At 73.2% G+C, this 57,671-nt stretch carries 23 protein-coding genes (1 of these 23 cut by a window edge); 15 read left to right on the forward strand and 8 right to left on the reverse strand.

Annotation, left to right across the window (positions count from 1 at the left end; translation table 11 throughout):
* Positions 1-97: 97 nt before the first annotated feature.
* Positions 98-445 carry a YciI family protein gene (locus OG574_RS51915; RefSeq protein ID WP_100596217.1) on the forward strand — a complete coding sequence of 116 codons (348 nt, stop codon included), beginning with the start codon at positions 98-100 and terminating at the stop codon, positions 443-445.
* A 224-nt stretch (positions 446-669) separates the two neighbouring features.
* Positions 670-1,986 (forward strand): alpha/beta fold hydrolase, encoded by a 1,317-nt coding sequence (locus OG574_RS51920; RefSeq protein WP_326779335.1) that lies wholly within the window; start codon positions 670-672, stop codon positions 1,984-1,986.
* 99 nt (positions 1,987-2,085) lie between these two features.
* On the opposite strand, the gene OG574_RS51925 is transcribed toward OG574_RS51920, so the two are convergent.
* Positions 2,086-3,282: an RNA-guided endonuclease InsQ/TnpB family protein gene (locus OG574_RS51925; protein ID WP_326779336.1), complete on the reverse strand. Its 1,197-nt coding sequence runs from the start codon at positions 3,280-3,282 to the stop codon at positions 2,086-2,088.
* A 153-nt stretch (positions 3,283-3,435) separates the two neighbouring features.
* Between OG574_RS51925 and OG574_RS51930 the strand changes: the two genes are divergently transcribed.
* The 6 genes from OG574_RS51930 to OG574_RS51955 all read left to right on the forward strand — a co-directional run bounded on the left by OG574_RS51930 (position 3,436) and on the right by OG574_RS51955 (position 43,979).
* Positions 3,436-4,359: a DUF6039 family protein gene (locus OG574_RS51930; protein ID WP_326779337.1), complete on the forward strand. Its 924-nt coding sequence runs from the start codon at positions 3,436-3,438 to the stop codon at positions 4,357-4,359.
* A gap of 17 nt (positions 4,360-4,376) precedes the next feature.
* The gene (locus OG574_RS51935; RefSeq protein WP_326779338.1) at positions 4,377-5,174 is read left to right on the forward strand and encodes an enoyl-CoA hydratase-related protein; all 798 of its coding nucleotides are present in this window, start codon (positions 4,377-4,379) and stop codon (positions 5,172-5,174) included.
* 29 nt (positions 5,175-5,203) lie between these two features.
* A complete protein-coding gene (gene fabD, locus OG574_RS51940; protein ID WP_326779339.1) occupies positions 5,204-7,591 on the forward strand; it encodes an ACP S-malonyltransferase in 2,388 nt (795 codons plus the stop codon).
* 69 nt (positions 7,592-7,660) lie between these two features.
* Positions 7,661-8,485, forward strand: a complete 825-nt coding sequence (locus OG574_RS51945) for a DUF6039 family protein (protein WP_326779340.1) — start codon at positions 7,661-7,663, stop codon at positions 8,483-8,485.
* 131 nt (positions 8,486-8,616) lie between these two features.
* Positions 8,617-21,951 carry a non-ribosomal peptide synthetase gene (locus OG574_RS51950; protein WP_326779341.1) on the forward strand — a complete coding sequence of 4,445 codons (13,335 nt, stop codon included), beginning with the start codon at positions 8,617-8,619 and terminating at the stop codon, positions 21,949-21,951.
* The gene (locus OG574_RS51955; protein ID WP_326779342.1) at positions 21,948-43,979 is read left to right on the forward strand and encodes an SDR family NAD(P)-dependent oxidoreductase; all 22,032 of its coding nucleotides are present in this window, start codon (positions 21,948-21,950) and stop codon (positions 43,977-43,979) included. The genes OG574_RS51950 and OG574_RS51955 overlap by 4 nt, the downstream gene beginning before the upstream one ends.
* Before the next feature lie 31 nt (positions 43,980-44,010).
* Here the strand turns inward: OG574_RS51955 and OG574_RS51960 are convergent, their stop codons facing one another.
* On the reverse strand, positions 44,011-45,207 hold the full coding sequence (locus tag OG574_RS51960) for an RNA-guided endonuclease InsQ/TnpB family protein (protein ID WP_326779343.1): 1,197 nt from the start codon (positions 45,205-45,207) through the stop codon (positions 44,011-44,013).
* Between the two features lie 152 nt (positions 45,208-45,359).
* Here OG574_RS51960 and OG574_RS51965 point away from each other — a divergent pair, with 152 nt between their 5' ends.
* The 7 genes from OG574_RS51965 to OG574_RS51995 are packed head-to-tail and all read left to right on the forward strand — an operon-like array spanning position 45,360 to position 51,249.
* Positions 45,360-46,328: an LnmK family bifunctional acyltransferase/decarboxylase gene (locus tag OG574_RS51965; RefSeq protein WP_326779344.1), complete on the forward strand. Its 969-nt coding sequence runs from the start codon at positions 45,360-45,362 to the stop codon at positions 46,326-46,328.
* Positions 46,325-46,585, forward strand: a complete 261-nt coding sequence (locus OG574_RS51970) for an acyl carrier protein (protein ID WP_326779345.1) — start codon at positions 46,325-46,327, stop codon at positions 46,583-46,585. The genes OG574_RS51965 and OG574_RS51970 overlap by 4 nt, the downstream gene beginning before the upstream one ends.
* Positions 46,582-47,832 carry a hydroxymethylglutaryl-CoA synthase family protein gene (locus OG574_RS51975; RefSeq protein WP_326779346.1) on the forward strand — a complete coding sequence of 417 codons (1,251 nt, stop codon included), beginning with the start codon at positions 46,582-46,584 and terminating at the stop codon, positions 47,830-47,832. Before OG574_RS51970 ends, OG574_RS51975 begins: the two co-directional genes overlap by 4 nt.
* A 56-nt stretch (positions 47,833-47,888) precedes the next feature.
* The gene (locus tag OG574_RS51980; protein ID WP_326779347.1) at positions 47,889-48,692 is read left to right on the forward strand and encodes a thioesterase II family protein; all 804 of its coding nucleotides are present in this window, start codon (positions 47,889-47,891) and stop codon (positions 48,690-48,692) included.
* Positions 48,693-48,726: 34 nt separating this feature from the next.
* The gene (locus tag OG574_RS51985; protein WP_100596206.1) at positions 48,727-49,410 is read left to right on the forward strand and encodes a Crp/Fnr family transcriptional regulator; all 684 of its coding nucleotides are present in this window, start codon (positions 48,727-48,729) and stop codon (positions 49,408-49,410) included.
* Between the two features lie 43 nt (positions 49,411-49,453).
* Complete coding sequence (locus tag OG574_RS51990) at positions 49,454-49,702, forward strand: acyl carrier protein (protein WP_100596205.1); 249 nt, start codon at positions 49,454-49,456, stop codon at positions 49,700-49,702.
* Positions 49,699-51,249 (forward strand): D-alanine--poly(phosphoribitol) ligase, encoded by a 1,551-nt coding sequence (locus tag OG574_RS51995; RefSeq protein ID WP_326779348.1) that lies wholly within the window; start codon positions 49,699-49,701, stop codon positions 51,247-51,249. Before OG574_RS51990 ends, OG574_RS51995 begins: the two co-directional genes overlap by 4 nt.
* A 55-nt stretch (positions 51,250-51,304) precedes the next feature.
* On the opposite strand, the gene OG574_RS52000 is transcribed toward OG574_RS51995, so the two are convergent.
* The 6 genes from OG574_RS52000 to OG574_RS52025 all read right to left on the reverse strand — a co-directional run.
* A complete protein-coding gene (locus OG574_RS52000; RefSeq protein ID WP_326779349.1) occupies positions 51,305-53,032 on the reverse strand; it encodes an ABC transporter ATP-binding protein in 1,728 nt (575 codons plus the stop codon).
* Positions 53,029-53,916 carry an ABC transporter permease gene (locus OG574_RS52005; RefSeq protein ID WP_326779350.1) on the reverse strand — a complete coding sequence of 296 codons (888 nt, stop codon included), beginning with the start codon at positions 53,914-53,916 and terminating at the stop codon, positions 53,029-53,031. The genes OG574_RS52000 and OG574_RS52005 overlap by 4 nt, the downstream gene beginning before the upstream one ends.
* Positions 53,913-54,878: an ABC transporter permease gene (locus OG574_RS52010; RefSeq protein ID WP_326779351.1), complete on the reverse strand. Its 966-nt coding sequence runs from the start codon at positions 54,876-54,878 to the stop codon at positions 53,913-53,915. Before OG574_RS52010 ends, OG574_RS52005 begins: the two co-directional genes overlap by 4 nt.
* Positions 54,875-56,416, reverse strand: coding sequence for an ABC transporter substrate-binding protein (locus tag OG574_RS52015; RefSeq protein ID WP_326779352.1), 1,542 nt, complete (start codon positions 56,414-56,416; stop codon positions 54,875-54,877). Before OG574_RS52015 ends, OG574_RS52010 begins: the two co-directional genes overlap by 4 nt.
* Before the next feature lie 71 nt (positions 56,417-56,487).
* The gene (locus OG574_RS52020) at positions 56,488-56,850 is read right to left on the reverse strand and encodes a nuclear transport factor 2 family protein (RefSeq protein WP_100596201.1); all 363 of its coding nucleotides are present in this window, start codon (positions 56,848-56,850) and stop codon (positions 56,488-56,490) included.
* A protein-coding gene (locus OG574_RS52025; protein ID WP_326779353.1) for a class I adenylate-forming enzyme family protein crosses the window boundary here: on the reverse strand, positions 56,847-57,671 show its 3' portion. 726 nt of this gene lie beyond the right edge of the window; the window shows 825 of its 1,551 coding nt (coding positions 727-1,551); its start codon lies off the right edge, out of view — the gene reads right to left on this strand; the stop codon is at positions 56,847-56,849. The genes OG574_RS52020 and OG574_RS52025 overlap by 4 nt, the downstream gene beginning before the upstream one ends.

A 57,671-nucleotide genomic window follows, 5' to 3' on the forward strand; every position in this document is an offset into this window, starting at 1 on the left:
CTTGACACGATTCATGGGGACATATGAGTATCCCTTTGGATTCAGGAATTCCGTATTCCGGTCCGGTTTTTCGCACATTGCGACAAGGAGAGCCCGAATGAAGTTCGCGATCGTCATCATCGAGAACGCCGAGTCCCGGCGTCAGATCCAGGAGGACCGCGCGACCTACCGCAAGGCGATCGAGGGCTGGATGGGCCAGCAGGCCCAGGCCGGCGCCCTCGTGGGCGGCGAGGCGTTCGAGACCGAGTCCCTCGCCCCGGTGACGGTGCGCCGGGAGGCCGACGGCACCCGTAAGGCCGTCGAGGGCCCGTTCGCGGGCGCCGACGAGACGCTGGGCGGTTACATCCTCGTCGAGGCCGCCGACCGCGACGCCGCCGTGGAGATCGCCAAGTCGTGGCCGAACCCCGAGACCCTCGAGGTACGGCCGCTGTGGGTGGCCGAGTAACCAGCCGGTCCCACCGGCTCCGACCCGCGGCCGGGCACACCCGGCCGCGGGTTCAGGCCTGTAGGCGCTATGGAGAGGCAGTCGCCTTGACGCTCCCCTCCCTGAAGGGAGGGGACTCTTAAGCACTGCGATCCGCCCTGACGGCGAATCCCAGCCCGCTGCTCTGCTCCGCAGGAGTCCGATTCCTCTTCGCCTGAAGGGCGGAGTATCCACGGAGGTATCCGATGACGGACGGCGCGATTCACGCACGCGCGGCGGGAGACGGCGCGGGCCGGCTGCGGCCCCTTCTGGACGCCGTGCACGACACGGCCTGCGAGGTACGGGCCCGCCGCCCCGACTACTTCGAGCACCGGCCGCTGCGACTGCCCGCGGAACTGCTCGCGCACCACGGCACCACCCCCGCCGCACTCGCCCAACTTATCGGTGATTCCTATGAGTTGACGGTCGAACCGGTCACCGACCCCGAGGACTGCACCTCCGTGGACCGTCTCGCGGCCGCCCGCGCACAGCACGCCGGCACCACGCCCGGCGACAGCGGCGCCCAGCGCGCGCCGCAGCCCGGCGAACTGGCGGCCGTCGCCCGCGAGCAGAGCGAGCTGCGCCGCGCCGCCGAGCGGGACGCCGCGCGGATCGGTGCGGCGGCGCCGTTGCGGGTCGGGGTGCTCGGCGGCGTGCTGCCGTACACCGCGGCGGGTGTGCGCGAGGAGGGCGAGCCGCCCGTCGTCCTGGTGAACGCGCTCGGCATGGGGACCGCGCTCTGGCACCCCCTGATGGCGGCTCTCGCACCCACGCGCCGCGTGCTGACCTGGGCGCCGCGGGGCACCGCGGCGGGCACCCGGCCGATGCGCCTGCGCGACCAGGCCGACGACCTGGCGGCGGTGCTCGCCGCCGAAGGCGCCGGGGACTGCCATCTGGTGTGCTGGTGCAGCGGGCCCAAGACGGCCATGGAGTTCCGCCGGCGCCGCCCCGAGTCCGTGCGGTCGATGGTCTTTCTGCACGGCTCCTTCCGGCACACGGGCGATCCGGCCGGCCTCGAACCCGACACACCGTACGAGCGCAATCTCGAGGAGCTGTGCCGCGCCGTCGTCGCCCGGCCCGCCCTCGCGGCCCGGCTGCGCACCATGTTCACCGGTCAACCTGCCGAGATATCAGGGGAATTGACCGCCCATCGGTTCGCCGACGAGGTCCTCGCGCTGCCCGCGCCCGCCCTGGGCGCCGAGCTGCTGCGCCCCTTCTCGGACGACGCCGTCCTGGTCGCCTATGCCCGCCAGCTCCTGGACTACTGGGCGTACGACGGTCTCGCGCACGCGGCCGACGTACAGGTACCGGTGCTGTGTGTGAGCGGCGAGTTCGACCGGATCGCCTCGCCCGAGCGGCTCGCCCTGGCCGCGGACCGCTTTCCGGGCGCCCGCCACGAGCGCCTGGCCGGCGCCACGCACCACTCCATGTACGACCGCCCGCGCGAGGTCGCGCGGCTGCTCACGGACTTCTTCACGGAGGCGGTTCGGCCGCGCTCAATTGTGAGCGGCGCCGCACGGTGACGCTCCCTAACGTCGGACATCAGGGGCCCAAGGCCTCTTCACCAGTGCGACGAAGGAGACAGAGCGTTGACTTCTCCCTTTCCTCAAGGAAGGGGATTCTCACGGCTCGCGCTGTGAGGGTTTCTGCTTCGTCGCCGACTGCCCGCCCGGAGTGCTCCGTTGAGGTCTTACACCAGCTCCACAGACAGACACCGTCAGCCCGACGGCCAGGAGGTTCTTCGCCGCGTTCACGTCCCGGTCGTGGGTCGTGCCACAGCTTTCGCACGCCCACTCACGGACGTTCAGCGGCATCTTCTCCTGCAAGGTGCCGCAGGTGGAGCACAGTTTCGAGGAGGGGAAGAAGCGGTCGACTGCGACCACTTCCCGCCCGTACCAGGCCGCCTTGTACTCCAGCATGCTCCGGAACTGAGACCACGCGGCATCGCTGATAGCGCGGGCCAGTTTCCGGTTCCTGACCATGTTGCGGACGGTCAGGTCCTCGATGACGAGCGTTTGGTTCTCACGCACGAGTCGAGTGGTCAGCTTGTGCAGGTGGTCCCGGCGCCGGTCGGCGACCCGGGCGTGGATCTTCGCGACCCTGCGCCGGGCCTTGGCCCGGTTCGCTCCGTCGCTCTTGGCCTTGCGGGACAGCTCCCGCTGGGCCTTCGCGAGACGGATACGGTCGGCACGTTCATGCCGTGGGTTGGTGATCTTCTCCCCGGTGGACAGTGTCACCAGGTGGTTCAGGCCCGCGTCGATGCCGACTGCCGTGTCCGTGGAGGGGAGCGGCTTGACGGTGGGGTCTTCGCACAGCATCGACACGAACCAGCGTCCGGCCGCGTCCTGCGACACCGTCACCGTGGAAGGGCTTGCGCCCTCGGGCAGCGGCCTCGACCACACGATGGCCAGCGGCTCGGACATCTTCGCGAGCCGCAGCTCACCGCCCAAGAACCGGAACGCGCTGGTGGTGTACTCCGCGGACTTGCGGGACTTCTTCCGCGACTTGAACCGTGGGTACTTGGCCCGCTTGCCGAAGAAGTGGGTGAACGCCACCTGCAAGTGCCGCAATGCCTGCTGGAGCGGAACCGAAGAGACCTCACCCAGGAACGCCAGGTCCTCGGTCTTCTTCCACGCCGTCAGCATCGCCGACGTCTGGTTGTAGTTGACCCGCTCCTGCCGCGCCCACGCCTCCGTCCGGGCCGCCAGCGCCATGTTGTAGACCTTCCGCACGCATCCGAACGTGCGCGACAGCTCCGCTGCCTGCGCATCCGTCGGATAGAAGCGGTACTTGAACGCCCGCTTCACGTGAGTGGTCACAGCTCAAAAACTATCGCATCAACTAGTGATCTCCTGCGGGCAGTTGACCGTGAACGACGAATCGCCCAGCCGCGACTCGTCTCATCCCGCCCCGCTCCGCAGAAGCTTCGCCTACCCCCACCTAAAGGTCGGGGCATCAAAGAAGGAGTCACGATGACCGACGCGGCGAGCCAGGCCCAGGGCGCGTTTCTTCCCGCCCACAGCGGGCCTCTCGGTTCCGGCTCAGACCTGCTGCACTCCGGGAACGCGGGCTTCATCATCCACCGGGCCGGCCAGCTCAACCACGCGTTCCGCGCCCAGGGGCGTCAGTTCGCCACGGATCTCGTCGGCCACCTGAACAAGGTGGTGGAGGGCGTCGCCACGATCGTGGTGCACGAGGAGATCCTCGGCACCGCCGACCGGCTCCACTGGCTGATCCACATGAAGCAGCCCAACGACTACAGCCGCTTCCTGGAGATAGCCGACCACGACCGCAGCTTCAAGGAGATCACCGAGGCCGACCGGATCGCGGCCTCGGAGGGCGCCGGCAACTGGGAGCGCATGTTCGTCGAGGGCTCCTTCCAGGAGCGGGTGTACGTCCCCCAGCACGGCCTGGACGAGCACGACGACGACCACGACCACGACCACCACGACGAGCCGTCGGACACCTTCGTGCCGCCCGCCCGCCACCAGACCGGGCTGCCCGACAGCCGGATGCGCAGCTCCGTGGACAGCGGCCTGACGATCATCCGTACGGCGCAGACCGCGTTCCGCTTCCGCACCGAGGCCCGCGAGTTCGCCTTCGCCTGGGCCTCCGAGGTCAACCGGGCCCTCGGCGGCGAGCTGACGGTCTACCTCTACGAGGAGACGTTCGGCCAGCAGGACCGGATCCACTGGATGATCCACCTCGACAGCCTCGACACCTACCGCAAGCTGACCGAGCTGAGCCGCCACGACGCCGACTACCAGGCGCTCTTCGGGCGGCAGTTCGTGCCCGACTTCAAGGGCGGTGGCGGCTGGGAGCAGACGTTCGTGTCCCCCACCATCCAGGACACCGTGCTCACGCCGCTGCACCCCGGCGCGCCCGCCTGGTTCTGAGCGGGGCGGACGCAGCCGTGACAGCCATCGGCCCGACTCACCGCGGCGTGCGGCTCACTGCCGAGCCGCACGTCCTGCGCGCCACTCTCACCAGCCCGGACGGCCTCAACAGCCTGAGCGGTGATGCCCTGGACGCGCTGGGGGCCGCCCTGGACCGGGCCGAGGCCGACCCCGAGTGCCGTGTCCTGCTCCTCGAGGGCTCGGGCGGCACCTTCTGTACGGGCCTCGACTTCGAGGAGGCCGCCGGCGATCCTGCGGGCGGCGCCTCGCAGGCCGGCCGGGGCGGGGCCGAGTTCCTCGCTCTGATGCGGCGCTTCGGCGAGACGCCGCTGGCGGTCGTGGCCTGCGTCGACGGCCGCGCGGCCGGCGGCGGCGTGGGACTCGCGGCCGCCGCGGACCTGGTCATCGCCACCGAGCGCAGCGAGTTCAGCCTGCCCGAAGCGCTGTGGGGCCTGGTGCCCTGCTGTGTGCTGCCCGTTCTCGTACGGCGTACCGGCTTCCAGCCCGCGTACGCGATGGCCCTGAGCACCCAGCCGGTGTCCGCGCGCCGGGCTGCGGACTTCCGCCTGGTGGACGAGGTGGTGCCGGACCCGGATGCCGCGGTGCGCCGCCTCCTGGTCCGCCTCACCCGGCTCGACCCGGCGACGATCGGCGAGCTCAAGCAGTACTTCCGGGCCATGTGGTTCACCACCGAGGACACCGACGCGTTCGCCCTGCGTGAGTTCACCCGGCTCATCGACTCGCCCGTCGCGCGACGCCGTATCACCGACTACACGACAACGCGGCGGCTCCCCTGGGAGAAGCCGCGGCCCTGACCGGGGCCGAAGCCAGGAGGGACGAGGCGATGGTGGCACTGGTTTTCCCGGGACAGGGATCGCAGCGCAAGGGCATGGGGGCCGACCTGTTCGCCCGCTTCCCCGATCTGACGCGGCAGGCGGACACGGTCCTCGGCCACTCGGTGGAGGAACTGTGCCGCTCCTCGGGCGACGGCAGGCTCGACCGCACCGAGTACGCGCAGCCCGCCCTGTTCGTGGTCAGCGCCCTGTCGTATCTGGCCCGGGATCCGGGGCTGCCCCAGCCGACGTTGCTGGCCGGGCACAGCCTGGGCGAGTACGGCGCTCTGTTCGCCGCGGGCTGTTTCGACTTCGCCACCGGGGTACGCCTTGTCCGCGAACGGGGCGCCCTGATGGGGCGCGCCCAGGGCGGTGGAATGCTGGCGGTGCTCGGCGTCGACGGCGACGAGGTGCAGGCGCTGCTCGCCGGGACCGGGGCGCGCCAGGTCGATGTCGCGAACTACAACACGCCCACCCAGACGGTGTTGTCCGGCCCGCTGGAGGAACTGCGCATGGTCTCCGCGGCCCTGGGACAACGGCCGGGGGTGCGATGTGTGCCCGTGCGGGTGAGCGCGGCGTTCCACTCCCGCCATATGCGCCCGGCCGCGCAGGAATTCGCGACGTTCCTGACCGGGTTCTCCTTCGCCGATCCGCACCGCACGGTCATCTCCAGCGTGACGGCACGCCCGTACGGGGCGGGGCAGGTCGCCGAGTTGCTGTCCCGTCAGATCGAGAGCCCCGTGCGGTGGTCGGAGACCATGGCCTACCTCAGGGAGCGCGGGACGACGGAGCTGGAGGAGATGGGGCCGGGCAAGGTCCTGACGGGCCTGTGGAAGCAGGGCCGCGCCGACGGGGCGAAGGCCCGGGCCGTGGTGCCCGCACCGGTAGCGGTGGCGGCCGGTGTCCCCGCGGCGGCCGCGGCCCGGACGCCCGTTTCCTCGGCTCCTGTGGCGGCGCGGGCGGCGACTGCGGCGCCCGCCCGCCCATCGGACCCCGCTCCCCCGGCTCCCCGCACCGCCCCCTCCCCCGCCGCGCCCGTGCCCCCCGCCTCCGTTTCGCGCGGGCAGCGGGCCGAGGAGCTGGGCAGTGCCGAGTTCCGGCGGGACTACGGGATCCGTTATGCCTATCTCGCCGGGGCCATGTTCCGCGGGATCGCCTCGGCGGAGCTGGTCATCCGCATGGGGCGGGCCGGCCTCATGGGGTTCTTCGGGGCCGGCGGGCTCGGGCTCGACAAGGTGGAGAGCGCCCTGGTGCGGATCAAGGACGCACTCGGTCCGGACGGCCGGTACGGCATGAACCTGCTGCACTCGATCGACGACCCGGCGTACGAGCACGCCATCGTCGACCTGTGCCTCAAGCACGGTGTCCACGACGTGGAGGCCGCCGGATTCACCCAACTCACTCCGGCCGTCGTGCAGTTCCGCTTCTCCGGTGCCCACCGGGATGCCGCGGGCCGCCCCGTCGCCGTGCGCCGGGTGCTCGCCAAGGTGTCGCGGCCCGAGGTCGCGGCCGCCTTCATGGCGCCCGCGCCCGCGGCGATCCTGCGCCGGCTGACCGCCGACGGACGGCTGACGCCTCAGGAGGCCGAGATCGCCGCCGAGCTGCCGGTCGGCCAGGACATCTGTGTCGAGGCCGACTCCGGGGGCCACACGGACGGCGGCGCGGCCCTGACGCTGTTGCCCTCGATGATCCGCCATCGCGACGCGGCGATGGCCCGGCACGGTTACGGCCGGCGGATCCGGATCGGTGCGGCCGGTGGCATCGGTGCTCCCGAGGCCGTCGCCGCCGCGTTCGTCCTCGGTGCCGACTTCGTGCTGACCGGCAGCGTCAACCAGTGCTCGCCCGAGGCGGGTACCTCCGACGCCGTCAAGGACATCCTGGCCGGTCTCGATGTGCAGGACACCGCGTACGCGCCCGCGGGCGACATGTTCGAGATCGGTGCCCGGGTCCAAGTGGTCCGCAAGGGAACGCTGTTCGCGGCGCGCGGCAACAAGCTGTACCAGCTCTACCGCAGCCACGACAGCTGGGAGTCGATCGACGCGGGAACCCGGCGCTCCGTCGAGGAGACCTACTTCAAGCGGCCGTTCGCCGAGGTGTGGGAGGAGACCCGCGCCTACCACCTCGGGCGGGGGCGCGACGCCGAGATCGAGAAGGCGGACCGGCTGCCCAAGCACCGGATGGCCCTGGCGTTCCGCTGGTACTTCGCCCGCTCGGTGCGCTGGGGCCTGGAGGGCGAACCGACGCAGAAGGTCAACTACCAGATCCAGTGCGGCCCGGCGATCGGCGCCTTCAACTACGTGGTGCGCGGCACCGGCCTCGAGGACTGGCGTCACCGTCATGTCGACCTGATCGCCGAACACCTGATGACGGGCGCCGCCGACGTCCTCGCCCGCCGCTGACCGTGCGCCGCCCGGCAGCGGCGGACGGCGGGCGGCACACGTATCGATCCACCGAACCCTGGAGCCACCATGACCACCCTGACCTTCCACTCGACCAACTCCGGTGTGATCGTGGAGCGCACCGCCCAGCTCAAGCAGGCCCATCGGGCCGAGGGCCGCCGGATCGCCCTGGAGCAGGCCGCGTACCTCAACGACAAGTTCGCGGGGCAGACCACGGTCACCGTGCACGAGGAGACGTTCGGCGTCCGGGACCGGCTGCACTGGCTGGTGCACCTGCCCAAGCTCAGCGGCCACCGCGAGATCTCCCGGCTGCTCGACGGCGACGAGGGGCCGGCCGCGGACTCCGACTGGCACGGCATGTTCGTCGACGGCTCGTTCTCGGAGACGGCGCTGATCCCGCAGCACTGGGGCATGTACGGCACCGACGAGGCGCTGCCCGAGGGCACCGTCATCGACGCCGCCGCGCCCGACCTGCGCGTCCCGCCGGCCCAGCGGCAGACCTCGATGAGCCCGGAGCGCACCCTCAACTCGTCCGGCGCGGGACTGATGATCCACCGCGTCGCCCAGCCCAAGTACGCCTTCCGCGCCGAGGCCAGGCTCTTCGCCCGCCGCATCACCGAGTCGATCAACACCAGGCTGCCCGGCATCGCGTCGTCGTTCCTGTACGAGGAGGCCTTCGGCCCGGCCGACCGGGTGCACTGGCTCATCCACATGAAGTCCGAGGACACCTACTACGACCTGATCGACATGCACATGCGCATGGACGACGCGACCCGCGCGATCTATCTGGACGAGATCATCGCGCCGGAGAAGGGCGGCGGCACCTGGAACCGGCTGTTCGTCGAGGAGAGCATGGGCGACATCGCCTTCTCCCCGGTGCCGGACGCCCGCTAGAGAAACGCTCGCTTCGCCGCCTCACCGCCTCGCCACCCGCGGGCCTGCTCACTTCTGAGCAGGCCCGCGGGTGCGCTGTTCCTAGGGTGCGTCAGGTGCAGCAAGCCGGTGTCTTTTCTGGGGGAGCGGATATGGAGCCTGGAACCAGCCCGTCGGGGCAGCAGGATGCGTCCGGCCTCGCCGCACGGGTGACGGCCGTGATGGTGCGGGTGCTGTCCGCGGCCCGGCCCGACGCGCAGCCCGTGACCGCCGCATGCGAACTGCGGGGCCTCGGCCTCGATTCGATGACGGCGGCCCGGCTGTGGCTCGCGGTGCAGGGCGAGTGTGCGGCGGATGTGCCGCTGGGCTGGCTCACCGAGGCGACCACGGTCGGGGAGTACGCCGTGCGGGTCGCCGACCACGCGTCGCAGGCGGTGCCGGTCCAGGGTGCGGGTGCCGTCGGAGCACAGGTCGCCGCGGACCCGGACGCCCTGCACGAGCCGTTCCCGCTGACGCCGCTGCAGGAGGCGTATCTCATCGGCAAGGAGCCCGAGCTGCAGGCGGACGCCGTGGGCTGCCACCTGTACCGCGAGTTCGACGTGCCGGCGCTCGACACCGAGCGGCTGCGCGCCGCCTGGCAGCGCCTTGTCGAGCACCACGACATCCTGCGCGCCACCGTCACCGAGGACGGCCGGCAGCAGATATCCGCGCAGGCCCCGCGCTGGGACCTCGCCGTGCACGGGAGCGCCACGCGCGCCGAGTTCACCGAGACCGCGACCGCCGTGCGCGCCCGGATGTCCCACCACCTCTTCCCGGCGGGCCACTGTCCCCCCTTCGCGATCGAGGTCACCCTCGGCCCCGACGGCACCGGCCGCGTCCACTTCGGCATCGACGCGATAGTCACCGATGGTCAGGGCCTCGACCTGCTCACCGCGCAGTGGGAGGCGTGTTACGCCGACCCGTCCCACCTCCTTCCCGCACCGACGGCCCCGCTGTCGGTGCGGGACTGCGTTGTGGCCCTGGACGCGGCGCGGCGGACCGAGGCCCACCGGCGTGACCTCGACCACTGGGTGCGGCGGCTGCGTGAACTGCCGGGCGCGCCGGGCCTGTTCACGGGGGACGCGCCGGAGCGCGGCGCCGGCCTGTCGTGTGTGCGCCGCAGCAGCCGCACCGCGCGGCTGACGGCCGCCGAGTGGCGGTCGCTGCGCGCGAGGGCCGAGGAGCTGGCGGTGTCGCCGACCTCGCTGGTCCTGACCGTGTTCACCGAGGCGCTCGCCCGGCACGGCGCCCACGAGCCGTTCTCCCTGGTCGTCACCACCAGCAGGCGCCCTCAACTGCCGCCGGAGGCCGACCACTTGGTGGGTCCGTTCACGGGCACCACGTTCGTCGAGGCGGTGCCCCCGCAGCAGCACACGTTCGAGGAGGCCGCCCGGCTCACCCACGAGGGCCTGTGGCAGGCGCTGGAGCACTCCGCGGTCTGCGGCGTCAGCGCGCAGCGGGCGCTGCGCGGCGGCGGTCCCGGGCCGCTGCCCGTGGTGTTCACCAGCATGCTCGACGCGGCGGGCCGGCCGAGGGCGCGCGGGTTCGCAGCGGCGCCGGTGTACGCGGTCAGCCAGACCTCCGGGGTGTGGCTCGACCACCAGATGTGGGAGCAGGACGGCGCGCTGCATCTGCGCTGGGACACCGCTGACGGGTGCTTCGCGCCCGGTGTGGTGGAGGCCGCGTTCGCGTCGCTGTGCAACGGGCTGCGCGCGCTCGCCGTCGCGGGACCCGTCGTCACCCGCCCCCTGAACGACCTGCAGCAGGCGTACTTCGTGGCGCGTGCCGCCGGGGAGCCGGGGCCGTGGCGGGGATGCCAGGTCGTCGTCCCGTACGACACCGACGAGCGCGTGGACCCGGTGCGCCTGGAGTCGGCCGTGGTGCGGCTCGTCGAGGCGTACGACGTGCTGCGCTCGGCGGTCACGCAGGACGGCGTCGTGGAGGTGCGCACCGGGGCGCCGCGCCGCTGGACGGTGCCCGTCGTCGCGGGCGGCTGCCCCGATGAGGTGCGCGATGCCATGGCGGCGGCGAACTTCCCGCTCGGCCGGTACCCGCAGTTCGAGGTGCGGGTGGTGCGCGGCGACGGCGGTGACACGGTCCTCATGTCGATGGACCTCACGCTCACCGACGCCCGCGGCATCCATCTGACCGGCCGTGAACTGATGCGCCTGTACGCCGATCCCGCGGCGGAGCCCCGGCCCGCCGAGGCGGCTCGGGACTCGGCGCGCGACGCGGACGAAGAGGCCCGCTCGCGGGCCCACTGGCAGGACCGGCTGCGGGCGCTGCCGCCCGGTGTGCCGCTGCCCGAGCCGCGTGACGCGGACGCGCCCGACCGCCGGGTCCGCCTGGCCGGCGCGCCGCTGGCACTGCGGCCGCTCACCGACCGCTGCGCCGAGCACGGTCTGAGCCTGGACGCGGTGCTGCTCACCGCGTTCACCGATGTCCTCGCCCGCACGTACGGAACGGATTTCGCCGTGCCGGTGGTCCGCTGGGACCACGGTCTCGACCCACAGCGGCCCGGCGAGTTCACGGCGCTGAGCTGGCTGCCGTGCGCGCCGCGCGAGCTGTCCTTCACCGCGCGGGCCCGGACCTACCAGGAGGGTCTGGAGCGGGACGCCGATGTGTCCGGCAGCGGTCTTCCCGAGCTGCGGCGGGCCGTGGCGCGCTCCGGCGGCGCCGGGTACCCCGTCGTCTACACGTGCGCCCTGGACCTCACCGGCCGGCCGCTGCCGGGGTCGGTGCGGGCCGGGCAGTGGCTGAGCTGTACCCCGGACGTGTTCCTGGACTGCATCACCACCGTCGACGCCGGGCAGCTGCAGCTGGCCTGGGACGCCGTGGACGGCCGTGCCCCGCAAGGCGGCTGGAGCGAGCTGCACGCCGAGTACCGCCGGGCCGTGACCCGTCTCGCCGACGACGCGGCGGCCTGGCAGGAGCCGGCCGGGGGCGACACGTCGGGCGCGGACGACGGCGAGGTGCGCGGCGCCGAGCTGCACAAGATCCTGCACGAGTGGAACGACACCGCCCGCGCGTTCCCCGACGACCGGCTGATGCACCAGCTCTTCGAGGAGCAGGCGGCCGAGCACCCTCAGGCTCAGGCGCTGCGCTGGCGCGGCGGCACGATGACGTACCAGGAGCTGAACCGGCGGGCCAACCGCATCGCCGCCCGGCTGGCCGCCGAGGACGTGGGCCCGGAGACGGTCGTCGCCGTCAGTGTGCCGCGCGGGCCCATGATGGTCGCGGTGGTCCTCGGGATCCTGAAGGCTGGCGGTGTCTATCTGCCGATGGAGCCGCACCTGCCCGCCGAGCGGGCCGCCGTCATCCTCGAGGAGGCGCACGCCGCGGTCGTCGTCACCACCGCCGACCGCGAGGGCTGGCCGGTGCCCGACGGATACGCCCGCGTGTGCGCGGACGCCGCCGTGGAGGGCCCCCACCCCGCCGACGCGGACACCTGCCCGCGGCCCGTGACGCAGCCGCACAACACGGCGTACATCATCTTCACCTCGGGCAGCACCGGCCGCCCCAAGGGTGTGGCGGTCGCGCACCGGCCCGTCCTGAACCTCATCAACTGGTGCCGGCGCACCTTCGGGTTCGGGCCCGGGGACATGGGCCTGTGTGTCACCTCGCTCGGCTTCGACCTGTCCGTGTTCGACGTGTTCGGCCTGCTCGGTACGGGTGCCGCGCTCTACATCGCGGACGCGGAGCAGCAGCGCGATCCCGCCCTCCTCCTGGACGTGCTGATCGAGGAGCCGGTCACCTTCTGGAACTCGGCGCCCACCACGCTCGCCCAGGTAGGCCCGCTGCTCGACACCGTGGGCACGGCGGGTACCGGTGATCTGCGCCTGGTGTTCCTCAGCGGCGACTTCACGCCGCTGCCCCTCCCCGACGAGGTGCGCGCCGTCTTCCCGCGCGCCGACATGATCAGCCTGGGCGGTGCCACCGAGGCGACGGTGTGGTCCAACTGGTTCCGCATCGGGGCGATCGACCCGGCCTGGCGCAGCATCCCCTACGGCAGGCCCATCGACAACAGCCGCTACCACGTGCTCGACGAGGCGCTGCGCCCCTGTCCCGTCGGCGTCGAGGGGGATCTGTACATCGGCGGTGAGTGTCTGGCCCTCGGCTACGTCAACCAGCCCGAGCTGACCGCCGACCGGTTCATCCCCGACCCGTTCCACGAGGACCCGCAGGAGCGCCTCTACAAGACCGGTGACAGGGCCCTGTACTACCCGGACGGCAACCTGAGCTTCCAGGGGCGGGCCGACGGACAGGTGAAGGTCCGCGGGTTCCGGGTGGAGCTGGCCGAGATCGAGCACCGGCTGCGGGCGCACGACGGGGTCAAGGACGCCGTGGTCCTGGCCCGGGAGGACGGCTGCGGGGACCGCACCCTCGTCGCGTACCTCGTGGCCCTGCCGGGTTCGGCGCCTTCCGGGCGTGAACTGCGCGGGTTCGCGGGGCAGACGCTGCCGGAGTACATGGTGCCCAACTTCATCGGTTTCCTGGCCGGGTTCCCGGCCACCGCCAACGGGAAGCTGGACCGGGCCGCGCTGCCCTGGCCGCTGGCCAAGGCACACCTGACGCCGCCGGACCGCTCTGCCGACGCCGATCCCGTCGGTTCGGAGGCCGAAGTGGCCGTCCCTGTGAAGGAGTCTGCGGCGGAGCAGCCTGCCGTCGCGGGCGGGGCCGGGCCCTCGGTTTCCGTGCCGCCGCGCGACGAGCTGTGCGCGGAGATCGCCGATCTGTTCGCCCAGGCCCTCGGGGTCGAGTCGGTGGACGCCGACACCGACCTGTGGGACCAGGGCGCGACGTCCTTCACCATGGTCCGGGTCTCGGGCTCCCTGCAGCGCTCGTACAAGCAGCGGTTCCCCGTCTCCGCACTGCTCGACAACCCGAGCGTCGGCGCGATCGCCGGCTGGGTCCATGCTCAGCTGGGGGGCGGCGCCGACGCGGAGAGCACTGTCGCCGTCGAGGCGGAGACCGCGACGTCAGACGATGCCGAGACCACGGCGACGACCGTCACGCAGGCCACGGTGGCCTCCGACGAAAGGCCCGATTCCGGCCCCGGACCGGTGGACTTCTTCGCCACCGAGGAGCGCGAGCGCTTCAAGCGACAGCACTGGAACCGGCGCGCCGACGAGCCCGGGCTTCCCGAAGTGCAGCTGGGCGAAGTCCGGTTCGAGGACGAGCTCCACGCCTGGCGGGCCAGCCGCCGGGACTTCCTCGACCAGCCCGTGCCCCACCGGTCCTTCTCGCGTCTGCTCGGCCTGCTGCGCGAGACCACCGGCGCCGACGGCACCGGCGCCCTGTACCCGTCGGCCGGCGACACCTACTCCGTCCAGGTCTATCTGCACCTGACGCCGGACGCCGTCGAGGGCCTCGACGCCGGGCTCTACTACTACGACCCGTCCCGGCACTCGCTGCGCCTGCTGCGGTCCGGTGTCCTGCCGGATCGCGGGGCCCACTTCTACTACAACCGGCCGGTGTTCGACCGCTCCCGGTTCGGCATCTACCTGTTCGGCCAGCGCCACGGAATCGAGCCGCTGTACGCCGAGGAGAGCCTGCGCTACCTCACGCTGGAATCCGGGTACATGAGCCAGTTGCTGATGCTGGGGCAGGCCGCCCACGGTGTCGGCCTGTGTCCGATCGGCGCCCTGAACACCGAGCAGTTGAGCCAGTGGCTCGGCCTGGACGAGGGCCATGTCTTCCTGCAGGCCTTCCTCGGCGGCGCGGCGGAACACCCGCAGCGCACGGCGGGCGGCACGGCGCCGTTCTTCACCGAGCCGACCGACAGCGACGGCTACAGCGGGAGCAACGACAGCAGCAGCGACAGCAGCACCGTCATCACCGATGCCGTGGCGCCGGTCAGCGCCGCCGCCGAGGACGCCGACGCCGAACCCCCGGCGCACACCGCCGAGCCGGCCGCGGTGATCGGCATGGCCGGCCGGCTCCCCGGGGCCGGGGACCTGGACGCCTTCTGGGACAACCTGGTCTCGGGCCGTACCGCGATCGGCCCGGCGCCCGCGTCCCGGCCGGAGACGGCGCCCTTGGGGGCCCGTGCCACCGGAGGATTCCTGCCGCACATCGACCGGTTCGACAGCCTCCTCTTCCATGTGTCACCGCAGGAAGCGCCGGCCCTCGACCCGCAGGCACGGCTGATGCTCGAGAGCGTCTGGCAGTGCCTGGACGACGCCGGGCACACAGCCGACTCGCTGCGCAGGTCCGCGGGGCGCGTCGGGGTGTTCATCGGCTCCATGTGGCACGACTACCGGCAGCAGGGCGCCGACCGGTGGAACGGGGGAGACAGCGCGGAGGTCGCGGCGACCGCCTCCGACATCGCCAACCGGGTCTCGCACTTCTTCGACTTCCGCGGCCCCAGCCTGGCCGTCGACACCTCCTGCTCGTCGTCGTTCGCCGCGCTGCACCTCGCGGTGGAGAGCCTGCGCCGCGGCGAGTGCGGAGCGGCCGTCGTCGGCGCCGTCAACCTGCTGGCCCACCCCTACCACTGGGGCCTGCTCGACGGCCTCGAACTGCTCGCGGCCGACGCCCCGCCGGCCGCGTACGCCGCCGAAGGCAGCGGCTGGCACCCGGGCGAGGGCGTCGGGGTGCTGCTGCTGCGCCCGGCCGACGCCGCCCGCCGCGCCAAGGACACCGTGCACGGCCTGATCGAGGGCACCCGGATCGGCCACGCGGGCCGCGCGCCGCGCTACGGCGCGCCGCACACCGCGGCCCTCGCCGACTCGCTCGCCCGGGCCCTGGCCGACGCGTCGGTGATCCCCGACGAGGTCGACTACGTGGAGTGCGCCGCGGCGGGCGCGGGCATCGCCGACGCCGCCGAGCTGGAGGCACTGGGCTCCGTACTCGCCCGCTGCGCCGGAGCGTCGCCGGTTCCGGTCGGCACGCTGAAGCCCAACATCGGGCACCTGGAGGCCGCTTCGGGTCTCTCGCAGCTCATCAAGGTGCTGCTGCAGATACGTCACGGGCGCATCGCGCCCACGCTGGTGTCGGGCGAGCTCAGCCCGCTCGTGGACTGGGACGGCCTCCCGGTCGAGCTGGTCGACACTCCGCGCGCGCTCACGCCGCGCGCCGCCGACGGCCGGGCCACCGTCCTGGTCAACGCGGTGGGCGCGACCGGTTCGTACGGCCATGTGGTGGTGCGAGCACCGCACGCGCACGGCACCGGGCCCGCAGCGCAGGACGGACTCGCAGGGGCCGGGGCCGCGCCGTCGGCGAGTGGTCCGCGCACCGTCGTCCTGTCGGCCGCTTCGCCCGAGGGCCTCACGGCGGCGGCCGGGCGGCTGCGCGACCATCTGGCCGGGGCGGGCAACGCCCTGTGCCTCGACGACATCGCCTGGACGCTGCAGACCGGGCGCGCGTCGCTCGGTCACCGCCTGACGCTGTCCGCCGACGGCCTGGACGGCGTACGGGCGGGCCTGACCGCGTTTCTCGACGGGCGCCCCTGTCCGGGCCTCGCGACGGCCGCCGCCGATCCGGCGCTCGCCGGAGTACCCACCGACGCGCAGGACCTGGCGCGGGCCGCCGGGGACTGGCTGCGCGGGCACGTGGTGGACTTCGCCCGGCTGTGGTCCGCGCCCGCCCGCCGCGTCCCGCTCCCCGTCCAGGACTTCACGGTCCTCGCGCAGGAGCGGCACTGGCTCGCCGCGCCCGCGGCCCGGCGGCCGGACGGTGCGACGGGTTCCGTACCGGCCGCGCCGGAGTCCGGGCAGTCCGCGCCGCCGGCGTCCCCGCAGGTTCAGGACGACCGCGCGGACCGCGCCCAGGAGCATGTCGCCGCCTGCTTCGCCGAGGTGAGCGGCATCCCCGCCGAGCAGCTGCACCCGCGGGTGCCGCTGGAGCACTACGGCCTGAGCTCCCGCCTGGTCGCCCGGTTCAACGAGCGGCTGCGCCAGGACGTCCAAGGGGTGTCCAGCACGGTCCTGTTCGAGTATCCGGACCTGGCCGGGGTCGCCGCGCATCTGGCGGCCCACCACGAGGGCCCCTGGTCGGCCGGCCCGGACACGCAGCCGTCGCCGCCCGTCCCGTCCCCGGACCCGCTCCCCGTGACCCGTACGCCCGCAGCGGCCCTGGGCGAAAGTGCCGCGGCCGACGGTCCCGAGCCCATCGCCGTCATCGGCATCGCGGGCCGCTACCCGGGGGCCGGGGACCTGGAGGCGTTCTGGAGCAATCTGGCCGAAGGCGTCGACAGCGTCGGTCCCCTGCCTGCCGAGCGCGCCCGCGACGGCTGGCCCACCGAGCAGATGTGGGGCGGCTTCCTCGAGGGTGTGGACCGGTTCGACGCGCTGTTCTTCGGGATCGCGCCGCGCGACGCCCAGCTGATGGATCCGCAGGAGCGGCAGTTCCTCCAGGTGGTCTGGGAGACCCTGGAGGACGCGGGCTGCACCAGGGCCCGCATACGGGAGCAACTGGGCTCCGACGTCGGCGTGTTCGTCGGCACGATGTACAACGAGTACCCCTTCTTCGGCGTCGAGCGCTCGCTGGCCGGGGAGAGCGCCGACACCGGGTCCGCCGTCGCGGGCATCGCCAACCGGGTCTCGTACTTCCTGGATCTGCACGGCCCGAGCCTCGCCGTGGACACCATGTGCTCGTCCTCGCTGACCGCGCTGCACCTGGCGGTGGAGAGCCTGCGCCGCGGCGAGTGCGCCGCGGCCGTGGCCGGCGGAGTGAACCTCTCGCTGCATCCGCACAAGTTCCGCCAGCAGACCCGCCTGAAGATGTCCTCCAGCGACCACCGCTGCCGCAGCTTCGGCGCGGGCGGCGACGGCTTCGTGCCCGCCGAGGGTGTCGGGGCGGTGCTGCTCAAGCCGCTGTCCGCCGCCGAGGCAGACGGCGACCGCATCCACGCCGTCATCCGGGGCACGGCCGTCAACCACGGCGGCAAGACCAACGGTTACATGGTGCCCAACCCCGTGGCCCAGGGCGATCTGGTCCGTGCGGCGCTGCGCCGCGCGGGCGCCGACCCGGCCACCATCGGCTACGTGGAGGCGCACGGCACCGGCACCCAGCTCGGTGACCCCGTGGAGATCAACGGCCTGAACCGGGCCTTCGCGGGCGCATCGGTGGCCCCGGCGAGCCGTGCCATCGGCTCGGTGAAGGCCAACATCGGGCACGCGGAGGCGGCGGCCGGTATCGCGGGCCTCACCAAGGTGGTGCTCCAGCTCCGCCACCGCCACCTCGTGCCGTCGCTGCACACCGAGGAGCTCAACGACGCAGTGGACTGGGCGAGTTCACCGTTCGAGGTGGTCCGCGAGGGCCGCCCCTGGGCCCCGCTCACCGGAGCGGACGGCGCCCCGCTGCCGCGCCGCGCGGGCCTCAGCGCCTTCGGCGCCGGAGGAGCCAACGCGCATGTCGTGGTGGAGGAGTACGTCCCCGGCACGGCACCGGAACCCACCGCACCCGGCGTACCCGGCGTACCCGAACCGCAGTTGATCGTCCTGTCCGCGCACGACCTCGGCCGGCTGCAGGCACTGGCCGGACGGCTGCGGGACCGGCTCGGACGCGACGACCGGCCCGCGCCGGCCCTCGCCGACGTGGCACACACCCTGCAGAGCGGCCGGGAGCCCCTGCGCGAACGGGTCGCGCTCGTGGCGTACGACGTGGCCGAGCTGTGCCGCGCCCTCGACCGGCTCGCCTCGGGCGACACCGGCGCCTGGGTGCACGGCCGCACCCCCGGCGGCGCCCTGCCCGACGGCCCGAAGGCGGTGCTCGATGCGGCCGCCGACCGGGACGCGGAGCTGCTGCGCCTGGGCCGGCACTGGACGGAGGGCGGCACGGTCGACTGGCCGAATCTGCACCCGGTGCGCCGCCGCCTGGTCTCGCTGCCCTCGTACCCGTTCGCCGAGGACCGGCACTGGCTGCCCGAACCGCGGACCGCGGCTCCGGCGGCAACGGCAACGGCAACGGCAACGGCAACAACCGTGACGGAACCGTCCGGCACCACGCTGTACGGCCGCACCTGGCGGGCTCTGCCGCCGCTCGCCGCCACGGCCGCTCCCGCACCGTCGGGCCGTGTCCTCTGTGTCTTCTCCGCACCCGGCGAGCCCGTGGCGCGCGCCCTGGCCGCACTGCTCGGCCCCGACCGGGTCACGCTCGTCCGGGCGGGCGCCGACGCCGGGATCGGTATCCCCGGTATCACCGGCATCGGCGATGAGGCCGAGGCTGCCGCGTTCGCGCAGGGGCTGCGGGCCGACGGGCCGGATGCCGTGGGCGGTCTGATCGACCTCACCGACCTCGGCGGCCCCGCCCGCGGGGACGCCGGATGCTGGACGGCCCGGCTCGTCCTGCTGCGGCGGCTCGTGCGCACCCTGCGCGGCCACGGCGGCCGCGTACTGCACGTGACCGAGGGCCTGTACGGGCCCGCGGGCCCCGCACCCTCGCTCGCCGGGGCGCGCATGGCCGGCTTCGTGCGGATGCTCGGCGCGGAGTACGGGCGGGTCACCGGCACCGTGCTCGACCTGGACGCCTCGGCCGTCGGACCCGACGCGGCCGCGCGGCAGATCCTCGCCGAGTACACCGGGCCGTACGGCCCGGGCGACGTGTCCGTACGCGGCGGAGTGCGCCACCGCCCCGAACTCGTGGCCCTGCCCGACGCCGGGCACCGGCCGCTGACCCCCGCCGTGGACCGCGCCTACCTCGTCACCGGCGGCACCCGGGGCATCGGGGCCCGGGTGGCCCGGCTCCTGGTGCGCCGCGGCGCCCGGCGGATCGCCCTGACCGGGGCCCGTCCGCAGCCGCCGCGTGCCGACTGGCCGCTCCTTTCGCCGGGCACACCCGAGGCCGAAACGGCGTCGCTGGTAACCGAGTTGGAGGCCCAGGGCGCGCGCGTCCTGGTGCACTCCGGCCCGCTGAGCGAGCGGGAGCGCACCGACCGGTTCCTGCGCGAGGTGCGCGAGGTGCTCGGCCCGATCGGCGGTGTCGTGCACTGCGCGGGGCGCGGGCCTGTCGGCAGGCCCTCGTTCATCGGCAAGGAACTCGCCGACTTCGACCCCGTACTCGAACCCAAGACGACGGGCCTCGAGGTCCTCGACGAGCTGTGCGCCGGTGACCGGCCGGAGTTCTTCGTGCTGTTCTCCTCGCTGTCCGCCGTCGCGCCCGGCCTGGCCGCCGGCGTCCTCGACTACGCGGCGGCCAACGCCTTCCTCGACTGTTACGCCGATCACCAGGTGCGCTCGGGACGCCCCTGGTTCCGTTCGGTCGCCTGGCCCACCTGGAGCGAGTCGGGCATGGGCGCGGACCGGCCGGACAGCTGCGCGCCCGTGGGCGTGGGACCGCTCGGCGACGAGGAGGGGCTGCGGGTCCTCGAACGGATCCTCGCCCTGCCCGCCGAGCAGGCCCGCATCGTGCCCTGCCCCCCGATCGACGGCATCGCCGCCGACCCCGCGGCGCTGCTCGGTTCCCCGCGGGACACCGACGCAACGGCCTCCGTGGGGTCCACCACCTCGGCCAGGTCCACCCCCATGGCCGGTTCCACACCCGCAGCCGGGTCCGCACCCGTTCCGACGACGACCGGGGCCACGCCGCCCCGGCCCCGTGAAGAGGAGCACACCGTGCCGAACACCTCAGTCACCGGGCCGCCCTGGCTCGCCCCGCTGTTCAGCGAGCTCCTCGCGATTCCCGAGGACGCCCTGGACCCGACGGCGCTCCTCGGCGACCTGGGGGTGGAATCCGTCCTCCTGGGTGAAATCCTGCTGCGGCTCGAGGAGTTGACGGGTCTGTCCCTCGACCCGGCGACGCTTCTCGACCACCCCACCCTCGAACTCCTGGGCCGACATCTGGCGGACCTCGGGGTGCCGAGCGCACCGCCCGTGCCCGCCGCGACGCCCGCCGCGACCACCGCGCCCGCCGTGGCTCCTGTGGCCCCCGTGACTCCTACGGCTCCCGTGGCTGTGGCCCCTGTGGCCCCCGTGGCCCCGTCCGGGAAGATCGCTGTCATCGGGCTCTCCTGCCGCTTCCCCGGCGCCGAGGACGCCGCCGCCTTCGCACGCAATCTGCTGGGCGGCACCTGCTCGGTGACCGAGGTGCCGCCCTCGCGCTGGGACGTCGGTGAGCTGTACCGGCCCGAGCTCGAGCCGGGCCGCAGCACCAGCAAATGGGGCGGATTCCTGGACGGGATCGAGGACTTCGACCCCGAGTGGTTCGGCATGAGCGAGGACGAGGCCCGCTGCCTCGACCCGGCCGTGCGGCTGTTCCTGGAAGGCTCCGCCACCTGTCTGACGGACGCCGGATACAGTGCGCGGGAGCTGGCGGGCCGCGACGTGGGGGTGTTCGCGGGCGCCCGGATGTCCCACTACGGGCGCCGGGTGGGCGAGCGGCGCGGCCTCGTGGGCATGGGCTCCGACCAGAACTTCATCGCCGCGCGCATCGCCCACCACTTCGACCTGCACGGCCCCAACCTCGTGGTGGACAGCGCCTGTTCGTCCTCACTGGTGGCGCTCCAGCTGGCCTGCCGCAGTCTCCTGGACGGCGAGTCGGAGCTGGCGCTGGCCGGCGGGGTCGACGTACTCCTGGACGAGGAGCCGTATCTCGACTTCAGCGCGGCCAAAGCGCTGTCCCGGCACGGCCGCTGCGCCACCTTCGACGAGAACGCCGACGGGTTCGTGCCCGGCGAGGGCTGCGGCGTCGTCCTGCTCAAGCCCCTGGAGAAGGCGCTGCGGGACGGCGACCGGATCCATGCCGTGATCGACGCGGTCGCCGTCAACAACGACGGCCGCACCATGGGACTGACCACCCCCAACCCGGCGGCACAGGCCAAGGTCGTCCGCCGGGCCCTCGCCGCGGCCGGGCGGCGGGCCGACGAGGTCGGCCTGATCGAGGCCCACGGCACCGGCACGATGATCGGTGATCCGATCGAACTGCGTGCCCTGACCGAGGTGTTCCGCGAGGAGACCGGACGGACCGGCTTCTGCGCCATCGGAAGCGTCAAGACCAACGTCGGGCATCTGCTGAGCGCCGCGGGCATGGCCGGCCTGATCAAGGCGGTGCTCGCGGTGCGGGACGGGCGGATCGCACCGACGCTGTTCTGCGAACGGCCCAACCCGCGCTTCGACTTCGCCGCCTCGCCGTTCTACCCGAGCCGCACGGCCCACGACTGGGAGCCGGAGCCCGGCCGGGTGCGGGTCGCCGGGGTGAGCGCCTTCGGCCTGGGCGGCACCAACGCCCATGCCGTCGTCAGCCAGTTGGACCCGGCTCTGGCGGCGGCGCACCGGCCGCGCCCGGCCCTGCCCGCGCCGGACTTCGCGCGCCGCAGGCTGTGGCTGGAGGCGGCACCTCCGTCGGCGCCCGGCCCGCGGCCCGCGGTCCCCGGCCGCCCGCCGCTGGGTGCCTCCATCCTCGGCCTGACCTTCGAGGAACCCCTCTCCGAACCCGGTTACGCCCCTCTCACCCCAACCCCGACCGGCGCCGACACCGCAGCGGCGTCGCAGGAAGGACGGAAGTGGTGAACGTGCCCTCCGCACCGCAGCCCGGACACGAGTTGGTGTGCCATCTCGTCCTGGAGCACAGCGACTTCATCATGCAGAACCACCGGGTGCACGGGGTGTCCGTCATGCCGGGGGTGACCTTCCTCGACATCGTCTTCCGCATCCTGCGTGACCGGGGCTTCGACACGGCCCGTGCCGAGCTGCGCAACGTCCTCTTCCACGAGGCGATCGCCACCAGCGAGGGCTGTGACCGCGACATCCGCATCACGGTGTCGACGTCCACCGACGGCAGCCGCTGGATCACCGCGGAGAGCCGCCGCCGCGAGGGCGGCGAGAGCGCTGCGGACTACCAGGAGAACTTCCGCGGCGAGCTCGTCCTGCACGACGTGCCCGAGCCCGGGCCGCTCGACGTCGACCGGCTGCGCACCACCGCGCGGCGCGTGGCCGACCTGGACGAGATGTACGCACGGGCCCGCGCCGAAGAGATCCGGCACGGATCCGCGATGCGCTGCTTCGGCCGGCTCTACTACGGCGACGGCGAACTCCTCGCCGAACTGGGCCTGGACGGGGAGGCGGCGGCGCTCGACGAGCACTTCCATCTGCACCCGGCGAAAATGGACTGCGCCACCATCGCCGCGTTCGCGCAGGTGCCGCCGCCGGACCAGGACCCGTTCATCCCGGTGTTCATCGAGTCGTTCCGGGCCCCGCGCCCGCTGACCGGCGTCGCGTACGCCCATATGCCGCGCCCCGAGACGTACGCCCAGTCCGGGGACATCATGCACAACGACTGCGCGCTGTACGACGCCGACGGCCGCTTCCTCGCCGGGTTCACCAAGCTGACCTGCAAGCGCATCCGCAACCCCGAGCTCATCACCCGGCTCCTCGACGCCCCGGACGTGACGCGCACGGCCGCGCCCGCCCCGGCTGCGGTGTCCCCCTCCCCCGCTGTCGCGCCTGCCTCGTCCGACGGCGGCGGGGCCGGGCCCGACGCGGTGCGCGCGCATCTGCGCGAACTGGTCGGCACCCTTCTCGGCAGGGCGCCCCACGCGATCCGCACCGATGCCGGTTTCTACGACCTCGGCCTGGACTCCGGGCACATGCTGGACATCAGCCGCCGCCTGGAGGAATACGTCTGCGCGCCGCTGTATCCGACGCTGCTGTTCGAGTTCTCCGACATCGACTCGCTCGCCGCGCACCTGTACGCCGAGTTCGGCGCGCAGGTGCGCAGCGCCCCCGCGAACCCGCCTGCCACACCCGCCTCGCCCGATGAGGGCGCCGGAGCCCCGCCCGCGGCGGCGGCCAGAAGTGCGGCCCGCGCCGTCGCGCCCGCTCTCGGCTGCCACCGGCCGGTGTGGACACCACTGCCCGCCGACCCCGGCGCTTTCGCGGCGGACGGCGCACGGACCGTGGTGCTCGTCGGTGCCGACGCCGCGACCGCGGCCGCCCTGCGCGACGCCGCGGCCCCGGCCCGGGTGGTACGCGCCGAACGGGCCTCCGCGTTCCAGCGCCTGGCCGCCGACCACTACCGGCTCGACCCGGCCGATCCGGACCAACTCGCCTCGCTGACCACCGCGTTGGCAACCGACGGCATCTCCGCGACGGCGTACGTCCGCTGTGCCCGCACCCGGGACACGGACGGCGCCGGGAGCGCGCTGCCGGATGCCTACCTCGAGAGCTGGGCGCTGGCCGTGGCCGTCACCGGTACCCGGCCGACGGGGCCTGTCCCGGTACTGTTCCTGCACCCGCGCGATCCCGCCGCGCCCCGCCCGCACGAGGACGCGCTGGGCGCGCTCGCCCGCACCGTCGCCGCCGAGGCGCCGCAGCTGCGCTGCCGTGCGGTCGGCCACGACGCCACCGCGACGGCCGGGGACCTCGCCGCCGTCATCGCCGCCGAGAGCACGGACCTGTCCGCGGAGAGCGAGGTACGGCACACGGGAGGCACCCGGCTCGCAGTGCGGCACGAGACGCTGGCCGTGCCCGCCGGGAACGGCGCGGGCGTGCTGCGCGAGGACGGCGTGTATCTCGTCACCGGCGGGGGCGGCGCTCTCGCCTCACTGCTGGTGGACCGCCTGGTGACACGCGGCCCGGTGCGGCTCGTGCTGACCGGCCGCAGCGCACCGGGGCCCGAGCTCACACAGCGGATCGACAGCTGGCGGCGGCGCGGCGCCGAGGTCACCCACGTGCGCGGCGACGTCGCCCACACCGACGACGTGCTGGCCGCCGTGACCTGTGCGCGCGAGACGTACGGCCGGATCGACGGGGTCTTCCACTGCGCGGGCAGCGTCGACGACGGAATGTTCTTCCGCAAGGACCCGGAGCGCTCCGCGGCCGTCCTGGCCGCCAAGGTGGCCGGCACCCGGAATCTCGACGAGGCCACCGCGGACGACGGCCTTGCGTTCTTCGCGCTGTTCTCGTCCGTTTCGGCGTCCGTGGCCAACCCGGGCCAGGCCGACTACGCGTACGGCAACGCGTTCATGGAGCACTTCGCCGAGCAGCGTGCCGCCCGCGCGGACCGGCCCGGCGTCTCGGTCGCGGTCGGCTGGCCGCTGTGGGCCGACGGCGGGATGCGGGTCTCCGAAGACGTGCTGCGCCGCTCCGCCGACACGTCCGGGCTGCACGCCCTGCCCGCCGACGCGGGCCTGGACGCGCTGTTCGGGCTGCTCTCGGGGGCCGCACCGCGGGCCGTCGTCACGTACGGCGACCAGGAGCGCATCGCCGAACTGCTGCCCGCGCCCCGGCCCTCGGCCGCACAGTCCGGGCGCCCCGGCTCCCCCGACTCGCCTGACTCCCCGGACAGCGACGACATCGCGATCATCGGCGTCGCGGGCCGCTACCCCGAGGCCGAGGACCTCGAGGCGTTCTGGCGCAATCTCGCCGAGGGCCGCGACTGTGTCGGCGAGGTGCCCGCGGACCGCTGGGACCACGCGGCGTACTACGACCCGGAGCGGGGCAAGGAGGGCCGCACGTACGGGCGTCGGGGCGGGTTCCTCGACGGCGTCGACCGGTTCGACGCGGCCTCCTTCGGCATCTCGCGGCGCGAGGCCGAGCTGATGGACCCGCAGGAGCGGCTGTTCCTCACCGTCGGCCGACAGGCCGTCGAGAACGCCGGCTACCGCCCGGAAGAACTGGCCCGCACCCGGGTCGGGGTCTTCGCCGGTGTCATGTGGAACCACTACCAGTTGTGTACGGACGGCAGTGCCGAGCCCGTCGCGCCGACCGCCCTGCACTGCTCCGTCGCCAACCGGCTCTCGTACTGCCTGGATCTGTCCGGGCCCAGCATGGCGGTGGACACCGCCTGCTCGTCGTCGCTGACGTCACTGCACCTGGCCGTGGAGAGCATCCGGCGCGGTGAGTGCGCACTGGCCGTCGCGGGCGGCGTCAACGTCGCCGCGCACCCGCAGAAGTATCTGCAGCTCGCTCAGGGCCGGTTCCTGTCGTCGGACGGGCGCTGTCGCGCCTTCGGCGCGGACGGCGACGGCTACGTGCCCGGTGAGGGCGTGGGCGCGGTGCTGCTCAAGCCGCTGGCCGACGCGCTAGCCGACGGGGACCACGTACACGCGGTGATCAAGGGCTCGTTCCTCAATCACTCGGGGCGCACCAGCGGTTTCACCGTGCCGAGCCCCACTGCGCAGGCCACGCTGATCGCCGACGCGCTGGACCGCTCCGGTGTCGCCGCGGACAGCGTCGGCTACATCGAGGCGCACGGCACCGGCACCGCGCTCGGCGACCCGATCGAGATCGAGGGGCTGAGGCAGGCGTTCGCGGACGCGGGGCTCGCCCCGGGCAGCTGCGCCATCGGCTCGGTGAAGTCCGGGATCGGGCATCTGGAGAGCGCGGCCGGTATCGCCGCCGTCACCAAGGTGCTGCTCCAGATGCGCCACCGGGAGCTGGTGCCGTCGCTGCACAGCGAACAGCCCAACCCGCACATCGACTTCGCGGCCACCCCCTTCGCCGTGCAGCGGACCCGGACCCCTTGGGTGCCTCGACCGGGCAGCACGGTGCTGCGCGCCGGAGTGAGCGCGTTCGGCGCCGGTGGCTCCAACGCCCATGTCCTCCTGGAGAGCGCGCCGCCCGCGCCGGCCACCCCTGTGGCGGGTCCGCAGCTGTTCGTGTTCTCCGCCAAGGACGAGCGGACGCTGCGCGAGGTGGTACGCCGCCAGCTGCGCCACCTGGACGGTCCGGGCCCGGTCGGGAGCTCGGCGGACGAGGCGACGGCGCTGCTCACCGGTGAGGTGGCCGCGCTCCTGGACGTGCCCGTGGACGCCGTGGACGTGCGGGAGAACCTGGCCGACCTCGGGGTCGACCGCCTGGCACTCGCCGAGCTCGGCCGCCGCGTCGAGGGGCGCCTGCCCGCCGGGGTGCCGCTGTCCGGGCAGGCGTCGGTCACCGAACTGGCCGCGGCCGCGGCGCTCGCCTCCCGGCCGGACGCGCAGCCGCTCGCGGACATCGCGCACACGCTGCGGGTCGGGCGTTCCCCGCTCGCCGTCAGGCTCGCCGTCGTCTGCGGTGAACCGGAGGAGCTGCGCCGGAGGCTGGCGGCGTTCCTGGACGGCGACGAGCCCGGCGAGGGCGTGTTCACGGGCCGCGCCGAAGACGACACGGAGCCCGTGCGACTTGAGCGGGCCGCCGAGCTGTTCCGCCTCGGCCGGCTGTCCGAGCTCGCCCGCGCCTGGGCCGACGGGGCCGCGGTGGAGTGGGACGACTGCCGCGCCGGCGACGGCGTACGGCCACGTCGCGTCCCGCTGCCCGCGCACCCCCTGGACGAGCGCTCGTACTGGATCGGCGGCTGGCGCAGCGCGCAGGAGACCGGCGAGAGCCGGGAGCCGGTCGAGACGGCGCAGGCTTCAACTGCCGGGCCTGCGGCTCCGGTTGACCAAGCAGACCTGCCGGAGGTGCGGGAGGAGCGGCCCGGACTCGACCCGCAGGAGGTGCTGTGGGCCGTGGTGGACGCGGTCCGGACGCGGCTCTATCTCGAGCGGGACGAGGTCGACCACCGGCTGTCCTTCAACGAGATGGGCGTGGACTCGGTCGGCGCCGTGGAGATCGTCGAGCAGCTCGGCGCACGTTTCGCCCTGGAGATGGACCCGGTGACGCTCTTCGACCACCCGACGGTGCCCCGGCTCGCCGAGCACGTCAGGGAACTGCACCGGCGGAGCCCGGCGCCGCGGCCACAGGCCGCACCGGCCGTCGCACAACCGGCGGCACCCGAGGCCGCCGCCCTGCCCGCACCCATACCCGAGCCGGCCGCGTCCCCGGACACCTGCGACGACATCGCCGTCATCGGCATGTCGGGGCGCTTCCCCGGGGCCGAGGACCTGGACGCCTTCTGGGAGAACATCGCCGCCGGGCGTGACAGCTTCACCGAAGTGCCCGCGCAGCGCTGGGACGTCGGCCCCGTCTTCGACGCCGACCGTCTCGTCCCCGACAGGACCTACAGCAAGTGGGCGGCCATGCTGCCCGAGGTGGGCCGGTTCGACGCGGCGTTCTTCAACCACTCGCCGCTCGAGGCCGAGGTGATGGACCCCCAGCAGCGGCTGTTCCTCGAGCAGTCCTGGGCGGCACTCGAGCACGCCGGGTACGCGGTCGGCGCCGACGACCGCACCTCCTGCGGGGTGTTCGTCGGCTGTGCGCCCGGCGACTACTCGACGCTGCTCACCGAGGCGGGCCGGGCCGACACCGGCCATGCCTTCCTCGGCACCACCAGTTCGCTGCTGCCCGCCCGGATCGGCTACTTCCTGAATCTGGACGGACCCACCATGGCCGTGGACACGGCCTGTTCGTCCTCGCTCGTGGCCGTGCACCTGGCCGCCGACAGCATCCGGCGCGGTGAGTGCGCCATGGCCCTCGCGGGCGGTGTGGCCCTCATGGTCACCCCGCAGCTGCACGTCAGGGCCAGCAAGGTCGGAATGCTGTCGCCGCGCGGCACCTGTGTGCCGTTCGACGCGTCGGCGGACGGCACCGTCCTCGGCGAGGGCGTGGGCGCCGTCGTACTGAAGCGCCTGGACCGGGCCGTCGCCGACGGGGACCACATCCACGGCGTCATCAAGGCGACCGGGGTGAACGGCGACGGCCGCACCAACGGCATCACCGCGCCGAGCGCCCTGTCGCAGGCCGCGCTCATCGCGGACGTGCACCGCAGGGCCGGGGTGGGCGCCGACGACATCGGGTACGTGGAGGCGCACGGCACCGGTACCGCGCTCGGCGACCCGATCGAAGTGCGGGCCCTGACCGAGGTGTTCCGCCGCTCGACCGATCGCAGCGGCTACTGCGGCATCGGCACCGTGAAGGCCAACATCGGGCACACCACCATGGCCGCGGGGATCGCGGGCCTGCTCAAGACGCTGCTCGCGCTGCGCCACCGCGAGCTGCCGCCCGCGCCCGCCTTCGACACCCCGAACCCGAAGACGGAGCTGGAATCCAGCCCCTTCTTCGTGGTCCGGGACCGCCAGGAGTGGGAGCCGGGTCCCGGCGGTCAGCGGATCGCCACGGTCAGCAGCTTCGGCTTCAGCGGCACCAACGCGCACGCCGTTCTCGCGCAGGCCCCCGAGCCGCAGGCCCGCCCCGAAGAGCCCGACCAGGAGCGGCTGTTCGCGGTGTCCGCCCGCGACGGGGCGGCCCTTGACCGGCTGCTGCTGCGGCTCGCCGACAGTGACCTGGACGGCGTCACCCCGGCCGACCTGGCCTTCACGCTCGGCGTCGGCCGCGCCCATCTGCCGGTGCGGGCCGCCGTGATCGCCCGGAACGTGCCCGAACTGCGCCGCAGGCTCCGCCTGCTGCAGTCCGGCGCCCAGGCCCCGGGCTGCTTCCGCACCGGTCAGGGGGCCGCGGCCGGCGACCTGGACGAGCAGACCCGCGCCGAGCTCGCGGGCCGCGCCGGGTCGGGTTCGCCCGCCGAGCGTGTCGCCGCCCTGGAGCGCCTGGCCGCCGCCTATGCCGCGGGCCAGGACCTCGACTGGCAGTCCCTGTCGTACGGGGACCGGCCGCGCCGGGTGCCACTGCCGACGTACCCCTTCGGCGGGGACCGGCACTGGATCACACTCCCGGACACCGACCGCACCGCCGTGCCCGCCACGGCACCCGCCACGTCCCGCGCCGAACTCCCGGGCCAGTCACCGCAGTTGACTCCCCACCCTCTGCTCGGTGCTGTCTCCGGGGCGCCCGGCGACCCGGACGGCGCCCGCTTCCCGGTGCCCGTGCCGGCCGCGCACTGGGTGCTCGACCACCACAGGATCGGCGACCGGCCGGTCCTGCCCGGCGCCGCCGGGCTCGACCTCGCGGTGGCCGCGGCCCGGCGCTGCGGCCTGCGCGGCACCGTGCGGCTGCACGGCGTGCAGTGGCTGCGGCTGATCGACGCCGAGGCCGCCGGCACGCTGCGGCTCACCCTGACCTCGGACGGCGAGGGGTACCGCTTCGCCCTGGCCACCGGTGACGACGGGACCGTCTGCTCCCGTGGCTCGCTCACGGTGCGCCCCGATGCCCAGGACGCCGCCGCCCCGGCCGCGTCGCCCGAGACCCTCGATGTCGCGGAGATCGCCGCCCGCTGTCCGTACGAGGTCCGCGCCGAGCGGTTCTACGACGACTTCCGTTCCGGCGGGATCGCCTACGGCCCGTCCTTCCGGGTCCTGGAGAAGATCACCTTTGGTGACGACGAGGTGCTCGGCACGCTGCGCACCACCCCGGACAGCGGCGGGTTCGCCCTGCACCCCGCCCTGCTCGACGGCGCCCAGCAGACCATCGCCGCCCTGGAAGGGGGCAACGACGCCACCCTGGTGCCGTTCTCCGTCGAGACGGTCGAGGTCGTCGACGCGACGGCCGTCCCCGCGTTCGCCCATGTCGTCCGTGCGGGAAAGCACCGCTACACGGTGCGCCTGGCCGACCGGTCCGGGCGGGTCTGTGTCCGCTACGAGGGCCTCGCCCTGCGGGCGCAGCACAACCCGGTCGACTCCATGATGTACCGGCCGGTGTGGCGCCCCGCTCCCCTGCCGCAGCCCGGCAACACGCCCGCGGGCGGCCGTACGGTGGTGGTCCACACCGCCGACTCGACGACCCTGGCCGCCGCGCTCGCGGCCCGCACGGGCCCCGGCCTGGTGGCGCTGTCCGGCGCGCAGGACGCGGCGCCGGACCCGTACGCGGTACTCGAACAGCCCCTGGAAACCGTCTACTTCGTGGCCCGCACCGGCGACGCCGAAGGGCCCGCCGAGGCGGACCGCACCGCCCTTGACCTGTTCCGCCTGGTCAAGCGGATGCTCGCGGCGGGCCGTGCCCGTGACCGCATCGCCCTGCGCATCGTGCTTGCGGGCGCCGTACCGGCGGACCCCGAGGACATGACCGAGCCCGTGCGTCCGCACGCCGCCGGAGTGCTCGGCCTGGCCCGTGCGATCGAGTCGGAGTGCCCGCGCTGGAGCGTCGCCTGTGTCGATGTCGGCGCGGACGGCGGCACCGTCGGTGCCGAGCGCGCGGCCGAGCGGATCGTGGCCGAGCCGGGCACCGAACCGCTGGTGCTGCTGCGCGGCGAGGAGCGGCTGGAGCGCGTCTTCGAGCCGCTGCGCCCCGCCGCGCCCCGGGGCACGGAGCCCTTCCGCGAGGGCGGCGTGTATGTGATCGTCGGCGGCGCCGGCGGCATCGGCTTCGCGCTCAGCCGGCTGCTCGCCCGGATCGCCCGGGCCCGCCTCGTGTGGATCGGCCGCAGCCCCGAGGCCCCGGAACACCGGGCCAAGGCCCAGGAGATCGCCGCGCTGGGCGGTCAGGTCCTCTACGTGCAGGCGGATGTCGCCGACGAGGAGGCACTGCGCCGGGGGCTCGACTCCGTACACGCCCGGTTCGGGCAGGTCGACGGCGCCGTGCACGCGGCGCTCGACCTGCGGGACCGCACCATCGCCCTCATGGACGAGGAGGACTTCCTCGCCGGGCTCGCGCCCAAGGTCGCCGGAGTCACCGCCTTCGCCCGCGTCTTCGGGGCCGAGCCGCTGGACTTCATGCTGGTCTTCTCCTCCGCGGTGTCCTTCGTGGAGGCTGGCGGTCAGGCCAACTACGCGGCCGCGAGCACCTTCGAGGACGCCTACGTCCAGTGGCTCGACCGGCGGCACGACTACCCGGTGTCCGTCGTCAACTGGGGCTTCTGGGGCAGCGTCGGCGCGGTCGCCGACGACCGGATGCGGGCGGCCTTCGCCCGTCTCGGCGTCGGCTCCGTCGAACCTGCCGAGGGCATGGCGGTGCTGCGCCGGATCATCGCGGGGCGGCTGCCGCAGACCCTCGCGATGAAGGCGGACCGCGCGGCGCTGCCCGCCATGGGCATCCGGGTCGCGGGTACGCCCGAGGGAGAAGGGCCGGCCCGTACGTCGCCGATCGCGGCGAGTGCCGCGCCCGGCCCGGCCACCACGACCCCGGCCCCGGCCCAGGTCGCGGTCCCGGACCCGGTGGCTGCCGGTGCGGACGGGCTGTCGGCCGAGGCCGTGCGGTCCTACGTCGCCGGGGTGTTCGCGGAGGTCCTCAAGTACGAGAGCGCGGCGCTCGACCCGGAGGCCACCTTCGAGACGTTCGGCGTGGACTCCCTGGTGAGCCTCAACATCGTCGACCGCTTCGAGCAGGACCTGGGCGACCTGCCGCAGACCCTGCTCTTCGAGTACATGACGATCGACCAGGTCGCCGGGTACTTCCGCCAGGAACACGGCGAGCAGCTCACCCGGGTCATCGCCCCCGCCCCTGCCCCCACGCAGGACCAGGGCCAGGACGCCGTGGCCGCGTCCCCCGCGGCCGAGGTGGTGTCCGGCGCCGCCGTCCAGGGCGGTGACGAGGAAGTGTTCGCCCGGGCGCAGGAGGCGTTCGCCGCGGTCGAGGCGTTCAGCCGCGATCTGCTGCGCCGCACCTTCCCGCGCCTGGACGGCGTGCCCCGGCCCGGCGAGCGGATCACGGCCGACGAACTCGCCTCCCGGCTCGGCGTGGTCCGCCGGCACCGCCGCCTCTTCGACGCCGCCCTGAGCATCCTGCGGTCCTGCGGAGCGGTGACGGGCGACGCGGACACCCTCACGTTCGCCGAGCCGTCGGCGGCACCGGGGGCCCGCGTGGAGGGCGCCGAAGTCGCCGCGCTCTACCCGGAGATGAGCGGTCACGTCACTCTTCTGGAACGCACCCTCGGCGCCCTGGGAGAGGTCCTCGCGGGCCGCAGGAACCCGATGGACGTGCTGTTCCCGAAGGGCTCCGTGGCCCTGGTCGAGCCCATCTACAAGGGCCAGCCCATCGCCGACCACTACAACCGGCTGCTCGCCGACGAGGTGGCCGACGCCGCCCGCCGCGTGCGCGCCCAGGAGGGCCGCCCGGTCCGGGTCCTGGAGATCGGGGCGGGTACGGGAGCCAGCTCCCGTACCGTGCTGGCCGCCCTGGCTGCCGCGGACGCCGGGGCCCACTACTGCTACACCGACATCTCCCCGGCCTTCCTGCGCCACGGCGAGCGGGAGTTCGGCCCCACCTATCCGCAACTGGCCTTCCACACCCTCGACATCTCCCGCGATCCGGTGGAGCAGGGCATCGAGGCCGCCTCGTACGACGTGGTGCTCGGCACCCATGTGCTGCACGCCACGCCGGACATGGAGCGCACCCTGCGCAACATCCGCACCCTGCTGCGGCCGGGCGGACTGGTCCTCGTCAACGAGATCACCCGCTTCTCCGAGTTCCTCACGCTCACGTTCGGTCTGACGACCGGCTGGTGGATGTACGAGGACGCACAGTGCAGGCTGCCGCACTCACCGCTGCTCGCCCCGGTCCAGTGGCGGCAGAGCGCGGCGGCGGCCGGGCTGCGCACCGTGCGCACCGGCGGTCTGCCGGGCGTACCCGCCGACGAGCTGGAGCAGTCCCTGGTCGTGGCGGAGCGGCCCGTCGAGGACTCCGGCGACGCGTCACCGGACGGTGCCGCGGACGAGCAGTCGCCCGAGTCCGTGCGGTCCTATGTGACCGGCGTGTTCGCCGAGGTGCTCAAGTACCGTGCCGAGGACCTGGATCCGGCGGTGACCCTCGAGAACTTCGGGGTCGACTCGCTGGTGAGCCTCAACATAGTCGACCGCCTCGAGCAGGACCTGGGCGATCTGCCGCAGACCCTGCTCTTCGAGTACACGAGCATCGACAGCATCGCGGAGTACCTGAGCGCCGAGCACGGGGAGCGGCTCGCCCGGGTCCTGGGCGGGGCTCCGGCGGCGGCCCAGGACCAGCCCTCGGCTCCCGTCCCCGCCCCCGTTTCCGTCGATGTCCCCGCCCCCATCCCCGTTTCCGTCCCCGTCGACGTCCAGGAACCCGAACCCGAACCCGAACCCGAACCCGAGCCCGAGCCCGCAGCGGCGGTGCGGACCCCGGCCGGCGACGACCCCGCGGATCCTCTCGACATCGCCGTCATCGGCGTCGTGGGCCGCTACCCCCAGTCCCCCGACCTGGAGGCGTTCTGGCGCAATCTTTCCGAGGGCCGCAGCTGCATCACCGAGATTCCGTCCGAACGCTGGGACTGGCGCCGCAACTTCGACCCGGACAAGAGCCGCAAGCACCGCAGCTACAGCCGCTGGGGCGGCTTCCTCGAGGACATCGAGATGTTCGACGCCCCGCTCTTCGGCATCCTGCCGCGCGACGCGGCCGACATCGACCCGCAGGAGCGGCTGTTCCTGGAGAGCTGCTGGGAGCTCCTGGAGACGGCCGGATACCTCGGCACGTACACGCACGAACCGCAGACCGGTGTCTTCGCCGGGCTGATGTACGGCGAGTACGGCCTCCTCGCGGCGGCCACCGACTGGCCCGAGGGCCGCTACGCCACCGGCCACTCCGCGTACTGGTCGATGGCCAACCGTGTCTCCTACACATTCGACCTGCAGGGCCCGAGCCTCGCCGTCGACTCCGCCTGCTCGTCCGCGCTCAGCGCCATCCAGCTGGCCTGCGAGAGCCTGCGCCGCGGTGAGAGCCGGATGGCGATCGCGGGCGGTACGAACCTGATCCTGCACCCGGCCCACTTCGCGGCCCTGTGCGCCCGCAACATGCTCTCCGCCGCCGATGCCTGCCGCGTCTTCGACGACGGCGCCGACGGATTCGTCCCCGGCGAGGGCGCGGGCGCGGTGCTCCTCAAGCCGCTCGCGCAGGCCGAGGCCGACGGCGACACCATCTGGGGGGTCGTCAAGGGCGCGTTCAGCAACGCGGGCGGCAAGGTGAGCGGTTACACCGTGCCCAACCCCAACGCCCAGGCCCGGCTCGTGGAGCGGACACTGCGCCGCTCCGGCGTGCACCCGCGGACGGTGTCGTACGTGGAGGCCCACGGCACCGGCACCGCGCTCGGCGACCCCATCGAACTGGGCGGTCTGACCAAGGCGTTCCGCGCCGCGGGCGCCACCGACGACGGCTACTGCGCCGTCGGATCGGTGAAGTCCAACATTGGCCACCTGGAGGGCGCGGCCGGTATCGCCGCCGTGACGAAGGTGCTGCTCCAGCTCAAGCACCGCGCTCTGGCGCCCACCATCCATCTGGACCGTCTCAACCCGAAGATCGATTTCGCGGGTTCGCCGTTCGGGCCGCAGCGCACCGCCGAGCCCTGGGACCGTCCGGTCGCCGGTGTGGACGGCGCGGAGCGCAGCTGGCCGAGGCGGGCCGGCATCAGCTCGTTCGGAGCGGGAGGAGCGAACGTACACATGATCCTGGAGGAGTACACCGGCCAGGACCCGCGGGACGCCGAGGACACCATGGGCGCCGCTGGTGCCGAGGAGCCGGAGCTGTTCGTGCTCTCGGCGCTCGACCGCGAAACCCTCGCCCGGCACGCGGGGCGTGTCGCCGACTTCGTGGCCGGCCCCGAAGGCGCGCGTGTCCGGCTCGCCGACCTGGCGCACACGAGCAGGGTGGGGCGGCGCGAGCTGCCCGAGCGCCTCGCGGTGACGGCCGCATCGCACATACAACTCGCCGCCCGGCTGCGGGAGTTCGCCGCGACCGGGGCGGCGGGCGAGGGCGTGACCACCGGCACGGCCCGCAAGGGCGGGGCCGGCAGCGGGCTCGGTGCCCAGGAACTCGCCGCCGCCCTGGCCGGGCGCCGCTGGGCGGACGCCGTGGAGCACTGGACGCTCGGGGGCCGGGTCGACTGGCGTACGGCGGACGCGGGACGCCCGGTCCGCAAGGTCGCGTTCCCGACGTATCCCTTCAACCGCAGCCGCCACTGGATCACCTCCGACCCGCACCATCTGGCGCCGGAGCTTGCGAGCGGCGGCCGTCCGGCCGAGGAGCCGCTGTCCGGTTCGGAGCCGGCGGCCCCCGAACCGGCCTCGACCCGCCTCCCCTCTCCGGAGCCGGCCGGCCCCGAACCCGTAGCCGCAGAACGCCCCGTCGCGGTGCCCGTCCCGGTGCCCGACCTCGTGCAGCCGGTCGAGGACAACGATCGCGACGAAGGCGGCCCCGCGGCCGACGTCACGGCCGAGCGCGGGGCCACCCACCCGGCGCTCGCCCTCGCGGCGCATCACCGGATCTCCGGTGCCCGCTGGGTGCCCGGGGTGTCGCTCCTGGAAGTGGCCCGCGAGGCCTGTCCCGGCGCGGACGGCTCCGCGGGGGCCGAATTCCCCTTCCGGCTCGGCTCCGTGCGCTGGCTGACGCCCGTCGACCTGGACGCCGGGACCGACCGGGTGACGGTCGGCTTCACCGACGACGGCACCGGGACCTCGTTCCGGATCACCGCGGGCGGCCCGTCCGGCACCACCGTCGCCCGGGGAACCCTCACCGAGGGCCCCTGCGCCGACGACGCCGGCATCGACCTGGCCGCCGTGCGGGACCGCAGCACCGGGCGCCCCGACCCCTGCGAGTTCTACGACGCGTTCGCCCGCGCGGGCCTGGAGTACGGCCGCCCCCTGCGCACCGTCGCGGACCTGTGGACGGGCACCGGTGAGTGTCTGGCCCGGCTGAGCCTGAGCCGCCTGATGCGCCGCGTCGGCCCCGCCCACGCCCTGCACCCCGCGCTCCTCGACGGCGCGCTGCAAGCGGTGTCGAGCCTGTGCGCGGCGGACAAGTCGTATCTGCCCGTCGGCATGGGGGAGATACGGGCCCATGGCGCACTGCCCGCGGACAGCTGGGCCTACGTCAGGGAGGTCACGGCCGAGGGCGGGACGGGCGGCCGGCGCCGGTTCGACATCCGGCTCACCGACGGCACCGGGCGGGTCCTGCAGGCCGTGGACGGCCTGGAGATCGCCCCGCGCGCCGGAGGCGGCGCGCCCGAGACCCGTACCCGCTACCTGGCACCGGTGTGGACGCCCGCGCCTCTGCCCGCCGGCCAGCAGGCGCCGGGCACCGTGCTCCTGTGCGGCGCCGAGACGCCCCAACGCCTGGAGCTCGCCGGGCAGTTGACGGCCGCGGGCAGCACCGTGGTGTGCGCGTCCGACGGCCCGGCCTTCGCCCGCAGCGACGCCGGCCCCCACGCCGCGTACATCCTGCGCGGCACCGAGCCGGCCGAGCACACCCGGCTGATCGAGGACCTCGCGGGGCGCGGGCTGCTGCCGGATGCCGTCGTACACCTGGCCGACGAAGCGGAAGCCGACATCCACCGACAGGACGTCGACAGCGGTGAGTCGGTCCTGCCGTTCGTCCTGTGGTCCGCGGTGGCCGTGCTGGGCAGGCCCGAACGCCCCGGCCTGCGCGTCGTGTTCGCCCACCGCGCGGGTGCACAGGGCGCCGAGCCCCTGCACATCGCGGTCGGCGCCACGCTGCGCACCCTCGGCCTCGAACACAGCAGGTTCAGCGGCGTACGCGTGGAGCTGCCCGCGGGCGGCGTCGGCACGGACGCGGTCGTCGCCGAACTGCGCGCCGCGCGGCCGGGTGCCGTCGAGGTCTCGTACGCCGCCGACGGTGGCCGCAGCGAGAAGAACCTGGAGCCGTTCGAGCCGCCGGCCGCCGGTCTGTGCGACTTCGCGCCGCGGGCGGGCGGCACCTATCTGATCACCGGCGGCGCGGGCGCGCTCGGTCTGCACTTCGCGGCCTACCTGGCCGGGCGGGCACCGGACGACGCCACGATCGTGCTGGTCGGCCGCTCGCAGCCGGGCGACGATGCCGCCCGCCGCATCGCCGAGCTGAACGGCGACGGGGCCCGGGTGCTGCACCGGCCCGCCGACCTGCGGGACGCGGCGTCCGTGGAGCGCCTGGTGGCGTCCGTCAGCGCCGAGTTCGGGCCGCTGCGCGGTGTGCTGCACTCCGCGGGCGTGACCCGGGACGCCCGGGCGGTGAAGAAGACGGCGCGGGAGCTCGACGAGGTCCTCGCGCCGAAGGTGTCCGGGACCGTGCACCTGGACGCGGCGACCGCGGACCAGCCGCTGGACTTCTTCGTCCTGTTCTCCTCGATGTCCGGCGAGTCGGGGAACCTGGGGCAGGCCGACTACGCGTACGCGAACGCGTTCCTCAACGCCTTCGCCGCCCGCCGCGACGGCATGCGCGCGGCCGGGCTGCGGTCCGGGCGCAGCCTGTCGATCGGCTGGCCGCTGTGGGCCGACGGCGGGATGACGGTGGACGACGCCACCCGCGAGATGTTCGCCCGCACCTGGGACATGGTGCCGCTGAGCACCCACGCGGGTCTTGAGGCCTTCGTCCGGGGACTCGCCTGCGAACTGCCCGCCCTGTGCGTGGTGGAGTCGCTGGTACGGCGTGAGGCGGAGGCCCCGGCCACAGCGCCGCGGCCCGCTGCCGCGCGGCAGGCGTCGCCCGCCATGGACGTGGCGGCACTGCGGGAGCTCGTGGAGCACGAGGCGCGGGTGCTGGCCTCCGGGTTCCTGCTCGTGGACCCCTCGGAGGTCGACGTGGCGGCCGAACTGCTGGAGCTGGGATTCGACTCGATCACGCTCACCGAGCTGGTCAACAAGGTCAACGAACGCTTCGGCCTCGACCTGCTGCCCACGGTCCTGTTCGAGTGCCCCGACCTGGTCTCGTTCGCGGAGTACCTGACGCAGCACCACGCCGCGGAACTGGCCCTGCACTACGCGCCGGACAGCCCGGCCGAGCGCACGGAAGTACGCGACGAGCCGGCCGTGTCCGACGGCGCACCCGCCCCGGCCCCCGCGTCACCGGTCGTCCCCGCGTCTCCTGCGCCATCGGTCCCGACCGTGACCGCAGTGACCACCTCACCGGCACCCGCACCGGCACCGGCCGGCCGCGCCGAGATCGCCGTCATCGGGATCGCCGGGGTGTTCCCCGGCTCGGCGGACGCCGACGAGTTCTGGGAGCACCTCGCGGGCGGCGTCGACCTGGTGCGGCCGGTGCCGAAGGACCGCACCGCGATCCGCGCCAACCCGGCCACCCGCGAGCTGCGCGGCGGCTTCCTCGACTCCGTCGACACCTTCGATGCCCGCCTCTTCGGCATCTCGCCCAACGAGGCCGCCCTGATGGACCCGCAGCAGCGGCTCTTCCTGCAGACCGCGTGGCGGGTGTTCGAGGACGCGGGCTACCGTCCGGCCGACCTCGCGGGCGCCCCGTGCGGCCTCTTCGTCGGGGTCGCCACCCATGACTACGACGACCTGCTCAAGGAGAACGGCGTCGCGGTACAGGCGCACACCGCCACCGGTATCGCCCACTCCGTCCTCGCCAACCGGGTCTCGTACCTTTTCGACCTCAACGGTCCCAGCGAGGCCGTCGACACCGCCTGTTCCAGCTCCCTGGTCGCGATCCACCGCGCCCTGCGCGCCATCCAGGACGGCGAGTGCGAGCTGGCCGTCGCGGGTGGCGTCAACGTCATTCTGACCCCGGGTCTGCTGGAGTCCTTCACCCAGTCGGGCATGCTCAGCCCGGACGGCCGCTGCAAGACCTTCGACGCCGACGCCGACGGCTATGTCCGCGGTGAGGGCGTCGGCGCGGTCCTCCTGAAGCCGCTGGCCCGGGCCGAGGCCGACGGTGACCACATCTACGCGGTGGTCAAGGGAACCGCCGTCAACCACGGCGGCCGCAGCAACTCCCTGACCGCGCCCAACCCCGAGTCCCAGGCCAGGGTCGTGGCCGCCGCCGTGCGCGAGGCCGGGGTGGAACCGGACACCATCACGTACATCGAGGCGCACGGCACCGGTACCCGGCTCGGCGACCCGATCGAGATCGAGGGCCTGAAGAAGGCGTTCACGACGCTGCACGAGGAGCGCGGCGAGGCCGTGCCGGACACCGGGCGGATCGCCATCGGCGCGGTGAAGACCAACATCGGTCACCTGGAGACGGCCTCCGGGATCGCGGGCGTCCTCAAGGTGGTGCAGAGCATGCGCCACCGCGCGCTGCCCGCGAGCCTGCATCTGCGCCGGCTCAGCCCGTATCTGCGGCTCGACGGCACGCCGTTCACGGTCAACGACCGCCACCGCCCGTGGGAGCCCGCCCTCACGCCGGACGGCAGGCAGGTGCTGCGGGCCGGGGTCAGCTCGTTCGGCTTCGGCGGCTCCAACGCCCATGTGGTGCTGGAGGCGTACCCGGCGCGGACCGCGCCCGCCGTACAGGACTTCGCCCCGCACACCGTGCCGCTGTCCGCCGGCGACCCGGACGATCTGCGGGGTTACGCGGCACGGCTCGCCCGGCACCTGGCCCGCACGCCGGAGGCCGATCTGGCGCGGGTCGCCTACACGCTGCAGACGGGCCGGACCGGGCACCGGCACCGCTTCGCCGTCCGGGTGCGGGACCGTGACGAGCTGATCGGCGCCCTGGAGGCATTCGCCGCCGGGAAGCTGCCGGACCACGCGGCGACCGGAACGGCCCGCCGTGACGCTCCCTCCGTGCAGAGCGACGAGGACCCCGCGCTGCTGCGGAAGTCGTGGTGCGAGGGCGCCGACGTGCCGTGGCACACCTGGTGGCCGAAGGCCCCGGGACGTGTCCCGCTGCCCACGGCGCCGTTCGCCCGCACACGCCACTGGTTCCCCACCCCGGATGCCGAACCGACGGCGCCCGCCGTACCCGCACGCAAGGAGGCCACCATGACAGCCCGCAGCGAGGCGCAACCGACGCGCCGCGGTCCCAAGATCCGCCTCGCGGCGCCGAGGAGTGCGGGGGGTGCCACGGCGTCTGCGCCGACTCGGGAACCCGTTCCCGCGCCGCCGGCTCCGGCTCCGGCTCCCGCCACGACGGCACCGCAGCCGGTCCGGGCCGACGTACCGCCCCCGGCCCTCCCCGAGGCGGCGGCCGCCTCCACCGTCGTCGGCCTGCTGCGCGGTGAACTGTCCAAGATCCTGGGCATGCCGCCCGAGGAGATCGAGAACGACGCCCCCTTCGGCGAGCTGGGCCTCGACTCCATCTACCGCATGGACCTCGTCCGCACGCTCAACGAGGCCTTCGGCCTGGACCTCAAGGCCACCGAGCTCTACAACTACGACACCATCGGCAAGCTCACCGAGTTCGTCGCGCCACTGGTCGGCCCCGCCGTTGCCGCTCCCGCCGCCGAGCCGGTCATGGCCGAGGCACCGCAGCAGTCCTCCGCGTCACTGGAGGACCTGGTACAGGACGTCATCGAGCGTGAGCTCGGCCGCACCGCCGACCCCGCCAAGTCCTTCGTCGACAACGGCTTCGGCTCCTTCGACATGCTGCGGGTCGTCGCCTCCCTGGAGCGGGTCTTCGGCGCCCTGCGCAAGACGCTGCTCTTCGACCACCCCACGATCGGCGCGCTGGCCGCGCATCTCGCCGAGACCCACGGTCCGGAGGCCGCCAGTCGTCTGTCGTCCCCGCCGCAGGACCGGCCCCGGCCCGGGCCCGCCGCGTCCCAGGAGCCGTACACCGGCGGGGCGCTGGTGGTCGAGAAGAAGGCCCTCGCGGGTCAGCCGGAGCTCGCCTCGGCGGTGGCCGGTCTGGAGAGCGCGTACGGCCGGGAGGGCGGACTGCCGGGCCGCGACATCGCCCCGCTGATCTTCCTGGGCGCGGGCCGCACGGCGTACTTCAACTTCTCGGTCCGGGACGACGCCATGCTCACCTGGAGCTACGTCGGCCCGACCGAGGAGATGCCCGCCCTGGCCACGGAGTTCGTGCGCTACGGGCAGGCGCACGGCCTGGCCGCGAACATCGTCTCGCTGATCCGCCTGGAGGAGGTGGACGGCGTCCGGTTCACCGCCACCCCCTTCGGGGCGCTCCAACGGCTCGAGGGGATCAAGGACTTCAGCCTCGAAGGCGGCCGGATGCAGCGGCTTCGCTACGCGGTCCGCAAGTTCGAGAAGGCCGGCACGTGCCGGACCGAGGAGTACACCGTCGGCTCCGACCCGCGTACCGACCAGGAGATCACCACGCTGATCGACCGGTGGTCGGCGGCCAAGGAGATGGTGAACCCGTACGTCTCGACTGTCCGGGACGAGATCGGCCGCGGCATTCTCGCCGCACGGCACCGGATGTTCCTCACCTATCTGGACGACCGGATGGTCAGCGCCGTCATCGTCACCAAGATTCCCTCCGAGGACGGCTATCTGCTCGACCTCGAGTTCTATCCCGAGGACGCGCCGCTCGGCAGCCTCGACCACACCGTCGTGCAGATCATCGAGCGGACGGCGGCGGAGGGCTGCACCGTCTTCAGCTTCGGCGGCAGCTTCGGCGCCAAGGTCTGCGAGTCGCCCAACGCCGCGCCGGAGGCCGAGGCCGCCCTCACCGAGCTGCGCTCGCGCGGCATCTTCACCGGTGACGGCAACCTGCGTTTCAAGAACAAGTTCCGTACGGAGAATCTGCCGCTGTACCTGTGCCAGCCCGCGGACGCGGAGCGCACCGATGTCTCCCGGCTGATCCTGATGATCGCCAACCCGGAGGTGGGCGGCGACCGCGCCCCCACGGCCCCGACCGCCCTGGCAGCCCCGGCTCCGCGGCAGGCCCCTGCAGCGCCGGCTCCGTGGCAAGTCCCTGCGGCCCCGGCTCCGCAGCAGGCCCCCGCCCCCGGGCAGGCCCCGGCCGCCCGGCCGAAGCCCGCCGCCGCTCCCCCGGCGGCCGTCGCGGCCCAGGCAACCGAGGTGCCCGCCGACGCCCGTCGCCGTGAGCGGCAGCTGGCGGACCACGGCTGGAACGCGCTCCATCTGGCCTCCGGCGACGTCGAGTTCGACCTGATCACCGACTCCTGGGCCGAACTCGACCGCCCCTTCGTGCACTCCCGGACGGCGCGGCTGCACGCCGGGGCCGCCGGACGTCCCGTGGGCCAGACGCTCGAAGGGCTCGATCTGCTGCCGTTCTCGTGTGTCGTGGCCACCACGTCCGGGCGGGCCGCGGAAGCGGCGCTGTGCCGGGCCTGGCCGCAGCAGGGCGTCGTGGTGCACAACTCGCTGTTCCCGACCTGGTACTTCAGCCACCTCGACCACGGGTTCACGCCCGTCCCGGCCCGTCGCGCGGCCACCACGGACGACGGTGTCTTCCGCGGCGACCTCGACCTCGGCCATCTGAACGGGCTGCTCACCGAACACGCGGGCCGGATCGCCTTCCTGTGCGTGGAGGTCAGCAACAACGCGCAGGGCGGGGCCGCGCTCAGCCTGCACAACCTCACCGGCATCCGGGAGACCGCCGACCGGCACGGCCTGCAGCTCGTCCTGGACGCCACCCGTGTCCTGGACAACGCCGCGCTGATCGCCGCGCACGAACCGGCACAGACGGGCCGCGATCCGCTCGACGTGGCGCGCGAGCTGCTCTCCCTCGCCGACAGCGTCACCATCAGCCTCTCCAAGGACTTCGGCGTGGACACCGGCGGGATCGTCGCCACCGACGACCCGACCGTCGCCCACCACCTTCGGGAGCGGATCGCGCTGCGCGGCCCGGAGGCGGGCCGTGCCACCCGCGCGCTCGCGGCCGCCGCGCTCGACGACCTCGACTGGGCCGCGACGGCGACCGGCGAACGGGTACGCCGCGTGGCGGACCTGCGGCAGGCCCTCGCCGCGGCCGGCGCCCCGGTCGCCCCGGGCACCGGCACGCACTGCGTGCTCCTCGACACGGCGCGCCTGCCCGCGCTGCGCGGCCATGAGCACCCGGTGCCCGCCTTCCTCGCCTGGCTGTATCTGCACACCGGAATCCGTGCCGCCGCCCACCTGGACGACGGTCCCGGCACCTCGTCCCTGGTGCGCCTCGCGCTGCCGGTCGGGCTCGGGCAGCGGGAGACCGACGAACTCACCGCCCGGCTCACGGCGCTGTTCGGCGCCCCACAGCAGATCCCGGAGCTGCTGCTCGCCGCCTCCGACGGGCCCGCCGCCCTCGCGTCGTACCACCCGGTGGAGCAGGTGCCCGACGACATCCGGGAGGCGATGGCCGAGGGCCACACCGCCGAGAACGACAACTGGGCGGTGCTGCGCGAGCACCACCCGGATGTCGAGCGGGTGCTGCTGCGGCTGCCCGCGGGCGACGGCGGCGGCGACGTCGAGGTGTTCACGGCGGGCGCGGGCCCGGCGCTGCTCATGATGCTTCCCTTCAACATCGGCGCCGGGCTGTTCGGCCCCCAGTTCGCGGCGCTCAGCGAGCGCTACCGGGTGATCGTGGTGCACCACCCGGGGGTGGGTGACACCACCGCGTGCGAGGAGCTCGGCTACGAGGGCATCGCGGATCTGTGCCTGCGGGCACTGCGCAGGCTCGGCGTCCAGGGTCCCGTGCACGTGGCGGGCGCGTCCTTCGGCGGGATCACCGCCCAGACGTTCGCCCTGCGCCACCCGGAGTCCACCGCGTCACTGACCCTGATCGGCAGCTCGTACAAGCTCGGCAACCGGGCCGGAGAGGTCAACCGGCTCGCCCTGGTGGCCAAGGAGGACTTCGACCAGGTCCAGTCACTCAGCGGTTCCTCGCGGCTGGACCGTGAACGCGCCCGCTTCGAGCGGCTTCTGCTGCGCTGCGAAAGCATGGACCCGCAGACCGGCCTGCGCTACCTCGACGTGTTCGCCGCCGCGCCCGACCTGCTCGGCCGGCTCGGCGACATCGCCGTGCCCACGCTGATCGTGCAGGGCCGGCACGACACGGTCATCCCGCAGAAGACGGCGCACCTGCTGCACGGTGCCATTCCCGACGCCCGCTACCACGAGGTGCCCGACGCCGGGCACTTCCCGAGCCTGTCGAGCTCGGAGGAGTTCAACGCCGTCCTGTCCGCCTTCCTCGAGGAGCACCCGGCTTGACTTCCCCACTCTCCCTGGAGGGAGAGGGTTCCTACGGCTCGCGCCGTGGGGTTTCCTGCTTCATCGTCGATTGCCCGCCCGGAGTTCTCCGTTGAGGTCTTACACCAGCTCCACAGGCCGTTGCCGCCAGCCCGGCGGCCAGAAGGTTGTTCGCTGCGTTCTCGTCCCGGTCGTGGGTCGTTCCGCAGTTCTCGCACGTCCAGGTGCGGATGTTGAGCGGCATGCGCCCGGCGAGTGCACCGCAGGCGGAGCACAGCTTGGAGGAGGGGAAGAAGCGGTCTACTGCGACCACATCCCGCCCGTACCAGGCTGCCTTGTACTCCAGCATGCTCCGGAACTCGGCCCAGGACGCGTCACTGATCGCGCGCGCCAGGGTGTGGTTCTTGACCATGTTTCTCACGGTCAGGTCCTCGATCACGAGCGTTTGGTTTTCACGCACGAGTCGAGTGGTCAGCTTGTGCAGGTGGTCCCGGCGCCGGTCGGCGATCTTCGCGTGCACTTTGGCAACCTTGCGGCGGGCCCTGGCCCGGTTGTTGCTGCCCGGCGTCTTGCGGGACAGTTCCCGCTGGGCCCTGGCGAGCCGGGTCCGGTCCCGCCGCTCGTGCCGGGGGTTGGCGATCTTTTCGCCGGTGGACAGGGTGAGCAGATGGGTGAGTCCCGCATCGATGCCCACCGCCGTGCCGGAGGTGGGCAGGGGCTGAACAGTCGCGTCCTCGCAGAGCATCGAGATGAACCAGCGGCCGGCCGCGTCCTGGGACACGGTCACCGTGGACGGGGCCGCCCCGTGAGGCAGAGGCCGCGACCACACGATCGACAGGGGCTCCGTCATCTTGGCGAGCGTGACCTCGCCGTCCCGGAAGCGGAACCCCGACGTGGTGTACTCGGCGGACTTACGCGACTTCTTCCGGGACTTGAACCGCGGGTACCGGGCCCGTTTGGCGAAGAAGTGCGCGAATGCCGTCTGCAGGTGCCGCAGCGTCTGCTGGAGCGGCACCGAGGACACCTCGCCGAGGTAGGCGAGTTCCTCGGTCTTCTTCCACTCGGTGAGCAGTGCGGACGTCTGGTTGTAGTTGATCCGCTCCTGCCGCGCCCAGGCTTCGGTACGAGCCGCCAGGGCCATGTTGTAGACCTTGCGCACACATCCGAACGTGCGCGACAGCTCCGCTGCCTGCGCATCACTCGGATAGAAGCGGTACTTGAACGCCCGCTTCACCTGGCCCCCGGTCACGCTCACAAAGTAGCCGCCCCACTACTTACGGCCAAACCTGCGGGTCAGAGGGCTGCGATCCACCCTGACGGCAAATCGCAGCCCGTTGCCCTGCTCCGCAGGAATCCGTTTCCTCGCCGCCCTGAAGGGCGGAATATCCACGGAGGTATGCGATGACCATCACCTCGTCGCTCGACGTCAGGCCCGAGATCAGACAGGCCGTCACGGTGCGGCCCGGCATGTGCGGCCCCGGCTCGCTGTTCGTCGGCCAGCTCGGCGACTGGACCTGGGAGACCGTCAGCGCACAGTGCGACACCGATGTGTTCGCGGCCCGCGACGCCTCGGGCAACCCCACCTATCTGGCGTTCTACTACTTCCGGGTGCGCGGCGGACGGGAGCTGCACCCCGGCTCGCTCACCTTCGGTGACCGTCTCACCGTGACCTCGGGCTGCTACGACCAGGGCACCGAGTCGGTGCTCACGCTGCACCGCATCGACCGGGCGGGCAGCGAGGACGCCCAACGCCCCCTGGATCTGCATGAGTTCTACGAGCGGCCGCGGGACGGGTCCCTGTATGTGGAGAACTTCAACCGCTGGGTGACCCGCTCCGCGCCGGGCAGCAACGAGGACCTGGTGAAGTCCTCGCCGCCCGGGTTCCGCAATGACGGGCTGCCGCAGCTGCCGGCCGCGTACTCGCCGCGTGCCGTGTACCGCGAGGCACGCACCGCGCACACCTTCCGCGCCCTGGACGAGCCCGGTTTCCGTCTGCTGCCCGACACGGTCGAGGTCGAGCACCCGGTGGACATCGTCCGTGACGTCAATGGCGTCGGACTCCTCTACTTCGCCTCGTACTTCTCCATGGTCGACAAGGCCGCGCTCGCCCTGTGGCGCCGGCTCGGCCGCTCCGACCGGGCGTTCCTGCGCCGGGTCGTGGTCGACCAGCAGATGTGCTACCTCGGCAACGCCGACCTGGACTCGGTCCTGACCCTCGGCGCCCGCGTCCGGGTCAGCACCGAGACGCCCGGCGAGGAACTCGTCGACGTCGTCATCAGCGACCGCGACAGCGGCCGCGTCATCGCCGTCAGCACGCTGCACACCCAGCACTCCCAGCACGACGCTCACGACCCGAAGGGGGAAGCATGACCCAGGCACCACCGGATGTGCGGGCACAGACGGCCCGGCTCGTCGTCGAGGTCGTCACCGAGATCCTGCCCGGTGTCGACCCTCGACTCATCGGCGGAAAGCGGCATTTGAAGGACCTGGGGGCCGACTCCGTGGACCGGGTCGAGATCATCGCGGCCCTCCTCGACCGCACCAGAGTGGACGCCCCGATGTCCGACTTCAGCGACCTGCCCGACATCGACAGCCTCATCGACTTTCTGAGCGGAGCCCCGCGATGACCGCGACCGGTGCCGAACAGGCCTATGGCATCGAGGCCTTGAACGTGTGGTGCGGTCTGGCCCGCCTCACCGCCGCGGACCTCTTCGCGGGCCGCGGCCTCGACCCCGAGCGCCTCGACAACCTCATGATGTCCGAGCGCTCCATCGGCCTGCCCATCGAGGACCCCGTCACCAACGCCGTGAACGCCGCCCGCCCCCTCATCGAGGCCCTGTCGCCCGAGGAGCGCGCCCGGATCGAGCTGGTGGTGACGTCCACCGAGTCGGGGGTCGACTACAGCAAGTCCCTCACGTCGTACGTCCACAAGTACCTGGGCCTGAACCGGCACTGCCGCCTCATCGAGGTCAAGCAGGCCTGTTTCGGCGCGACCGCGGCCGTGCAGACCGCGGTCGGTTATCTGGCCTCCGGGATCTCGCCCGGGGCGAAGGCCCTGGTCATCGCCACGGATGTGGCGGTGGTGGACGAGAAGGCCGAGTACTCCGAGCCCGCGGCAGGGCACGGCGCCGCGGCCATGCTCCTGAGCGACCGGCCCCGCGTCCTCGCCATGGACCTCGGCGCGTTCGGCAACTACAGCTACGAGACCCTCGACTCGGCCCGGCCGTCGCCGCGCTTCGACATCGCCGATGTCGACCGCTCGCTCTTCGCGTATCTCGACTGCCTGAAGAACGCGTACGCGGACTACGCCGCACGCGTGACCGATGTGGACTTCACCCGCGACTTCGACCATCTCGTCATGCACACCCCGTTCGCGGGCCTGGTCAAGGCCGGGCACCGCAAGATGATGCGCGAGCAGGGCGTCACCGGGCCGCGGATCGACGAGGACTTCGCCCGCCGTGTCGCCCCGTCCCTGATCTACCCGGGCGCGGTCGGCAACCTGTGCTCCGGGTCGGTGTATCTGGCCCTGGCCAGCCTGCTCGACTCCGGTGTGGTGACCGCGCCGAGCCGGGTGGGCCTGTTCTCGTACGGCTCCGGCTGCTCGTCGGAGTTCTTCAGCGGAATCGTCGACGAGCAGTCCGCCGCGACCGTCGCCGAACAGGGCATCGGCAAGCGTCTCGAAGCCCGGGCCCGGATCACCTTCGACGAGTACCTGGCGGTCCTCGAACACAATCTCGAGTGCCTGGTGCCGGTCGAGAACCGCACCGTGGACCCGGCCGAATGGGAGCCGCTGCTCGACCGGGTCGGCGACCGCCCGGAGATCCTCACCTTCACCGGCGTCAAGGACTACCACCGCCAGTACGCGTGGCGCTGACCCCGGCGCGGCCGTCCGGCCGCGGCCCGCGACCACAGCAGCGACAAGGAGACGATGTGTACGGCTCTCGGACGGCCACCCGGCCCGCCGGCGAGGACGAGGCTGCGGCCGGCCTGCGCCTGTTCTGCTTCGCCCACGCGGGCGGCGGAAGCTCCTTCTTCCATCCGTGGCGGCGGGCCCTGGGGCCCGGCGTCGACGTGCGCCCCGTCGTCCTGCCCGGCCGTGAGCGCCGGGCGCGGGAGACCTCGCACACCCGGATGGGCCCCCTGGTCGAAGGCCTCGTCACCGAACTGACCCCTCAACTCGACCTGCCGTACGTCCTGTTCGGGCACAGCCTCGGATCGATCGTCGCCTACGAGACCGCTCGGGCCCTGGTCGAGCAGGGCTCACGCCCTCCTCTGGCGCTGCTCGTGTCCGGGCGGCGCGGGCCCTTCGTGCCGGACCACAGGCGCCCGGTGCACACCCTGCCGGAGGACGAGTTCCTCGCCGAGGTGTCCCGGCTCGGCGGCACCCCGTCCGAGGTGCTGCGTCAGCGGGACCTGCTGCGGCACTTCCTGCCGCCGCTGCGCGCCGACCACGAGGTCAACGAGACCTATCGGCCGGTGCCGCCGCCGGGACCGGCCCTGACCTGCCCGGTGTTCGCGTTCACCGGTGACGCCGACCCTCTCGCCGACCCCCACGCGGTGGCCCGATGGCGCGAGGTGACCAGCGGCGACTTCCGGCTGCGGGTCTTTCCCGGCGACCACTTCTACCTGAAGGGGGCGCCGGACGACCTGATGTCCGCGCTCCGGGCGGCCATGGGCTCCGTACATCAGGGCTCAAGTGTTCTTCGAAGGCAGGTTCATAAAGTTGCCACGTGATTGTCATGTGCCGACTGACTGACCGGGAGGCCAGATGAACCTGCTGGATGTCACCGAACCCACCGGATTCGATGCCCGGCTGCGTGACTTCCTGCGCGACCAGTCGCCCCACACCACGACGACGATGGTCAGACGGAACCAGAGTGCCTACAGCTGCGGCGGCCAGGACCGCAACGTGTACTTCCTGGAGAGCGGCCGGCTCAAGACGGTGATGTTCTCCCGCTCGGGCAAGGAGTGCCTCCTGCGCATCCACACCCCCGGGAGCATCTTCGGTGAGCTGTGTTCGCTCGGCGGGATCCGCGAGGAGTCGGCCATCGCGATGCGCGACAGTGTCGTCCACCGCATGTCGTACGAGCACTTCCTGTCCTCGATCACCGAGGCCGGGATCGTCGACGAGTTCATCAACCACCTCACCCGGCGCCTCGCCGAACAGCAGCAGTCCATCACGCATCTGGTGACCGTCGACAGCGAGCAGCGGCTCGGCGAGATCCTCCTCGACCTCGCCCGCAAGCTCGGACGGGGCGACGGGCGGCGGCCGCACATCGCGGAGCGGATCACCCACGAGGAGCTGGCCGGCATGGTCGGCACCACCCGCTCGCGCGTCGGGCACTTCCTCAAGGGCTTCCGCGACCGGGGTCTGGTCGAGGTCACCCGCGAGTCCCACCTGATCATCGACCAGAGCCGGCTCGCCGCCTATCTGGAGAGCCGATGCGTCTGATCCCGCCGCAACGCCCCATCGACCCTCACGAGGTGACACCCCCATGTGGGACCACAAGTTCGAGACTCTGCTCAGGGACCGGCTGCCCGGTCTCGACGCCGACGCCCCGCTCACCGAGGATCTGCCGCTCGCGGCCTTCGGGCTCGACTCGATGGCGACGGTCGGCCTGATCGTGGCCATCGAGGAGGGCTACGGCACGCCCCTGCCCGACGACGCCGTGACGCCCGCCAACTTCATCACGCCCGGCACGGTCTGGGAGCTGGTCAGCTCCCTCGACGGAGCCGGCCGATGAGCGGCGCCAAGCTGCTGCACCACTGGTTCCTCGACGGTCTGGCCCGCAATCCGCGGGGCACCGCGCTCCGCATCAACGACCGCAGCTGGACCTATGCCGAGGCGGACCGCACCGCGCGCTCCTGGGCCGCGGCCCTGCACAGCGGGGGGCGCGCGCCACGCCGGGTCGGGGTCCTCGCGGCGAAGAGCGAGGAGAGCCTGCTCGGCTTTCTGGCCGCGCTGTACGCGGGCTGCACGGCCGTCCCGCTCAACCCGGAGTACCCCGTCGGCCGCAACCGCGACATCGCCGCTGCCGCCGGGCTCGACGCGCTGATCGTCGACCCCTCGGGCGCCGCCCAGCTCGACGAGGTGGCCGCGGCCGCGCCGCCGCTGGTCACGCTGGCACCGCGGCTCGGCGAGTGGAGCGGACCGCGGCCGGGCACCCCCGTCCTGATGCCCGACCCGGCAGGGGACCGGGCCCCCGCTCAGGGCCCCGACTCGCTGGCGTACATCCTGTTCACCTCGGGCTCCACCGGCCGCCCCAAGGGCGTGCCGATCCGGCACGGCAATGTGTCCGCCTTCCTGGCCGCCTCCCTGCCGCGCTACGACTTCGGACCCGACGACGTCTTCGGGCAGGTCTACGAGCTCACCTTCGACCTGTCCATGTTCGAGGTGTGGTGCGCCTGGTCGAGCGGAGCGTGTCTGACCGTCCTCAACCGGCTTCAGGCCCTCAACCCGGGCCGCTACATCCGCGCTCACGGCATCACCGTGTGGACCTCGACGCCCAGCCTGGTCGCCGCGCTGCGCACCCGCGGCCTGCTCGGCGGGAACAGCCTGCCCTCCGTGCGCCACACCGTCTTCTGCGGCGAGCCGCTGCCCGAGGAGAGCGCCGCGTACTGGAGCGCGGCGGCACCCGGCACGTCCATCGACAACCTCTACGGCCCCACCGAGCTGACCATCGCCTGTACCGCGTACCACTGGGTCCCCTCCCCCGGTTCGGGCACCGTGCCCATCGGAGAGCCGAACACCGGCCTTCGGTACGTCCTTCTCGACGACGGTCAGGTCGGCGCCGACACCGGCGAACTGTGCGTCACCGGGCCGCAGATGTTCGACGGCTATCTCGACCCCGCGAACGACACGGACCGCTTCCTGACCCACGACGGTCAGCGCTGGTACCGGACCGGGGACCGGGTGCGCCGCACGCCCGACGGCACTTTGGTGCACCTCGGCCGCGACGACGGACAGGTCAAGATCCACGGCTATCGGGTGGAGCTGTCCGAAGTGGAGGAGGCCGTGCGGGCCTGCGCGCCGGGCACCGAGGCAGTGGTCCTCGCGGTCCCGGGAGCGGCCGGACCCGTCCTTGCCGCCTTCGTCATCGGCGACGACGCGGCCGGCCGGCTGACCGGGACGGCCCAGGACCTGGCCCACCGGCTGCCGCCGTACATGCTGCCCGCCCATCTGTGGGCGCTGGCGGACCCGCCCCTGAACCCCAACGGCAAGACGGACCGCCTGCGGCTGCGGGAAGAGGCGGCACGCCGCCTGGGCAGGAACCTCGCCCCGGCGTCCTGAACCGGCTGACGGCACACGGCAGTTGACGGTGGAGCAGGCCCGGATCAGACCCGGGTCAGACCCCGTCGACTGCCGTTTCGCGTGGCCGGGACTCGTCCGCCGCCGGTGTGCGCTCCGCCCGGCCGGCCAGTTCCCCTCGCACGGAGGGGACCGCGTCCAGCACGGCCCGGGTCCACGGATGCCGCGGGGCGGCGAACACCTCGGCGACCGGGCCCTGTTCGCGTACGGTGCCCCCGTCGAGGACGAGGACCCGGTCGGCCATCCGCGCGATCACGCCCAGGTCGTGGCTGATCAGCAGCAGCCCGAGGCCCAGACGGGAGCGGAGCCCGTCGAGCAGGGCGAGGATCTCGGCCTGGATGCGGACGTCGAGACTCGAGGTGACCTCGTCGCACAGCAGGAGCCGCGGCTGAGCGGCGAGCGCCCGTGCGATGGCCACCCGCTGGCGCTGGCCGCCCGACAGTGTGCGCGGCAGCCGGCCGGCCCACTGCGGGTCGAGCCCCACCAGGCGGAGCAGCCGCTCCGTCTCCGCGGCAGCGGCCTCCCCGCCGAGCCCACGCAGCACACGCAGCGGCCTGGCAATGGCCGCGCCCACCGTGCGCCGCGGGTTGAGCGATCCGTTCGCGTCCTGCGCGACGAGCTGTACGAGGCGGCGCTGGTCGAGGGTGCGGCCGCGCAGCGGCCCGGGGACAGCGGAACCGGCCAGTTCGATCAGGCCGCCGTCGGGGCTGTGGTGCCCCGTGACGCAGCGCGCCAGGGTCGTCTTGCCGGTGCCGGACCCGCCGAGCAGCGCCACGCACTCGCCCGGCTCGATGTGGAAGGCCACGTCCTGGGCGGTCGTCACCCGTGCTCTGCCCCGCCCGTGTCCGGCGCGCAGCCCGCTGACCCGCAGCACGGGCGTGGTGTCCGCGGCGCCGCCGGCCGGGGCGGCCGGGCGGGCCGCCGCCTCGCCGATGTCCGGTACTGCGTGCACCAGTTCGCGGGTGTACGCCGCACGGGGCCGCCCGAGCACGGCGTCCACCGGTCCCTCCTCCACGACCCTGCCCGCCTTCAGCACCGCGAGCCGGTCGGTCAGGCGGGCGGCCGCGGGCAGGTCGTGCGTGATGAACAGCAGCGTCAGGTTCCGCTCGGCGGCCAGGCGGGCCACCTCGTCGAGGACCAGGCGCTGGGTGAGCACGTCGAGCCCCGTCGTCGGCTCGTCCAGGACGAGGGCGGCGGGTCCGGCCGCGAGCACCCGGCCCAGGGCAAGGCGCTGCTGCTGTCCGCCGGACAGTTCGTGCGGGAAACGACGCAGGAAGCCCCGGCCGTCGGGCAGGCCCACGCTGCGCAGGGTGCGGGCCGCGTCCTCGGGGGTGCGGCGCACGGCGAGTTCCGAGACCAGTGCGCCGACCCGCATCGTGGGGGTCAGCGCGGCGGCCGGGTCCTGCGGCAGATACGCCACGGTGTGCCGCCGCAGCCGGCGCAGGGCGCGGCCGCGCAGGGCGAGCGGGTCCTCTCCGGCCACGCGCACCCGGCCGCCCGCGGTGCGCAGCCCGGGCCGCAGGGCGCCGAGCAGGGCGAGCGCGAGGGTGGTCTTGCCCGAGCCCGACTCGCCCACGACGCCGACGCGTTCGCCCGCCCGCACGGTCAGGGTCAGCCCGTCGAGCACGGGCCGTCCGTTCGGGTCGGCCACGGTCAGGTCGGTGACGGAGATGACCTCCGGCGCGGCGTCGGCCCGACCCTCGCCGTGCGGGCGGGCGGGGGCGGGGACGGCCAGGCCGCTCCGGGCGTCGAAGACTGCGCTCAAGGCACGAACCTCGCGATCGCCCGGTCCAGGGCAAGGTTGACGGAGACGGTGAGGACGGCGAGCCCCAGTGCGGGGGCCGCCACGCCCCAGGGCGCCAGCGTCACGCCCTCCATGTTCTCGCTGATCATGGCGCCCCAGTTGGGGCTGTCGGGTCCGAAGCCGAGGAAGCCGGCGGACGCGGTGAGGGTGATGGCGATGGCGAGGCGGGTGCCGGCGTCCGCGAGGACGGGCCGCACGATGTTGGGCACGATCTCCCGGGCCATCACCGCCACCGGACCGTCCCCGAGTGCGACGGCCTGGTCGACGTATCCGGCGTGCACGACCTGTGCCGTCGCGGCCCGGGCGACCCTGGAGACGAAGGGCACGCCGGTGACGGCGACCGCCGTGACGAGGGTGAGCGTGCGGTAGCCCCAGCCGTGCATCAGCACCAGGAGGACCAGGACCGGCGGCAGGGCGAGCAGCAGGGTGTCGAGACGGGAGACCACCGCGTCGACGCGGCCGCCCGCATAGCCGGCGAGCACTCCGGTCGCGGTGCCGAGGAGGGTGGTGACGGCGGTGGCGAGCAGCGGGATCAGGACCAGCGGGCGGCCTCCGGCCAGGAACCGGGACCACACGTCCCGGCCGTCGCCGTCCGAGCCGAGCAGCAGGTGGCCGGTGTCGTAGGGCGCGGCGGTGATGCGGGCCGGGTCGTGCGGGGCGAGCCAGGGTCCGATCAGGGCGAACAGGACGACGGCCGCCACGGGCAGCAGCAACAGCAGCGCGGTCCGTCGGCCCGGTCGGGGTGCGGCGGGGCCGGTGTCGGGAGCCTGGGTGCCGGCCGGCGTCAAAGCCGCAGTCGCAGTCGCAGTCGCAGTCGGCGGCAGCGGCGGCGTCGGGGCCGTCATGTCGCCGTCCTCATGCGCGGGTCCACCGCCATGGCCAGCAGGTCGGCCAGGAGGAGGCCGCCGACGACCGCCGCGGCCATGAGGAGCCCGATGCCTTCCAGGACGGCCGCGTCGTGATGCTGCACGGCGGCGACCAACTCTCTTGACAGACCTGGGTAGTTGAAGACCTTTTCCACCACGGCCGTGCCGCCGACGAGGGTCCCGGCGAGCCAGCCGAAGACCTGGGCGCACGGCCCGGCCGCGGTCGGCAGCAGGTGCCGCAGCACCACGCGGGCCGGGGAGAGCCCGGCGAGGCGGGCCGCCTCCACGTGCGGGGCCGCCGCCGCGTCGACGACGGCGGCCCGGACCATGCGGCTGGCCCAGGACGCGGAGAACAGCGTCAGCGCCGCCACCGGGAGCACCAGCGCCTCGGGGTGTGCGAGCAGCGGTTCGCCGAACGGGACCAGGGACACGGCCGGGAGCACTCCGAGCCAGGAGGAGAAGACCAGGGTCAGGATGCCCGCCGTGACGAACTGGGGCACCGAGACCAGGGTGACGGCGCCGCCGGAGAGCAGCCGGTCGAGCAGGCCGCCCGGGCGCAGCCCGGCGGCGATTCCGACCGCGAGTGCGAGGACGACCGTGAGCAGGGCGCACACACCGGCGAGGAGCAGGGTGTCGGCCAGCGGGCCCGAGATGATCTCGGCGACAGGGCGGCGGTCCACGAGGCTGTGCCCGAGGTCGCCGGAGAACGCCGCGCCGATCCAGTCGCCGTAGCGCACCAGCACGGGCCGGTCGAGGCCGAGTTCGGCGTGCATCCTGGCGACGTCCGCGGGGGTCGCGCCGCCGCCGAGCGCGGCCGCGGCCGCGTCGCCCGGCAGCACCTCGGCGGCGGCGAACAGCACGAACGAACCGACCAGCAGGGTGGCCAGGGCGCCGCCGAGCCGGCGTACGGCCAGGGCCGCGAGCCGGACGGCGGGCGTCACGCGGACCTGGCCCGGGTGAACACCGGGATGGACTGGCTCGACCACACCCCCGAGAGCCCGGGCGCCGAGGCGTCCAACTGCTCCTGGAAGCCCCACAGGAGGTCGCCGCCGGAGGAGTACAGGCCTCGCTGGACGGCGGCGAAGGCGGCTTCGCGCTTGCTGTCGTCGACCGTGGCCTGGGCGGTCGCCAGGCGCTTGAAGTGCGGCTCGCCGAGCCCGGTCACGTTGAAGAACGCGCCCTTGGTGGTGGTGGCGGACAGGTGCACGGCGGCGGGCCGGTTGGCGTAGTAGAAGGTCTGGAACGGGGTGCGGGCGAGGCCCTTCAGGTCGGCGTAGTAGGTGTCGGCGGGCACCTTCTGCACGTCGAGCTCCACGCCGGCCTCCTTCAGCTGCTGGCCGAGCAGCCGGGCCGCGGCCACGAAACCGGGCACGGTGTCCGCCGCGTGCAGCGTCAGCGAGTCGACCTTGGCGCGGGCGAACAGCCGCCTGGCCTCGGCCAGGTCGCGCTTGCGGTCCCCGCCCGCGTAGCCGGGCAGGCCCTTGCCGACCACGTCGTCGCCCTTGGTGCCGAGACCGAGGAGCACCTGCCGCACGAGTGCCTCGCGGTCCGCGGCGAGGCGCACCGCGCGCCGCACATCGGGGTTGTCGAACGGGGCGAGCTGCTCGTTCATGGCGAAGGACAGCGCGTTGGAGTTGGCGGTGCCGCCCCGGCGGACCCGGATCGCGCTGTTGCCGCGCTCGGCCTTGGCGCCCGTGGCGGTGATGCCGAAGGCGTAGTCGATCTGGCCGCTCTTGAGGGCGGCGAGGCGGGCGGCGGGGTCGGCGATGAGGTCGAGTTCGATCCGCCGGAAGTACGAGGTGCCGCCCCAGTACTTGTCGTTGACGGCGAGGCGGAGGTTCTTGCCGTCGTGCTCCTCGAGACGGTACGGGCCGGAGCCGACGCCCTTGTCGAAGTCCTTGCCGCGGGTGCCTTCGGGGAACACCGGTGAGAAGACCGCGAGGACGGCCTCCCTGAAGTCGCCGCGGGGCCGCTTGAGCCCCACCTTCAGGGTGTGGGCGTCGACCGCCTTGAGCCGGTCCAGGTCCAGGTCGACGAAGTTGTTGGCGCGGGTGGACGGCGGCGTGGCGAGGGTGCGCAGCGAGTAGGCGACGTCCGCGGCCCGCACCGGTGAGCCGTCGTGGAACACCGCGTGCTTGTGGAGGCGGATGGTCCACTCACTGGCGTCCTTGTTGGGTTCCACCGACTCGGCGAGCCCCAGCTCGTAACGGCTGCCCTTGAGGTACATCAGCTGGTCGTACAGGTGGTACAGGGCGATGTAGCTGGCACCGAACCCGGCGTGCCGCGGGTCGAGGCTGGTGGTGCCGGTGGCGTCCGACGCCCCGACCCGCAGCAGCTTGCCCGCGGAGCCGACCGACCGGGTGTCGCCGCTCTTGGAGGTGGCGCAGCCGGACAGGGCCGTGGCGCCCGCGGTGGCAGTCGCCGCGGCCGCGCCCCACTGCAGGAAGCGGCGCCGGCCGACGCCGTTGACCCGTGACATGGCAGAAAGCTCCTCAGGCTCATGAAGGTGTGCGGGAGACGTACATGGCGGGCGGGTTCGGGACCTGCCGGTCAGGCCCACCAGTCGCGTGTGCCGCCCTCGTCGGCGCCGCACTGGCGCCAGATCTTGCCGTCGCGCAGGACGTAGACGCCGAAGGTGACGACCGTCTCGCCGCGGACGATCATGGTGCCGCGCATCATGACGGTGTCGTCGGTCTGGATGAACTCGTTCATGTCCACGTGCTGGAGGTCGAGCTCCCAGTACCGCTTGAGCAGCTCGCGGATGTCCTCGCGCCCGCGCACGGGGCCGGTGAACCGGATCCACTCGGCCTCGGGGTGGTACAGGTCGACGAGCCCGTCGAGGTCCCGCTCGGCCGTGCAGCGGATCATCTCGGCGAACAGCGGGTGGATGGGGATCTCGGTCTCGGTGCTCATGACGGGGCTCCTGTCGCGTCGAGTTCTGCGGATGCGGTGGGTGCGGGTGTCACGCCTGCGGCCGACGCCGTCAGCCGGTCCCGGATGAGACGTTTGACGACCTTGCCGAGGTCGTTGCGGGGCAACTCGTCGACCACCAGGACCCTTTCGGGGATCTCATGGGGGTCGAGGCTGTCCTTCGCGTGGGCGGCGAGGGTGGCCGCCAGCAGCTTCGGGTCATGGGTGGCGCCGGCCGCGGGCACGATCGCGGCGGCCACGCCGGCCGGCCCGGCGGCGACCACGGCCGCGTCGGCGACCGCCTCGTGCTCGAGCAGGACCGACTCGACCCGCAGGGACGACACGAGCCCGGCCGGTGTGGGCACGGCGTCGGTCTCGCGGTCGAAGAGATACAGCTCGCCCTCGTCGTCGACGTGGCCGAGGTCGCCGGTGTCGCACCATCCGCCGTCCGGGACACCGGTGGCCTCCGGGCCCGCGTCGAGGCGGTTGCGGGGAGGCGCGCCGTCGGCGCGCAGCCAGATCCGGCCGACCCGCTGGGCGGGCAGCTCCGCGCCGTGCTCGTCGGTGATCAGTACATGGGTGCCGGGGGCGGGCCGGCCGGCCGACATCGGGCGCGCCGGGTCGAAGGTGCCGATGGTCACGGCGGGCTTGGCCTGGCTGGCCGAGTAGGCGCCGATCACGCGGGCCCGGGGCATCGCGGCCAACAGGGCGCGGGCGAGCGGGGGATGGAGGAACGCCGAGGCGGTGGCCACGGTGGTGACGGACGTCAGGTCGTAGCGGCCGAGCGCGCCGTCGCGGGTCATCTGCACGGCGAGGTTCGGGGT

Source organism: Streptomyces sp. NBC_01445 (assembly GCF_035918235.1).
Classification (GTDB): domain Bacteria; phylum Actinomycetota; class Actinomycetes; order Streptomycetales; family Streptomycetaceae; genus Streptomyces.

Excerpts from the sequence above, each read along its gene's own strand:
- OG574_RS51975 (WP_326779346.1), top strand. The coding sequence starts at position 46,582 with ATGACCGCGACCGGTGCCGAACAGGCCTATGGCATCGAGGCCTTGAAC.
- OG574_RS51995 (WP_326779348.1), top strand. The coding sequence starts at position 49,699 with ATGAGCGGCGCCAAGCTGCTGCACCACTGGTTCCTCGACGGTCTGGCC.
- OG574_RS51970 (WP_326779345.1), top strand. The coding sequence starts at position 46,325 with ATGACCCAGGCACCACCGGATGTGCGGGCACAGACGGCCCGGCTCGTC.
- OG574_RS52015 (WP_326779352.1), bottom strand. The coding sequence starts at position 56,416 with ATGTCACGGGTCAACGGCGTCGGCCGGCGCCGCTTCCTGCAGTGGGGC.
- OG574_RS51930 (WP_326779337.1), top strand. The coding sequence starts at position 3,436 with ATGACCGACGCGGCGAGCCAGGCCCAGGGCGCGTTTCTTCCCGCCCAC.
- OG574_RS51965 (WP_326779344.1), top strand. The coding sequence starts at position 45,360 with ATGACCATCACCTCGTCGCTCGACGTCAGGCCCGAGATCAGACAGGCC.
- OG574_RS52020 (WP_100596201.1), bottom strand. The coding sequence starts at position 56,850 with ATGAGCACCGAGACCGAGATCCCCATCCACCCGCTGTTCGCCGAGATG.
- OG574_RS51945 (WP_326779340.1), top strand. The coding sequence starts at position 7,661 with ATGACCACCCTGACCTTCCACTCGACCAACTCCGGTGTGATCGTGGAG.
- OG574_RS51950 (WP_326779341.1), top strand. The coding sequence starts at position 8,617 with ATGGAGCCTGGAACCAGCCCGTCGGGGCAGCAGGATGCGTCCGGCCTC.
- OG574_RS51920 (WP_326779335.1), top strand. The coding sequence starts at position 670 with ATGACGGACGGCGCGATTCACGCACGCGCGGCGGGAGACGGCGCGGGC.
- OG574_RS51985 (WP_100596206.1), top strand. The coding sequence starts at position 48,727 with ATGAACCTGCTGGATGTCACCGAACCCACCGGATTCGATGCCCGGCTG.
- OG574_RS52005 (WP_326779350.1), bottom strand. The coding sequence starts at position 53,916 with ATGACGGCCCCGACGCCGCCGCTGCCGCCGACTGCGACTGCGACTGCG.
- fabD (WP_326779339.1), top strand. The coding sequence starts at position 5,204 with ATGGTGGCACTGGTTTTCCCGGGACAGGGATCGCAGCGCAAGGGCATG.
- OG574_RS51915 (WP_100596217.1), top strand. The coding sequence starts at position 98 with ATGAAGTTCGCGATCGTCATCATCGAGAACGCCGAGTCCCGGCGTCAG.
- OG574_RS51990 (WP_100596205.1), top strand. The coding sequence starts at position 49,454 with ATGTGGGACCACAAGTTCGAGACTCTGCTCAGGGACCGGCTGCCCGGT.